The sequence below is a fragment of the Phenylobacterium sp. genome, assembly GCF_046291545.1.
Taxonomy (GTDB): domain Bacteria; phylum Pseudomonadota; class Alphaproteobacteria; order Caulobacterales; family Caulobacteraceae; genus Phenylobacterium.
In genome coordinates, this window is record NZ_JBKBSM010000003.1 from 272,280 (window position 1) to 322,083 (window position 49,804).

Genomic DNA, 49,804 nt, shown 5'->3' on the forward strand with positions numbered 1-49,804 from the left:
TCGCCGCCTCAGGCGCGCGGCGTTGCGGTGTCCACCACCATCGAGATCAGGGCCTCGGCGTGGATCGGCTTGGTCAGGAAGGCGTCTGCGCCCGCCCGCTCCGCCGCCGCCCGGTGCTCGGGCATGGCGTTGGCCGTGAGCACGCAGATCGGCGAGGCGCGCAGACCGGCGCCGGCCTCGTGCGCGCGGATCCGGCGGATCGCCGTCAGCCCGTCCATCACCGGCATCTGCATGTCCATCAGGATCAGGTCGAAATCCCGCGCCTTGGCTGCGGCCAGGGCCTCCTCCCCGTTCTCCACGCAGGTCAGGTCCACCGGCAGCGCCTCCAGGATCAGCTCCACGGCGCGGCGGTTGATGACGTGGTCCTCGGCCAGCAGCACCTGCAGCCGGTCGCTGGTCCCCACCTGGCAGGACGGGGCCGTCTCCCCGGTCTCGACCGTCTGGTCTTCCAGCCTCACCAGGGGCAGCTCCACGCTGAAGGTCGATCCGCGGCCCGGCCTCGACGTGGCCGAGATGACGCCGCCCATCAGCTCGACCAGCGACTTGCAGATCGCCAGCCCCAGCCCCGTGCCGCCGAACCGGCGCGTGATCGAACCGTCGGCCTGTTCGAACCGCTCGAACAGGCTCGCGGCCACCGCGGGATCGAAGCCGATGCCGGTGTCCTGGACCACGAACCTCATGCGGCGCAGCCCGCCCTCCTCGCCAAGGTCGTGGACGGCGACGCGGATCTCCCCTTCGGCGGTGAACTTCACCGCGTTGCTGAGAAGGTTCGACAGCACCTGGCGGATGCGCAGGTCGTCGCCGCGGTAATGGCACCGCGCCATCGGCTCTATGTCGAGCGACAGCGCCACCCCCTTCTCGCCCGCGCTGGCCTGGAACAGGGCCACGGTGTCGCGGACCACCGCGCACAGGCTGAACGGCTCGGCGCGGATGCTCATGCGTCCCGCGTCCACCTTGGCCAGATCCAGGATGTCGCTGAGCAGGCCTTCCAGCGCCCGGCCCGACGCCTCGATCAGGTGCACCATCTCGGTCTGCCTGGCCGTGAGCTCGGTGCGGGCGAGCGCGCCGGCGACCCCAAGCACGCCGTTCAGGGGCGTGCGGATCTCGTGGCTCATGTTGGCCAGGAACGACGACTTGGCCAGGCTCGCCCGTTCGGCCTCCTCCCGCGCCTCGATCAGCCGCCGCTCCACGGCCTTGCGCTCGGACAGGTCCCTGACGATGGTCGTGAAGATGAAGCCGTCGCCGGTCTCGAGCCGGGCCAGCGACGCCTCGGCGGGAAACTCCTCGCCCGACTTGCGCAGGCCGACGATCTCCATCCGCTCGTGCATCCGCAGGCTTGGGCGCTGCCCCTGCGAGAAGCGGGCGACGTGACGGCTGTGCTCCTCGCGGAACCGGGGCGGCATCAGCAGCTCAACCCGCTGTCCGATCACATCCTCGGCCCGATGACCGAAGATGGTCTGGGCGCCGGCGCTGAACAGCAGGATCCTCCCCTCCGGATCGGCGACCACGATCGCCTCGGGAGAGATCCGCAGCATGCTCTCCAGCATCTCCTGGCTGCGCCGGGACGCGGCTTCGACGGCGCGCATCTGGGTCACGTCCTGGACCGCGCCGATCATTCGCACCGCCGATCCGTCCTCGGCGCGGACCACTTCGCCTTCCTCGTGCACCACGCGGATCGCGCCGTCGGAGCGGACGATGCGGTGGTCCATGGCGTAGGGCTCGACGCCCTCGACGGCGCGCCGCACCGCCTCGTCCACCGACTGGCGGTCGTCCGGATGCACCCGCTCCAGGAAGGCCGGGTAGGAGGGCTGAAAACTCCCCGGCGAGAGTCCGAAGATCTCGAAGATCTGGTCCGACCAGACGATCTCGCCGGTGGACACGTTCCATTCCCAGCTGCCGGTGTTGGCAAGCCGCTGCGCCCGCTCAAGGTGCTCAATCGTCCGGACCAGGTCCTGCCCGGTCCGCGCACGCGCGTCGCACATCCGATCCGACCTCCCCGTCCCCCCAGCCTCCGGCGGCATCGCGGTTCAGGGCCCCGCCGTGCGGCGCGCGGCGGACGGCGCCTGCCTCGTGCACGGCCCGGTCGCCGGCCGGGCGGCGGCTTCCGCGCCTTCCCGCCGCAAACAGCCAAAGCGTGTGCGCAATGCGCCGGGTCGCGGCATGGCGATCCCCCTTCTCGTTCACCTCAAATAGAATTGCGCGAGGTTAACGTTAGTATAATTAGGCATGCGAGTCGCAGCTTCTTCAATATCTTCTGAGAAAGGCCCTGCGCATCTTTATAACCATGGATATATCTTGCGGCGACTCCTCCCCCACAAGTCGAAATACACTGGATGCGCAAGCATGCAATTCCCGCCTGCGTTGAGCAGGTCGCCCCATACCTTAAGATATGTGTTGCCAATCCGCGGCCTTCTAGCTACAGGTGGATGAATTTCCCTAGTTTTTATATGGTCATTTTGATCACTCTCTCCGCCCTCGCCGCGCCGACGTCCTGATGAGCGACGTGTCCGCCCCTGTGATCGCCCGGGCCGATCCCGACGCGCCTGTCGGGACGATCCTCATCCTTGACGAAAAGCCGATCTGCCGCGAGGCGCTCGGCCGGTTCGTCGCCGAACTTGCGCCGGGCTCGAAACTCGCCTTCGCCGCGTCGGTCGCCGAGGCGATGACCCTGGTCGACGCCGACCCGCCGCGCGTGATGCTGATCGACCTGTTCACCACCAGCTACGACTTCGCGGCCATCCAGCGCCTGGTCGCCGCCGCCGCTCCCGCCCCCGCCGTGGCCCTCGATGATCGGATGAACCCGACCTTCGCGCGCCTGGCCAGGGACGCGGGCGCCTGGGGCTACCTGGCCAAGCAGCAGGACAGCGGGGCGATGCGTGCGGCCTTGAAGGCCGTGCTGGCGGGACGCCCGACCTTTCCGCCGGACATCGCGCCCTTCGGCCGCTCGATGCGCGGCCCGCCCGGCCTCACGGCCCGCCAGCTCGAGGTCCTGAAGAAGATGGCCGCCGGCAAGAGCAACAAGGAGATCGCCGAGGCGCTGGGGATCACGCCGGGGACGGTCAAGCTGCACATCCACGCCATCCTCAAGCTGACCGGCGCGCGCAACCGCACGGAGGCCGCGCTGATCGCCGGGCGCTTCATAGCCCCGACGCTCGGCTAGCGCCGCGCCCTATTCAACGACCACCTCGCGTTCGGCCACGCCGCTGTTGCCCGATCCGGCGTCGTGCGCGGTGACTATCAGCCGGTAGCGCCCGGGCGCCACGTCCGGATAGGCGATGCTGAAGGTCGAGGGCGAGCCGGCGTAGGTCAGCCGCACCCGTCCCGTGGCGCGGCCGTCCCGGATGAGGGTCGCGTCCACCTCGTAGCGCGAGGCGTCCCAAAGCCCGCCGGGCGTGATCGGGCAGCCGCACATCAAGGTCACCTTGGCGCTCAGCGACGCCTGTCCATGCCCCAGGGCGCTCCACTGCGGCTCGACCACCAGTCCGGGCATCTCCAGGATCCAGCCGTCGCCCTCCACGCCCCGCCCCGGCAGCAGCCACATCATCGAGGTGACGGTCACCACCGCGTCGGGCTTGCCCAGCGGACCGCGCGCCTCGGCGCGCACCAGGGTCGGCCGGTCCAGGTCCAGCACCGCCGAAAAGCCCGCCGCGTCCGGCGTCGAGACCGGGGTCCGCCGCACTTTCGGCTGCTCCACCAGGCGCGCGGTGTCGCCGGTGCCGCCGCGGGTCAGCCCCTTGGCCAGCACCGAGCCGCTCGCCGCGTCCTTCAGGGTGATCTCCACCCCGCCCATGGAATCGCCGATGAACTTGGCGTCTTTGGCGAGGGCCCGAACCGTCACCGGCGTCGGCTCGGCCCGCGCCGCCCCGGCCGCGAGCAACCCCGCAAGGATCAGGACGGCGGACATCGTGCGGCGGGCCATGGGACGCTCTCCTCTGCAGTTCCTTCGGGCGAACATCGGGCAAAACCCGGCGACGATCCACCTGGGCTCAGGCCAGCCCCAGCGCCCGGCTCACCGCACCCTGGTCGAAATAGGGCCGCTCGCAGACGATCCTGTCGCTGCCCGGCGCAAATTCGAAGCTCGCCGCCATGCGGACGCGAAAACTCCGGCCGGTCGGCTCGACCACCCGGCCCTTCAGCTTCAGCGGACCCAGATGCGTGCCGGTGAGCCAGAACTCCACCAGCACCGTGTCGCCGTCGTGGGCGATGGCGATGATCTCGTTGCCCTGGTCCGGGAAGGGCGTGCGCGATGCGGCGAAATAGCCGCGCACGGCCGCTTCGCCGTCGAACACGGCCCCCGAGCCATACATCTCGTAGCGGGGGTGCTCGAAGGTGGCGATCACGCCGTCCCAGTCGTGCACCGTCTCCAGCGCCATGTGGTCGCGCACCGTCTGCAGACGCGCCTCGGCCAATCCGTCCATCCTGGTCTCCCCCGTCTGTCTAGGCGCGAGCTTAGCGCCGCCCTGCCCTGCGGGAGAAGCCTCGCCGCTCACCAGCGGCGGACGCGGCCGATGTCGACGTGCACGAAGTTGGAGCCGGGATAGAAGCCCACGCCGCCCCGCTGCAAGCTGAGCGCCGCATCGCGCAGGCGGGACAGTTCGACGCCGGCGATGCGGATGTCCATGGCCTCGCCTTTCATGTGCAGGCTGCGCGTGGCCACGCCGTTCGACTGGGCGTGCAGGGCCGCGTTGGTCTTGGGCGAGCGGTAGCCGGAGATCACCTGGACGGTCTGCTTGGTGTCCAGCTTGTCGGTCAGGCTCGCCACGAGGTCCAGCAGGCCTGGCGCCATGTCGTACACCTCGCCCGTGCGGTGGTCGCGCAGCACCCGGTTCAGCGCCGCCATCGCGTCGGGCACGTACTTGCCGGCTTCCCAGTAGATCGCCTTCAGCGCTTCGCCGGTATGCAGGTTCACCAGCGACAGGGCGCGGGGCGCGGTCGCCGCGGCAAGGGCCGGTCCGGAAATGGCCGACAGGCCGGCGGCGCCCAGGGCGCCCTTCAACAGGTCGCGACGATGCATGGGTGGTGGGATCCCCCTCGACTTTCGCCCCCGCAGGCTCGGCTAATCTTGGCTATTCGCCGAGGCTGGCGCAATCGGTGTCGGGGCGCGACAAAGCCGCGCGCTGCTCGGGGTCGGCCGCGGCCAGCGCCTGGGCCAGCTTGGCGTCCCAGCCGTAGACGTCGGGACGGAAGCTCGCCTGTCCGTCCGCCTCGGCCGCCGCCGTCCAGTAGACGACATAGAGCGGGACCGGGGTCGCCAGATGGGTGCGCCGGGTCTCGCCGGCCGCGATCGCCGCCTCGACGTCCGCCGCCGAACCGCCCTGCCGCTCGAGCAGCAGGGCGGCGAGCTCACGCGGCTTCTCCAGCCGCATGCAGCCGTGGCTCAGCGCCCGGTCCGTGCGGCTGAACGCCGTCTTGCCGGGGGTGTCGTGCAGATAGACGCCGAAGGGGCTGGGCAGGTCGAACTTCACCACGCCCAGGGCGTTCTTCGGCCCCGGCTTCTGCACCAGGCGTCCGTCGACGAAGGTGAAGTCGTTGCGCGCTAGGTAGCCGCGGTCCCGCGCCGCCTTGGGCAGGATCTCCTTGGTGGCGATCGAGGTCGGCACGTTCCAGGGCGGGTTGAACAGAATGGATTCCACCTGCGAGGCGAACATCGGCGTGCGGTGCTCGGGATCGCCGACCACCACCTTCATCGCCAGCACCGGCGCGCCGGCGCGGAACAGCGTGGCCAGCTGGCCGCCGATGTCCACCTCCAGCCGCTCGGCCGGCAGCGGCCGCGGCAGCCAGCGCCAGCGCTCCATGTTCAGGCGGATCTGCTGCAGCCTGGCCTGAGCCGTCACGTTCAGCGCCGCCCGCGTCCTCGGCCCAACCACCCCGTCGGGCTCCAGTCCGTGGCGCGACTGGAAGCCCAACACCGCCGTCTGAAGGTCGGCGTCGAACAGCTCGGGCTCCGGCGCCGTGGCGCCGCCGAATCCTTCCCGCGCCAGGCGCAGCCGCAGCAGCGGAACCTGGGGATCCGTGTCGCCCTGGCGCAGCACGCCGCCCGGCGGCAACGGCTCCCAGCCGCCGGCGGCGACCAGTTCGGCATAGCGCCGGCAGGCCGAATCCAGGGCCTGGTATCGGGGGTCCTTCGGGGCGAGGCTGGCGATCCACGCGGCCAGGCGCCCGTCCAGCCGGGCCTGGTTCAGCTCCGCTTCCACCGCACGGACGGGCGGGCGAATGGACCACATCCCGTCGACGTCGGACGGCCGGATGCGCTGGCCCAGCTCGGTCCTGGCCTTGCGCAGCAGGGCGTCCCGCAGCCCGGCGTCGTCCAGCGCGCCAAGTCGTTCGGCCCCGCCATCGGCGCAGTCGGCCAGAGCCGGCAGAATCACCGCCCGCTCGGCCGGCGTGAAGGGCGCCGGCGCCTGGACGGCTGCGGTCTTGGCCGACGGGGTCTGGGCGGCCGCCGCCCCGACCAGGGCGGCCGTCATCGCCGCGGCCAGCGGCCACGACAGAAGGGCCTGCGCCCTTCGGCGCACAGGGCGCGGGCTGATAGGGTCGCTCATCCGCATCCTCATCGAAGGATACGGCCCAGCCGCCGCCGCGTTCCCGTCATCGCTCGGCTCAGTGCGACATCAGCACCGGCGCCTGGGGCGCGCGCAGCATGTGCTCGGTGGCGCCGCCCAGCACGAATTCGCGCAGGCGCGAGTGGCCGTAGGCGCCCATCACCAGAATGTCGGCGCCGGCGTCCTTCAGATGCTGGCCCAGCGCCTCGCCGATCCGGCGTCCCCGTGCATCGACCTCCACCGCCTCGGCCGAGACCCCGTGCAGCGTCAGGTGGCGCACAGCCTCGGCGCCGAGGCCGGCTCCGGCCAGGGGCTTTTCGTTGACCACGGTCAGCACCTGCACCTGGCGCGCCTGCACCAGCACCGGCAGCGCGTCGGCCAGGGCCCGGGCGGCGGCCCGCGAGCCGTCCCAGGCCACCACGACGGTACCCAGGCCCTCGGCGCAGGGCGTGGTCGTCTGCGGACCGATCACCAGCACCGGCCGGCCCGAGCCGAACACCGCCGCCTGGGCCACTTCCTGCTGGCCGTCGAACCGCTCGGCGAGGGGCACAACGCACAGGTCGCGGGTGCGCGCCCGCGCGGCCACGAGCTCGGGGATCTCGTAGAGGAAGGCGGTCTCGCTCAGGGTGTCCTGATACACGCCCGCCTTGCGCGCCGCCTCGGTGAACTGGGCCAGGGCCGCCTGGGCGCATTGACGGCTGCGGACGGCCTCCTTCTCGGCCAGTTCGCCCAGCCCGACCAGGAAGTCGGCCACCCGGTTGCTCTTCACCGGAAAGTCCGCCTGGACGGCCAGCGCCGTCAGCTTCCCTCCGAAGCACCCGGCCAGCCGCACGGCCGTCTCGATCATCGGCGCGGGCGTGGCCTCGGGATAGGTGTCCAGATGCAGGAGGATGTCGTTCAAGGCCATGTCGGGCGGCTCCGTCGGCAAGGTCGGGTCACATCTCGGCCGCCAGCCCCTGCGCCGCCTTGATCAAGGTCATGCGGCGCGTGGCCGAACCTCAGCGGAAGGCCGGGCCCGGCTTGACGCCAAGCTTCTTGAACACGATCGCCGCCGGGCAGAAGCCTGTAAAGGCGGCCTGGATCATGTTCAGCCCGGCGAAGACGGCCAGAAGCAGCCACCAGGGGCTGAAATAGTGCGCGAGCGCCACGCTGGTCAGGACGACGAACCCGGCGAAGATGAAGACGGCGCGATCAAGGGTCATGATGTGCTCCTAGGGCCTCAGGCCGCGGCCTGGGCGAGGGCCTGGCGCGTCCAGGCGACGATCTGGCTGGCGCTCATCGCGCCGGCCTGGCGGGCGATCACGCGCCCGTCGCGGAACAGGAACAGGGCCGGGATGCCGCTCACCCCCAGTTCGGAGGCGGCCTGCGGCTCGGCGTCGCTGTTCAGCTTCAACAGGCGCACCTGCGGCTCCAGTTGCGCCGCGGCGGCGGCGAACTGCGGCGCCATGGCCCGGCAGGGACCGCACCACGGCGCCCAGACGTCCAGCAGCACCGCCGCTCCGCTGGTGGATCGGGTGTGGGCCGCAAGCTGGGCGGCGCTGACCTCCAGGGGCTTGCCCTGGAACAGCCTGGCGCCGCAGCGGCCGCACTTGGCGGCCAGGGCGTCCTTGGCCTCGGGCGTGCGGTTCACGGCGCCGCACTCGGGGCAGACGAGCTGTCTCATCTCCCCGCCCCTCAGGCCTTGAGCTTGCGCGCGCCGAGCATGTCGAGCGCCAGCTTCTCGTAGAACGGCTCGCTCTGGCCGCGCTTGACCTTGCCCAGGAAGTACTTCTCGAAGCCCACCTTGGCCAGGTGCACCCACTTGCCGTCCGCCGACCAGTTGACGTTGCGCGGAGGGATCTGCGGCTGGGCGATGAAGGCCACCCCGCCGTCGCCGAAGTCGGCGAGGCAGATGGCGTTCCAGGTCGCCTCGTGGGTCGCGGCCTTGCCGTCCACCAGGGCGCTCAGGTTGTGGGCTATCGCGGTGACCATGCTCTCGATCATGAAGCCGGTCTTGGGCACGCCCACCGGCACCGGAGTCTTGCCCGTGGGCGCGATCGCCACGCACACGCCCAGGCCGAACACGTTGGGGAAGGTCGGGTTGCGCTGGTTCTTGTCGACCACGACGAAGCCGCGCGGATTGGTCAGTCCCTCGATCCCGCGCACCGCCTCCACGCCGCGGAACGCCGGCAGCATCATCGAGTAGGCGAAGGGCAGTTCGTGCGACGCCTTGGTCGAGCCGTCCTCGGCCACCTCCTCGACGTGCATCTTGCCCGCCTCGACCTTGGCCACCTTGGCGTTGGTGATCCACTTGATGTGGCGGTTGCGCATCTCGCTTTCGAGCAGGCCCTTGGTGTCCCCCACGCCGTCGAGGCCCAGGTGGCCGATGTAGGGCTCCGAGGTGACGAAGGTCATCGGCACCTTGTCGCGCACCTTGCGGCGGCGCAGCTCGGTGTCGAGGATCATGGCGAACTCATAGGCCGGGCCGAAGCAGGATGCGCCCTGCACCGCGCCGACGACGATCGGTCCGGGCTCCCGCGCAAAGGCGTCGAACGCCGCCCCCGCCCGCTCGGCGTGGTCCACGTGGCAGATTGACTGGGTGAAGCCGCCGTGCGGCCCCAGGCCCTCGATCTCGTCGAAGGCCAGATCCGGCCCGGTGGCGATCACCAGATAGTCGTAGGAGAGGCTCTGGCCGTCATTCAGCTCGACCCGGTTCTCCGCCGGATGCACCCGCTTGGCGCCGACGGGCGTAAAGTCGACGCCCTTCTTCTTCATGATCGGCGCAAGCTTGACCTCGATGGCCTCGCGCTTTCGCCAGTGCACCGCGACCCAGGGGTTGGACGGCACGAAGTGGAAGGTGTCGCCCTGATTGACGACCTTCACGTCTGCCTTGGAGCCGACTGCGTCCTTAATTTCAAAGGCCGCGATGGTCCCGCCTAGACCAGCTCCCAATACGGCGATGATAGGCTTTTCCATGTGATAATCCTAAGTGTTTCCGCCCCGGCCGCCTTGCGTTCGATCAAGGTGCGGCGCCCCGCACCGCCCTACGCAGAACAGCCTTGAACGCGCTTCGTATATCAATATATGCGCATATAATGATATTGCCAGATACCGGCGCCCTTCAAGCCCGATGAGGATGAGACCCATGTTCGGACGCTCCAAGACCGAAGACCTGACCCCCGCCCAGGTCAAAGGCATGCTCGACCGGCACGAGATTCTGCTGATCGACGTGCGCGAACCGGCCGAGTTCGCGGCCGAGCGGATCCATGGCGCGCTGAACTTTCCGCTCAGCACCTTCGATCCGGCCGCCCTGCCGCCCTGCGGCGAGCGCCGCATCGTCATGCAGTGCGGCTCGGGCAAGCGCTCGCTGATGGCGGCCGAGCGCTGCCGCGCCGCCGGCCTGGCGGTCGACGCCCACCTCGCCGGCGGCATCGGCGCCTGGCGCGCCGCGGGCCTGCCGACCATCACTCTGGACCTCGCCTCCGGCCAGGTCCGCGATCCCAGCTGAACGAGAAGCCCGAACGCCATGAGACGCCTTTATCGCAGCGGCGCCGCCCTCGCCTTGACCCTGGCCCTGGGGGCCTGCGGCGACGGACATGCGCCGGCCGACGTCAAGGCCGTCGCCGCCACCGGCGAGCGCCTGTCCGTCAAGGCCGCGACGGTCGCCGACCTGAAGCCGGTGGCCGCCGTGGTGACCACCCGCAACATGGGCGAGGCCCGCGCGCGCATCGGCGGCGTTCTGGTGAAGTTGAACGTGCGCGAAGGCGACATGGTCCGCCAGGGCCAGGTCCTGGCCGTCGTCGCCGACCAGCGCCTGGCCCACGAGACCGCCGCCTATTCGGCCCAGGCCGCCGCTGCCGAGGCCGAATCCGTGCGGGCCCAGGCCGACCTGGCGCGCTACCGCACGCTCTACGACAAGGGCTTCTACTCCAAGGCCGGGCTGGACCAGGTCGAGGCCGCCGCCCGCGCGGCCCAGGGATCGGCCGCCGCCGCCCGCGCCCAGCGCGCCGCCAGCGCCGAGTTGAACGCCCAGGGCGCCATCCTGGCCCCGTCCGCCGGCCGGGTGCTGCACGCCCAGGTGCCGGCCGGCTCGGTGGTCGTCGCCGGCCAGACGGTCGTCACCGTCACCGCCGGTCAGCCGCTGCTGCGCGTCGAACTGCCCGAGGCCCACGCCCGCGCCCTCAAGGTCGGCGACGCCGTCGCCCTGGACCCGCGCGACCTGCCTGGCGCCCCGGCCACGGGGACCATCGCCCAGCTCTACCCCGCCGTGAGCGCCGGCCGCGTCACCGCCGACATCACCGTGCCGGGCCTCGCCGCCGACCTCGTCGGCCAGCGCGCGCGCGTGCGCATCAAGGTCGGCGAGCGTCAGGCCATCGTCGTGCCGCGCCGCTTCATCGCCACCCGCTTCGGCGTCGACTACGCCCGGCTGGTCGATCGCGACGGCCAGGCCGTGGAGGTGGCCGTGCAGATCGCCCCCGGTCCGACCGCCCAGGACGTCGAGGTGCTCTCCGGCCTCGCCCAGGGCGACGTCATCGTGGCCGCGAGGGCCGCCCAATGAAGCTCGGTCTCTCCGGACGGCTGGCGCAGGCGACGATCGCCTCGCCGCTGACGCCCCTGTTCCTGATCGCCGCGATCCTCGTCGGCCTCCTGGCCCTCGCCTCGATCCCGCGCGAGGAGGAGCCGCAGATCAGCGTGCCGATGGTCGACATCATGGTCTCCGCCCCGGGCCTGTCGGCGGCCGACGCCACCGAACTGGTCGCCAAGCCGCTGGAGACGATCGTCAAGAGCATCGACGCCGTCGACCATGTCTACACCCAGGTCGTCGACGACCAGGTGCTGGTCACCGCCCGCTTCGACGTCGGCGAGGACCCCGAGGACGCCGCCGTGCGCGTGCACGAGAAGGTCCGCGCCAACATCGACAAGATTCCCGTCGGCATTCCCGAGCCGCAGATCGTCACCCGCGGCATCAACGACGTGCCTGCGGTGGTCCTGACCCTGTCGCCCAAGCCCGGCCAGGCCGCCCGCTGGTCGGACCAGGCGCTCTACGACATCGCGGTCAAGCTGCGCACCGAGGTGGCCAAGGTCGAGGACGTCGGCCTCACCTTCATCGTCGGCGGCCGCCCCGACGAGATCCGCATCGAGCCGGACCCCGCACGCCTGACCCTGCGCGGCGTGCCCCTGAGCTCGGTGATCCAGGCCGTCGAAGCGGCCAACCGCAGCTTCCCCGCCGGGACCATCCGCGACGCCGGCCAGGCCGTCGAGGTCGCCGCGGGCCGGCCCCTGCAGTCCGCCGCCCAGGTGGGGCTGCTCACCGCCAGCTCGATCTCCGGCGAGCCGGTCTACCTGAAGGACGTGGCCGACGTCGTCCAGGCGCCGCGCCAGGACCAGGCCCGCGTCTGGCGCTACGCCCGCGAGGGCGAAGGCTGGACCAAGACCCCCGCCGTCAGCCTCGCCATCGCCAAGCGCCAGGGCGCCAACGCCGTGGTGGTCTCCGAGGCCATCCACGAGCGGGTCGAACACCTGAAGGGCTCGCTGATCCCCGCCAGCCTGGACGTCACCGTCACCCGCGACTACGGCGAGACCGCCAACGAAAAGGCCAACGAGCTCCTGTTCCACCTGGGGCTCGCGACGGTCTCCATCGTCATTCTGATCGGCTTCGCCATCGGCTGGCGCGAGGCGGGCGTCACCGCCGTGGTCATCCCCACGACGATCCTGCTCACCCTCTTCGCCTCCAACCTGATGGGCTACACTATCAACCGGGTCAGCCTGTTCGCCCTGATCTTCTCGATCGGCATCCTGGTCGACGACGCCATCGTCATGATCGAGAACATCGCCCGCCACTGGGCGATGAGGGACGGCCGCACGCGCATGCAGGCGGCGGTCGAGGCCGTGGCCGAGGTGGGCAACCCCACCGTGGTCGCGACCCTCACCGTGGTCGCCGCCCTGCTGCCGATGCTGTTCGTTTCCGGCCTGATGGGCCCCTACATGGCGCCGATCCCGGTCAACGCCTCGGCGGCCATGGTCTTCTCTTTCTTCGTGGCCGTGGTGATCGCGCCCTGGCTGATGGTCCGCTTCGCGCGCAAGACCCTGGCCGCCGGCCATGGCCACGGGGACCACGACGAAGGCCCCCTCGGCCGCATCTACCGCCGGGTCGCCGGCCGCGTGATCGCCACCAGGAAGAGCGCCTGGACCTTCCTTCTGGCCGTCGGCGTGGCCACCCTCCTGGCCTGCGCCATGTTCGCCACCAAGACCGTGACGGTGAAACTGCTGCCGTTCGACAACAAGTCCGAGCTGCAGGTCGTCGCCGACATGCCCGAAGGCACGAGCCTGGAGACCACCGAACGGACCCTGGCGGCGGCGGCCGAGATCGCCCGCACCCTGCCCGAGGTGGTGTCGCTGGAGTCCTACGCGGGCACGGCCTCACCCTTCAATTTCAACGGCCTCGTTCGCCACTACTTCCTGCGCTCGCGTCCCGAGCAGGGGGACCTGGCCGTCACCCTCACGCCCAAGGGCGAGCGCAAGCGCGCCAGCCACGCCGTGGCGCTGGAGCTCCGCCGCCGACTGGCGGCCCTGCCCCTGCCCCCCGGCGCCTCGCTGAAGGTGGTCGAGGCCCCGCCGGGACCGCCGGTTATGGCGACCCTCCTGGCCGAGGTCTACGGCCCCGACGCCGAGACCCGGCGCGCCGTCGCCGCCGAGGTCAAGGCGCTGTTCAAGGCCGTGCCCTACATCGTCGACGTGGACGACAGCTACGGCGTCCCGCGGCCGCGCCTGCGGCTCACCCCTGATCGCGAGCAGGTCGAGTACTTCGGCCTGGCCGAAGGCGACATGTACGATTCCATCGGCGCGGTGCTGACCGGCACGACCATCGGCTACGCCCAGCGCGGCGGCGAGCGCACGCCGCTGGAGATCTCCGTCCGCCTGCCGCAGTCGGACCGGGCCTGGTCCGAGCGCCTGGCCTCCACGCCGGTCGCCGTCACCAACGTCGGCGACGCCCCGCGCCTGGTCGAACTGGGCGAGGTGGTCGAGGCCACCCGCGAGCCCGGCTCCTATCCGGTCTATCGCCGCGACGGCCGCGACGCCGAGATGGTCACCGCTGAACTCGCCGGCCAGTACGAGGCGCCGATCTACGGCATGCTCGCCGTCGACCAAGCCATCAAGGACCACGACTGGAAGGCCCTGCCCAAGCCGGACATCCGCCTGAACGGCCAGCCCGCCGACGAGAGCCGCCCGACGGTCCTGTGGGACGGGGAGTGGGAGATCACCTGGGTCACCTTCCGCGACATGGGCGCGGCCTTCGGCGTGGCGATCCTGGGCATCTACGTGCTGGTGGTCGCCCAGTTCAAAAGCTTCCGCCTGCCGCTGGTGATCCTGACGCCGATCCCCCTGACCCTGGTGGGCATCGTCATCGGCCACATCCTGTTCCGCGCGCCGTTCACCGCCACCTCGATGATCGGCTTCATCGCCCTGGCCGGGATCATCGTGCGCAACTCGATCCTGCTGGTGGACTTCATCCGCCACAGCCAGGGCGAGGGCAGAGCCCTGCGCGACGTCCTGCTGGAGGCCGGCGCGATCCGCTTCAAGCCGATCGCCCTCACCGCCCTGGCGGCGATGATCGGCGCGGCGGTGATCCTGTTCGACCCGATCTTCCAGGGGCTGGCGATTTCGCTGCTGTTCGGTCTGGCCTCATCGACCCTGCTGACCGTGCTCGTGATCCCGGCGATCTACGTCGTCCTGCGCGACGACGGTCGCCCCGCCAGCGCCTGATTTGCAGTTGTATTAGAGATACCTACAATACGAACATGAGTATGAGTCCCGCCGCCGTCCTTCCCGCCGCCGAGGAACTGGCCGATCTTCAGGCCAGCGCCGCCGCGGCGGCCCGGCTGATGAAGCTGATGTCCAACGAACAGCGGCTGATCCTGCTGTGCCGCCTGGGCCAGGGCGAGTGTTCCGTGGGCGATCTGGCCGTCCACGTGGGCCTGGCCCAGTCCGCCGCCTCCCAGCACCTGGCCAAGCTGCGCGCCGAAGGCGTGGTGGCCACCAGGCGGGAGGGCCAGACGGTCTATTACCGCCTCGCCGATCCCGCCGCCGTCCGGGTGATCGACACCCTTTGCGAGATCTATCGCGGCGGCGCGCACTGAAAACGCCGGGCGGCGCGAGGCTGCCCGGCGCTTGAACTTGAACTTCCAAGCCGTTCGAAGCGCCCAGGTTTTCGTCCGCCCGTAAGGTGGCCAGGCGACTGGCCTCAGGCCGCCGCCTCCAAGGCCGGCAGCACCCCGTCGAGGGTCAGCAGGGTCACGATGCCGTCGTCGGTCGTCAGCACCCCGCGAACGAAGTCCTCCACGCCCTCTGCGCCGACGTCGGGCGCCTGCTGCAGCATGTTCTCCGACACCGTCAGGATGTCGCAGACCTCGTCCACCAGCAGCCCTACCAGCCGCCCGCCGATATGGGCGACGATCACCACCGAGGAACTGTCCCGGGCGCAGGCCTGCAGCCCCAGCCGCAGGCCCAGGTCGACCACCGGCAGCACGGCGCCGCGAAGGTTGATCATGCCCAGCACGTAGGATGGCGCGTGCGGCAGCGGCGTAGAGGTGGTCCAGCCGCGGATCTCGCGAACCGCCATGATGTCGACGGCGAAATGCTGGCCGCAGATGGCGACCGTGACCAGTTCGGCCCCGGCCGCCGGCAAGGCGGCTTCACTGCCCGCCATCTAGAACTCCTCCCAGCCGTCGGCGGCGGTCTCGACATCGAGCTTGCGCGCCGTGGCCGCGCCCGATCGGGTCACCGCCGTCCGCGGCGCCGGCGCCGGAGCCCGCCGCGCGGCGCGCACCGCCGGCGCGCCGCCGCCCTGCGCCCGGTTCAGGCCCAGCCGGAATTCGCCCATCAGCCGCGCCAGCTCTTCGCCCTCCTGGGCCAGGGCGTGGCTGGCCGCGGTCGATTCCTCGACCATGGCGGCGTTCTGCTGGGTCATCTGGTCCATCTGGTTGACGGCCGTGTTGACCTGCTGCAGCCCCGTCGCCTGCTCCTGGGCGCTGGCGGCGATCTCGGTGACGAGTTCGGTGATCTGGGCCACCTGGCCGACGATCCGTTCCAGGGCCTCGCCGGTTTCGCCCACCAGCTTCACGCCCTGGCCGACCTGTTCGGTAGAGGCGTTGATCAGGGCCTTGATCTCCTTGGCGGCCTCGGCCGAGCGCTGGGCCAGCGCCCGCACCTCGGAGGCCACCACCGCAAAGCCGCGGCCGGCCTCTCCCGCCCGCGCCGCCTCGACCCCCGCGTTCAGGGCCAGAAGGTTGGTCTGGAAGGCGATCTCGTCGATCACCCCGATGATCTGGCTGATCTGCTTGGCCGACTGCTCGATCTCGCCCATGGCGGTCACGGCGTTGCGCACCACCGCGCCCGAGGCGTCGGCGTCGGCCCGGGCCGAGGTCACCGCGTTCTGGGCCTGGCGGGCGCCCTCGGCGGTGCGCCGCACGGTCGCCGTGATCTCGTCCAGCGCCGCGGCCGTCTCCTCCAGGCTCGCCGCCTGCTGTTCTGTGCGATGCGAGAGGTCGTCGGCCGCCGAGCTGATCTCGCCGGTGCCCGACTGGATGCCGCCGGCGGTGGCGTAGATCGTCTTCATCACCTCCTGCAGCCTGGTCATCGCCTGGTTGAAGTCGGTCTGCAGCTTGCGGTACTCGCCGGAGAGTTCAGCCTCGATCCGATAGGTCAGGTCGCCCGCCGCCAGCGCCGAGAGGCCGCTGGCCACTTCGCTCACCGCCTGTTCCTGGCGCGCCTGGGAGGCGGCCCGCTCGGCCTCGTTGCGCGCCCGCTCCTCTTCGATCGCGGTCACGTCGGTGGCGAACTTGACCACCTTGTAGGGCTTGCCGGACTTGTCGAAGAGCGGGTTGTAGGAGGCCTGGATCCAGACCTCGCGACCGCCCTTGCCCACCCGCATGAACTTCTCGGCGACGAACTTGCCGTCATTGAGCGTACGCCAGAAATCCCTGTACTCGCTGCTCTGCGCGAAGGCCGGGGGCACGAACATCGAATGGTTGCGGCCAACCACCTCGTCGGCGGTGTAGCCCAGCGTCTTCAGGAAGTTCTCGTTGGCGTTGACGATGGTGCCGTCGAGCTTGAATTCGATCACGGCCTGGGAGCGGTGGATGGCCGCCACCGTGGCCTCCAGTTCCATCAGCTTGTCGTCGCCAGCCGCCGCCCGGGCCCTGCCAAACAGTCCTGCCACCTTGAGATCCCCTCGTAAGAGCTAGGGCGCGAACAACATCCGCGGCGACTAAGCCTTGACATGCGCAGGGGCGGCTCCAGTTGGCCGATACTTCACCCGCGCGAGATCAGGGCTCAAATGATCGGATGAACCGCCCTCTGAACTCGCAAGAGAACGCGTCAGCTTTGGTCAACAAATGCCTAATTCGGAGATCGACGTTACCCGAGTTGGGTATATCTTTCGGGCGCAACCAGACGATGAGCCGGCAATGTACTCATCTTCCGGCTGCTATAACTGCGTCAATTCACATCCGCCAAGATATGGCGCGGGGCGCGCCACCACCTATGGTGCGCCTGGGAAAAAATTACAGCCGATGTGAATTTTCTACTCGGATGGCGTCCTGGCCGACCTCAACGCCGCCGGAACTCATGCCCCCGAAGGCGGCGCGACTACTCGCCTCGGCCGAGTCGATCCTTGGCGCGGGCGACCAGCGCCTGCACCCTGGCCACGTCCTCGCCCTCCAGGGCCAGGTCGTCGGCCGCGGCGTGGGCGAACAGGTCCTGGGCTTCCACCGAGGCGGCGATCAGCTCGAGCGCGGCCTCCTCGTCGGCCGCCGGCCAGCGGGACAGGTCCGCCCCCAGTTCCTCAAGCCGCGCCTTGAACTCCGCGATATCCATGCCAGACGCTCTTCTGCTTCCGGATCTTCTGCCTGATGGTCTCGCGGCCCCTTTTGAGCAGCGATCGCACCGATTGTTCGCTCGACCCGAGCCGCAGGGCGATGTCGCCGACGCCCAGGTCCTCGAAGTAGAACAACTCCATCGCCGTCCGCTGGTTGGCCGGCAGCCGGGCGACCAGGCCCCGCAGCCGCTCGCCGGCGTCCTGCGCCTCCAGCGCCGCCTCCTGGCCCGGCGACGGCGCCGCCGCCGCGCGGTCGGCGATGGCGACGATCACCTCCTCGGGCGCCGGCTCGGCCCGCCGCCGGCGGCGATGGTCGATCGCCTTGTTCACCGCCACCCGGTGCAGCCAGGTGGAGAACCGCGCCGCCCCCGGCGTCCAGTGCTCCCGCCCGCGCCAGACCGCCACGAAAGTCTCCTGCGCCACGTCCTCGGCCTCGTGGGAATCGCCCACGATGTTCGAGGCCAGCCGCAGCACCATGCGCATGTGCCGCTCGATCAGCCGCCCGAAGGCGGCCTCGTCGCCGGCGCGCGCCAGTTGAAACAGCGTTTCGTCGGAAGAGTCCTGAGCCAACTCGCTCATGTCGCCAGCACCGTCTGCGATTGTCTGCTGCAGACTTCGCAAGATGCGGACCAGACAATTCTGACTCTTCCGCAGAAAACTCGAGTCTTACATCACGCTTTACTGTGTTACGGGATCTTTTCTTTTCCTGAGCTCCACGCACATCGGCTGCAACGTGTCTATCACGCCCTGCACCGATTCTGATACGTTCGAAGCCTTGAGGACACGATTGATGGCCAGATGCAGGCGCCGATAGAAACGCCGAAGCGCCGCCCCGCCCTCTCCGGCGGCCGCGAAGTCGAGAACTGCGTCCAGCGAAACCAGGATCCGCCGGGCCGCGTCGGTGTGGCGGCACATTTGATCCAGCGCCCCTTGCTCATAGGCCGATTTTGCCGCCCTCAGGCGGCTCAGCATCTCCTCGTGAACGGCGCTCAGCACGTCCGCCGGATGGGTGTTCAGCTGCGCCGAGGCGCGGTAGGCCGAGAAGGCCCGGGCGTGGGGCGTGGGGCTAGCTGTCATCGCTGGAGTTCCCGTTGAGGATGGCTTCGATCTGCTGCTGCAGCAGTTGGGCGGCGGAGACCTCGGTCTCCATCGCCGCGTACTTGGCGATCAGTTTCTCGCGGTAGCTCTCCGCGTCGGTCCGGATCCTGTCGGCGCGGTCGGCGAGCTGGGTGTCGAGCTCGGTCAGGCTGTCGATCTGATCCTGGATCAGCCCGCCCGAGGTGTCGGCGTAGGCGGCCGCCAGGTTGACGACCTGGTCGGCGAAGCCGGGCGTGATGGCGATGTCGATCGAGACGTCGGCCGTGGCGGTCAGGGCGAACGACAGCCCCTCGTAGATCGTACCCTCCGCCCCGACGATCCGGTTGCCCGAGACGGTGAACAGCCCGTCCTGGCCGTCGACCGTGGCGCCGGTGATGACGCCGTCCTCGCCGACCGTCACGTCCAGCGTGAAGTCGTAGGCCCGGGTGGTGTCATTCTTCAGCAGCTTCAGGCGGCTGTCGGACGCCTCGTACGAGGTCTCGAAGAAGCTCTCCAGGTCGCCGAGGTTCGACAGAAGGGCGTTGTCCAGCGCCGTCTCGTCCGTCAGTTCCAGGTAGTTGCCGGAATCGAAGGTGATCCCGAGGTCGCTCAGGTCGTCGAACTCGCCGGCGGCCGAGGCGCTGGCGCCGGTCAGGACCGACGACAGGGCCCGCGTCAGGCTGCGCAGCAGGGTGTCGGCGAACAGCACGGCGTCGTCCGCCACCACCCCCTCCCCGTCCACCGTCTGCTGGGTGACCACGAAGTCGCGCAGGGCGTTGTAGGCGTCGATGAAGTCGGTGATCGCCGTCTTCACCGCTTCGTAGTCGGCCTCGACGTCCAGGGTGATGCCGGCGCCCTGCGCCGTGGTCGACAGCAGCGAGATGCTGAGCCCGTCCACCACGTCGGTGAGCTCGTTGGAGTCTGAGGTGACCTCGACCCCGTCGATGATCACGATCGCCGGCTGGGCCGCCTGCAACACCTGGGAAAAGCCGCCGCTCCCGTCCGTCAGGCCGATGGCGGCCAGCACGTCGTCGCCGCTGACGGCCGACGCGTTGATCTCGGTGTTCGTGTCCGCCGCCGAAAGCACCAGCTGATAGCTTCCCGAGGAGACCTGGATCAGCGTCGCGTTCACCCCGGTCTCTTCGGAAACCGCCGCGATCGCCTCGGCGAGGTCCGCCAGCGTCATGTCGGCGGTCACCTCGATCTCGACGGACGCCTCGCCGGTCCCCACGGCGAACACGCCCGACATCCCGAGCGCGGTCGTCTTGTCCTGCGCTGTGGCGGCGACCTTCATCGCCTTGGCGAGCTGCTCCACCTCGATCGCATAGGAGGCCGCCGCCGCCTCGGCGTCGGCGCTCACGGCGATCACGGAGGTCGCGTCCGATCCGTCCGAAGCCGTCAGATAGGCCTGCTTCTCGTCGAAGCTGTTGGACGCCCCGAGCGCGCTGTAGGCCGGGGCGGCCAGGCCCGACAGCGCCTCGCCGATGTCCGACAGCAGGCCCTGCAGCGTCTCGTAGGCGGCGATCTTCGCCTCGTTGGCGTCGATCTTGGCGTCGATCGTGTCGGCGCGGGTGGTCTTCTGGGCGACGGCCGCCTCGATCAGGGCGTCCGTGTCCAGGCCCGAGGCCGTCGAGGAGATGTAGCTCGTCGTTCCGGACGTCACGACGGAAGAGGTGGTGGTCATCGCTCCGGCCCCGGCAAAGGGCGGCGGGGAGGATCGCGCCTCCCCGCCCAGTGAAGGGCCGCGGCGCCCTGAACGCCGCGGCCCGCAGACGCGGCGCTACTGAAGAAGCTTCAGCAGCGACTGGTTCATGGAGTTGGCTTGGCCCAGCGCCGCGATGGCCGCGCTCGTCAGCGTCTGCACGTTGACGAAGTTGGTCTGCTCGGCGGCGATGTCCACGTCGGAGATCGCCGACTTGGCCGCTTCCAGGTTCTCCAGCGAAGTGTCGATGACGTCGCCGCGGTACTCGAACCGCGACAGCAGCGCCCCCACGTTGGCCCGCGCCTCGGACACCGCCGTGATGGCTGAATCGAGGTCGGCCATGGCGGTCGCCGCGGCCGAGGCCGAGGTGACGCTGGTGCCGTCGACGCCGAGCGTGGTGGCGTCGGCGCCATCCAGGTGGATCGACAGCGTGTCCGCGCTGTCGGTGCCGACCAGGAAGGCCACGCCGGCTGACGCCGAATAGGCGTCGGCGCCGTCCAACAGCTTGACGCCGTTGAAGTTGGCGGAGCCGGCGATGTCGTCGATCTCCTCCAGGAGCTGCTGATATTCAGCGTCGATGTAGGAGAGGTCGTCCGTGCTCGCCGTACCCGATTGGGCCTGGGCGGTCAGGGACTTCATCCGCTGAAGGATCTCGCTGATGTTCGACAGGGCGCCATCGGCGGTGTTCAGCACGGCGGTGCCGTTCTGGACGTTGGTCGCAGCCTGGGTCAGCACCGCGATGTCCGAGGCCATGGTCGTCGCGATGGCCAGGCCAGAGGCGTCGTCCTTGGCGCTCGTTATCCGCGAGCCGCTGGAGAGTTTCGCCAGGGACTCGCTCTGGGCCGTGGAGTTGATCTCCAGATAGCGCAGGGCCGAATTCGCGGCGAGGTTGGTCGAGATGACTGGCATGTTCTGATTCCGGTGTCTCTCAGGCGCCCGGCCGGGGACATCCTGGCCGGGGAAGCGAGGCCGGACTTCTGCGCGGCCGGGCTTCGTCAGGGTCAAACGGAGCCGGCGCGCCGGATGGGGCGGAAAATCGTCGGGCCGCGGCGCAAAAAAACTCCGCCCCATCTCCAGCCACCCCCTCGTTGAACGGGTGATCGGCGCCCTCCGCGCGCCGCCAGGATCACCGCGAGGGGCAAATGTCCGAAATCTCCGCCGCCACGAGCACGGCCGCGACCACCGCCACGACGTCCTCTTCCTCGGTGACGTCCAGCTTCGACAGCACCGAATTCCTCGGCCTGCTCATGACCCAGCTCACCAACCAGAACCCGCTGGATCCCACCGACCCCACCGAGTTCACGAGCCAGATCGTCTCCTACGCGAGCCTCGAGCAGCAGCTCAACACCAACGCCCAGCTCGAGAGCATGTCCTCGACCCTGTCGTCGATCCTGACGCAGGTGTCCCAGCTCGTCTCCGAAGAAGCGGCCTGAGCGGAGCGCGCGTCATGAGCCTGTCCTCCGCCCTCTCCTCTGCGGTTTCCGGCCTTTCCGCCCAGGGCGTGGCCCTGTCGGCGATCTCCGAGAACATCGCCAACTCCTCGACCACCGCCTACAAGACCAAGGAGACCAGCTTCCAGACCCTGCTGACCGGCTACTCGTCCTCGTCCAGCTCCAGCAGCGGCGTGGTCGCCAAGGCCATGCAGGCCATGGCCGCCAACGGCACGGTCACCTCCACGAGCGAAAGCACCAACCTGGCGATCACCGGCGCCGGCTTCTTCGTCGTGGCCGCCGACACCGCCGACCAGGCCGCCGCCTACGCCTACACCCGCGACGGCAGCTTCTCGGCCGACGCCGACGGCTATCTCGTCAACGACCAGGGCTACTATCTCCTGGGCTTCCCCACCGACGCGGACGGAAACATCACCGCGGCCAACACCTCCACCCTGACCAGCCTGGAGCCGATCAACGTCGATTCCATCAGCGGGGCGGCCAAGGCGACCACCACCGTGTCCATGTCGGCCAACCTGCCGGCCGACGCCGAGGTCGGCGACAGCTTCGCCTCGAGCATGGAGGTGATCGACAGCCTGGGGGTCAGCCACACCGTCAACCAGACCTGGACCAAGACGGCCGCCAACACCTGGACCCTGTCCCTGGACGATCCGTTCGCCACCGCCGGCGGCGATTCCGCCGTGGCCAGCGGCACGATCAGCCCCGCCACGGTCGACGTCACCTTCGACACCGACGGGGTGCTCGCCTCCACCAGCCCCTCGCCGGTCGAGCTGACCATCGGCGGCTTCACCACCGGGGCGGCGGACAACACCTTCACCCTCGACCTCGGCGAGGTCGGCGGCACCGACGGCCTCACGCAGAAGGCCTCCACCACCACCCCCGCCACCATCGAGAACACCCAGGTCGAGCAGGACGGCGCCCGCTACGGCCAGCTTTCCGGCCTGAGCATCGACTCCGACGGCCTGGTGACCGCCAGCTTCGACAACGGCCTCAGCGTGGCCATCGCCCGCATCCCGATCGCCACCTTCTCCAATCCGTCGGGGCTCACCCAGATCTCCGGCACCATCTACGACGAGAATCAGGCCGCCGGCCGCGTCACCCTGTCCATGCCCGGCTCGTCCGGCGCCGGCAGCCTCACGGCCAGCGCCCTGGAGGGCTCGACCACCGACACGGCCACCGAATTCAACAAGATGATCATCGCCCAGCAGGCCTATTCGGCCGCCTCCCAGGTGGTGAGCACGGTGGGCGACATGTTCGACACCCTCATCCAGGCGGTGCGGTGAGGCCATGGGCAAGATCGAAGTGCTCGCCGAGCGCGCGGCGCGGCGGCGCCGGCGCGCCGAGGTTCCCCTGATCGCTACCCCGGAGGAGGCCCGGGCGGTCGCCCGCGAGGTGGTCGAGCGCCTGTCCGCGGTCTCCGGCGACGAACGGCTGCTGCTGCTCGCCGCCCTGGGCGACCTCAGCCGCGGACTGTCGGATCGGCTGCAGCACCTGCAGCGGGAGATGGCCGCCGACCGGGCCGCCATCCTGGCGCTCAACAGCGGGCTTCAGGCCTGCGGCGGTTACGCCCGCGCCGCCCGGCGGGACTAGCGCCGTGTCGCTCACCTCGATCATCTCCTCGGCCTCGGCGGCGCTCACCAAGACCCAGGTCGCGATCGCGGTGTCCAACACCAACGTCGCCAACGCCGGCGACGCCTCCAACAGCCGCAAGACCTGGTCGGCCTCGGCCAACACCTCCGTGCTCGCCCTGTCCGAGGGCCAGATCGCGCGGACCACCAACGCCTATCTGTCCAGGACCGCCATCGCCAAGGCCGCCGAGTCCGGCTACGCGGGCGTGGTCGACCAGCACCTTCAGTCCTACGACGCGGCGCTCGGCTCGGCGGACGGCGGCGACGACGTCGCAAGTCTGCTGGACGCCTTCGACGCCGCCCTCGCCAGCCTTGCGGCCTCGCCCACCAGCAGCGCCGAAAAGGCTTCCGTCGTCGCCGCCCTGGACGATCTCGTCTCCGGGATCGGCGAGCTCTCGGACGAGATCCAGGCCCTGCGCACCGAGGCCAACCGCTCGATCGCCGACACCGTCGACGCGATCAACGCGGCGCTCTCGACGGTCGCCGATCTGAACGACCAGATCGCCCAGGGTGCGGCCACCGGCGGCGACGTCTCGGGCCTGGAGGACCAGCGCGACGCGGCGCTCGGCGAGCTCTCCGGCCTGATGGGGGTCAGCTACTACACCACCGCCGACAACCGGGTGGTTGTCTATGCGCCCAGCGGCGACCTGCTGGTCGGCTCCACAGCCGCCAGCCTGTCCTACGCCGCGTCGTCGACCCTCGACGCGGCCTCGGCCTACCCCGCCGACATCTCCGGCGTCTATCTGAACGGAAAGGACATGACCACCTCGCTCTCCGGCGGCGAACTCGGCGGCCTGATCGCATTGCGCGACGAGATCCTCCCGGCCGAGCAGGCCAGCCTCGACGCCCTCGCCGCCGACCTGATCGACCAGGTCAACACCATCGCCAATCAGGGAACCGCCTGGCCGGCGCCCAACGTCCTGACCAGCACGACCGCCGTCTCCGCCGGCGACGCCTTCAGCGCGTCCGGCTCGGTGCGGGTGGCGGTGCTCTCCGCCGACGGGACGGTCGTCTCCACCCAGGACCTCGACCTGTCGGCCTACGCCACCATGGCCGATCTGGTCGCCGCCCTGGACGGCGTCGATGGTCTCAGCGCCGCCATTTCCGCCGACGGCGAGCTGGTGCTCTCCGCCGACGACCCGTCCGCCGGCGTCGCCCTCGGCGCCCTCGACGGCGCGGTCGGCGCGGACGGCGAGGGCTTCTCCGCCTTCTTCGGCTTCAACGACCTGCTCACCGGCTCGAGCGCCGCCGACATCGCCGTTTCCGGCGCTCTCGGGAGCGACGCCTCGCGCCTGCCCGTGGGCGCTCTGTCCGACGAGACCGCCCTGGCCGCGGGCGACATCGGCCTCGCCTCGGGCGACCTCGCCACGCTCACCGCCCTTACTGCGGCCCTCCAAGGCGACAGCCTGAGCGGGGCCGCCACCCGCTTCGTCTCCGGCGCGGCGACCCTGGTCTCCAGCGCCGCGGCCGACGCCGAGAGCGCCCAGAGCGCCTACGACTACGCCCTGTCGCGCCTGCAGAACGAGACCGCGGTCAACCTCGACGAGGAGCTGGCGCTCCTCGCCCAATACCAGACCCAGTACGAGGCCAACGCCCAGATGATCTCCATGGCGCGCGAGCTGTTCGACGCCCTGGTCTCGATGGTGAGCTGAAGCCATGTCGGTCACCCGCATCGCCACCTTCGCCCACACCCAGAGCATGGTCTCCGCCAGCCTGAAGCTGCAGGCCCAGATGGCCAAGGTGCAGGAGCAGGAGGCTTCGGGCCTGAAGTCGACCTCCCTGGGCGGCCTCGGCACGGACGCCGCGCGCCTGCTGCGCCTGCAGTCGCAGTCCACCCGCCTGGCCGCCGAGAACGCCTCGGCGAGCGACGCCCTGAGCTTCGCCGAGGCCGCCTACGCCGCCATCGGCGACATATCCGACCTGGCCACCGGAATCCTGGCTCAGCTCGCCGCCCTCAACAGCGGCTCGGCCGAGGACGCCGACCTCGTCGCCTCCTACGCCAGCCAGTGGTTGGAGGACCTGGGCTCGATGCTCAACGCCGACCTTGGCGGCGTCTCGCTGTTCGCCGGCGAGGCGCTGGACCGCGCGGCGGTGGACTTCTCCGACGCCGACTACGATCCCACCCTGGATCCCGACGCCGCCGACTTCGCCTACTACCAGGGCTCCGATGAGGCGCGGACCTGGACCTCGGCGGACGGAACCGAGATCCCGATTTCCGTCAGCGCCGGCGACCCTGCGTTCGAGAAGCTGGCCCGGGCCCTGTCGCTGCTGGCGGCCTCGCCCGACGATGCGGCCACCTCGACGAAGGCCTATGACCTGGTGCAGGAGGCGGTCTCGGAGATCGGCGTGCTGCAGGAGACCGTTTCGGGCCGCGCCAGCGCCCTGCAGGACCGCGTCGACCGCAACACCGCCAAGATCGACATCCTCGACGGCCTGGCCGCGGACCTCAACGGCGTGGACCTGGCCGAGGCCGCGGTGCTGGTGGTCCAGCAGCAAACCCAGCTCGAGGCCCTCTACTCCACCATCTCCACCCTCTCGTCCCTTAGCCTGCTCAAGTACCTTTAGGGCGGAGCCGCAAGCTGACATGATCCGGGTCAAGGACGCCCGCGTCGGCGCCTCTACCTTGCGCATGGAGGCTCCCCATGAAACACGCCGTCATCGTCGCCCATCCGAAGGAAGACAGCCTGACCCTGGCGATCGCCAGGCGCTACGCCGCCGCCGTCCAGGCGCTCGGCCACAAGGCCGTCATCCGCGACCTCTACCGGCTGGACTTCGATCCGCGCCTGAAGGCCTCCGAACTCCCCGGCGCTCCCGGGTTCGGCCCGGCGCCCGATGTCGTCGCCGAGCGCGAGGCGATCGCCGACGCCCAGGTGTTCGCCTTCGTCTATCCCTTCTGGTTCAACGCCCCGCCGGCGATCCTGAAGGGCTACGTAGACCGCGTGTTCAGCATGGGTTTCGGCTACGAGCCGGTGTTCGGCGGCACCAGCAGCCTGCTCGATGGCCGGCGCCTGATCAGCTTCACCACCTCGGGCGCCCCCGAACGCTGGGTGCATTCCACCGGCGCCTACGAGGCGCTGATGACCCTGTTCGATCGCCACCTGGCCGCCGTCTGCGGGATGACCGTCGTGGATCACGTGCACGAGGGGGGCGTCGTGCCCGACATGACCGCCGAGTCGTTCGACGCGATCATGGCCCGCGTCGAGGCCACGGCGACCCAGCGGTTCTCGGCCGGCGCCGCCTCCGGATAACTACTTAGCGGGGTTCCACTTAAGCGTTCGGCCCGAATTTCTCGTCCGGGCCGAGGGGCCTAGGCATAGCGGGACAGCACCGGAGGTTCACCCCCATGTCCCTGGCCTACCCCCTGCAATCGTCCGCCGCCCGCCACGCCCGCGAAACCTGCGCCGACGCCATCGAGCGCCTGGGCCTGCGGATGAGCTTCGCCAAGGACGAGGAGATCTACGCCCAGGACGAGGAAGCCGACCTGATCTACCGCGTCGTCTCCGGCGTGGTGCGCACCTCGCGCCTGATGAGCGACGGCCGCCGGCAGGTGGGCGACTTCTACTATCCGGGCGACATCTTCGGCCTGGAGCCCGGCGACGAGCACCGCTACAGCGCCGAAGCCCTCAGCGACTGCGTGGTCCTGGTGCTCAAGCAGTCGGCCCTGCGCACCCAGTCCGACGACGAGGCTCTGGCCCGCGTGATCTGGGAAGCCACCGCCCGCGAGCTGGAACGCGCCCAGGAGCACGTCATGCTGCTCGGCCGCAAGAGCGCCTTCGAGAAGGTCGCCAGCTTCCTGTCCGACATCACCCGCCGCGGCCAGGGCCACGACGGCGACCTGCCGATGAGCCGGCAGGACATCGCCGACTACCTCGGCCTCACCATCGAGACCGTCTCGCGCACCATCTCCAAGCTGCAGAGCGCGGCGATCATCGAGTTCGAGGGCTGCCGCCACTTCCGCGTTCGCAACGACGCCGCCCTCGCCCGCCTGGCCGAATAGGCCGACGCCGCAAGCCGAGGGAGGCTCCGATGACCTACAGGACCGTCCTGACCCACGCCCAGCCCGAGGCCGAGGCGGCGCCCCGCCTGAAGTGCGCCGCCGAGGTGGCGGCCGATTTCGGGGCCCACCTGATCGGCCTGGGCGCCGAGGCCCTGCCCCCGCTCGGCTTCGCCGATCCCTACGGCTTCGCCAGCGGCGAGATGATCGTGGCCATGCGCTCGGCGATGGAGGTCAACCGCACCGCCGCCGAGGCCGCGTTCCGCGCCGCCGCCGGCAGCCTCTCCAGCGAGTGGCGGATTTCCCAGGACCTGCCGACCTCGGCCATGTGCCGCGCCGCCCGCGCGGCCGACCTCCTGGTGACGGGCGGCGCCCCGCGCGAGGCTCGCGACCTCTACCGCATCGTCGATTCCGGTGAACTGGCCATCAAGGCCGGCCGCCCGGTGCTGGTCGCCCCGCCCCACGGCGGTCGGCTGAGCGCCAAGGGCGTGGTGGTGGCCTGGAAGGACACCCGCGAAGCCCGCCGCGCCCTGGCCGACGCCATGCCCTTCCTGACCCGCGCCGAGCGCGTGACGGTTCTCGCCGCCACGACCGAGCTCGACAAGGCGCCGATCGAGTTCCAGGTGAAGGATGTCGCCGACGCCCTCTCCCGCCACGGCGTCAACGCCCGGCCGAAGGTGGTCGAGCCCGCGCACGAGGACGAGGTCTGCGGCGAGATCCTCTCCGAGGCGGTGGCCATCGACGCCGACCTGATCGTCGCCGGCGCCTACGGTCACAGCCGCCTGCAGGAATGGGTCCTGGGCGGCGTCACCCGCGACCTGGTGAACACCGCCGACCGTTTCGTGCTCCTCAGCCACTGAGGAGCGTTTTCCTCCCCGACTTCCATCCCCGCCCCTCCGGGCGGGGTTTCTTTTTCAGGGCGCCGGGGGGGATCAGCACGGCGGCGCCGGCGAAAGCGCCGGCCCGCAGGTCCGCCAGGGCGGAGTCGGCGTCCTTCAGCTCGTAGAGCTTCACCTGCGGCCGCACCCCCGCCGCCGCGGCCAGCGGCAGGTACTCCCGAGCGTCGCGCCGCGTCAGGTTCGCCACCGAGACCACCCTGCGCTCCTCCCAGAGCAGGCTGTAGGGGAAGCTCGGAATGTCGCTCATGTGGATGCCGCCGCACACCACCGTTCCGCCCTTGCGCACGGCCTTCAGCGCGGCGGGGACCAGCGCCCCCACCGGAGCGAAGATGATCGCCGCGTCCAGCGGCTCCGGCGGCGCCTCGTCCGAGCCGCCGGCCCAGACGCAGCCCAGCTCCCGCGCCAGCCCCTGCGCTGCGCCGTCGCCGGCCCGGGTGAAGGCGAACACCGCCTGGCCCTGGTGGATGGCGAGCTGCGCCAGAAGGTGCGCCGCCGCACCGAAGCCATAGAGCCCGAGCCGGCGCACGGGCCGGGCCTCCTCGGCCATTCGCCAGGCGCGATAGCCGATCAGGCCCGCGCACATCAGCGGCGCGGCCTCGGCGTCGGTGAGCCCCTCGGGCGCGGGAAACACGAAGTCCGCCCGGGCGACGACGGTGTCCGCATAGCCGCCGTCGCGGGTCCAGCCGGTGAAGCCGGGGTGGTCGCAGAGGTTCTCGGCCCCCTCGCGGCAGTAGGCGCAGGCGCCGCAGGTCTCCCCCAGCCAGGGCACGCCGACCCGGGCGCCGAGCTCGTGCCCGTCGACCCCCGGGCCCAGCGCGTCCACCACCCCGATGATCTCGTGCCCCGGCACGATGGGCGAGCGCCGCGGCGCCAGCTCCCCGTCCAGGATGTGCAGGTCCGTGCGGCAGACGCCGCAGGCCCTCACCCGCAGCCGCACCTCGCCCGGCCCCGGCGTCGGGTCGGCGCGCCGCTCGCCCCGCAGGGGCCGGCCCGGCGCGTCCAGGCACATGGCGAACATCCTGCTCTCCTCCGCATTCCTTTGTCGTCGATCAGGACTATAGGCTTCCCTGGCGTCCGCCGCTTTTGCGTTGGATCATGGCGGCGAACGGCCTGCGTCGACTTCTGTCCCCTCCTCCCAGGAACACGCCGATGACGACCCGCAACTTCCACGCCCTGTTCGAACCGCGCGCCATCGCCCTCATCGGCGCCAGCAACACCCCCGGCTCTGTGGGCGAGGTCCTGGCGCGCAACCTCCTGGAAAGCGGCTTCTCCGGGCCCGTGCTGCCGGTCAATCCGCACGCCAAGGCGGTCCGCTCGGCCCTGGCCTACGCGTCGGTCGCCGATCTGCCCGTCACGCCCGACCTGGCGGTGATCGCCACCCCGGCGCCCACCGTCCCCGGCATCGTCGCCGAGCTCGGCCGGCGCGGCTGCCGGGCCGCGGTCGTCATCAGCGCCGGCTTCTCGGACGGCGGCCTTCGCCAGGACCTGCTGGACGCGGCGCGCCCGCACCTGCTGCGGGTGGTCGGCCCCAACTGCCTCGGCTTCATCTCGCCGGCGCGGGGCATCAACGCCAGCTTCTCCCAGCTCACCCCGCGCCCGGGCGACATCGCCCTGGTCGCCCAGTCCGGCGCCATCGCCACCGCGGCCCTCGACTGGGCCCACGCCCGCGGCTTCGGCTTCTCCCACGTCGTCACCCTGGGCGACATGGCCGACGTCGATTTCGGCGACGTGCTCGACTACCTGGCCCTGGACCGCGCCACCAAGGCCATCGTGCTCTACGTCGAGAGCATCTACGACGCGCGCAAGTTCATGACCGCGGGCCGCATCGCCGCCCGCGCCAAGCCGGTGGTGGTCATCAAGTCCGGCCGCAGCGCGGCGGGGGCCAAGGCCGCCTTCTCCCACACCGGGGCCCTGGCCGGGTCCGACGCGGTCTACGACGCGGCGATCCGCCGGGCCGGGATGCTGCGGGTCACCGAGCTGCGCGAGCTGTTCGACGCGGTGAACACCCTGGGCGCCGGCGCCTGGGTCCGCGGCGAGCGCCTGGCGATCCTGACCAACGGCGGCGGCGCCGGGGTCATGGCCGTCGACGCCCTGGCCGGGCATGGCGGGCGCCTCGCCGACCTCGCGCCCGAGACGCTGGAGGCGCTCGACGCCGTCCTGCCCGCGACATGGTCGCACGCCAACCCCGTCGACATCATCGGCGACGCCCCGCCCGAACGCTACGCCGCCGCCCTGGAGGCCGTGCTCGCCGACCGCGGCGCCGAGGCCCTCCTGATTCTCAACTGCCCGACCGCCGTCGCCGACAGCCTGGAAGCCGCCCAGGCGGTGGTCCGGGTGCTGGAAAATCGCCCCAAGGGCCGCGTGCGCCGGCCGATCCTGACCTGCTGGCTCGGCGAGACCTCCGCCGCGCCGGCCCGCAAGCTATTGATCGAACGAGGATTTCCAAGCCACGAGACGCCGGACGAGGCGGTCCGCGCCTTCATGCACATGGTCGATCACCACCGCAACCAGGAGCTGCTGCTGCAGACCCCGCCGGCCAGCCCGCAGGCGGCCGACCGCAAGGCCGCGCGGCGGATCATCGATGCGGTGCTGGTCGAGGAGCGCGACACCCTGACCGCCCTCGAGGCCGAGGCCCTGCTGGCCGCCTACGGCGTGCCGGTGGTCCGCAACGCCGTCGCCGCCACGCCGAAGGAGGCGGCCGCCCTGGCCGCCACCATGGAGGGGCCCTTCGCCCTGAAGATCCGCTCGGCCGACATCAGCCACAAGTCCGACGTCGGCGGGGTGGTCCTGGGCCTGGCCGACCCCGCGGCCGTGGAGACCGCCGCCGAGGCGATGCTGGAGCGCGTGGGCCAGGCCCTGCCCCAGGCCCGGCTCGAGGGCTTCCTGATCCAGCCCATGGCCGAGCGGCCGCACGCCCGCGAGCTGATCGCAGGCCTGGCGGTGGACCCCACCTTCGGCCCCGTGGTCCTCTTCGGCGCTGGCGGCATCGCCGTGGAGGTCGCCGCCGACCGCTCCGTCGGTCTGCCGCCGCTCAACCGGGTCCTCGCCCGCGAGATGATCTCCCGCACCCGGGTGTCGCGGATGCTGCGCGCCTTCCGCGACCGCGGCGCCGTCGACGAGGACACCGTCGCCGAAGTGCTCGAGCGCCTGTCGATGATGGCCATCGAGATCCCCGAGATCGCCGAGCTCGACATCAACCCCCTGCTCGCCGACGAGAACGGCGTCCTGGCGCTCGACGCGCGGGTCCGCCTGGCCGCGCCAAGCGCCCGCTTCGCCATCCGCCCCTATCCGGCCGGACTGGAAAGCGAGCTTACCCTGGAGTCCGGCGAACGGCTGGTGATCCGGCCCATCCGTCCCCAGGACGCCCCGCTCCTGGAGCACCTGGTGGCCAACACCTCGGCCGAGGACGTGCGCCTGCGCTTCCACGGCGGGCTTCGCACCCTGCCCAACGCCCTGGCGGCCCGCCTCAGCCAGATCGACTACGACCGCGAACTGGCCATGGTCGCGGTCGACCAGGAGGGGGCGATCGTCGGCGTCTCGCGCCTGATCGCCGATCCCGAGGGCGAGGCCGCCGAATTCGCCTTGCTCGTCCGCACGGATCATCAGAAGCAGGGACTGGGCCGTGCGCTTCTCGGCAATATCGTCGACTACGCGCGCTCGCGCGGCCTGCGGCGCGTATGGGGCGATGTCATGAGCGACAACGAACGGATGCTGTCCCTGACGGACGCCCTGGGCTTCCGCCGGGAGCTGTCCGAGGACTTCCGGCTGGTGCGGGTGGCCGTGCCCCTGGAGCGGGAGATGGCCGCGTCGTGACGGCGTCCCCCCCGGACCAGCTGTTCCCAGAGGGCAAGCGCGCCCGTTCGCGCTTTCGCGGCTACGGCGTGGCCCTCGCGGCCACCGCCGCGGCGGCCCTGGTCCAGCTCCTGGTGGCGGCCTGGCTGGGCGAGGCGCCGCTGTATGTCTTCTTCATTCCCGCGGTGTTCGCCGCCTCGACCTGGGGCGGCCTGGGCCCGGGCCTGATCGCCGCCATGATCGGCGCGGCGTTCAGCCTTTGGACCGGCGGCGCCGGCGTGCTCTCCCAGCCCGTGGACGCCGTCCGGATCGCCGTCTATGCGGTCCTGGGCCTGGTCATGCCGATCGTCGGCGAGCGGGCTCTGCGCTCGGCCGCCCGGGTGGCCAACCTCCTGGACCACCTGCGCTCGCGCGAAGCGCACCTGCAGCTCATCCTCGACACCGTGCCCGACGCGATGATCGTCATCGACGAACGCGGCGTGATGCAGTCCTTCAGCGCCGCGGCCGAGCGCATGTTCGGCTGGCGCACCGACGAGGTGATCGGACGCAACGTCAGCATGCTGATGCCGTCGCCCTACCGCGAGGCCCACGACGGCTATCTCGACCGCTATCTGGAGACCGGCGTGCGGCGGATCATCGGCATCGGCCGGGTGGTGGTGGGCGAGCGGCGCGACGGCTCGACCTTCCCGATGGAGCTGGCGGTGGGCGAGCTGCGATCGGCCGATCACCGCTACTTCACCGGTTTCCTGCGCGACCTGTCCGAGCGCCAGGAGACCGAGCGGCGCATGCAGGACCTGCAGTCCGAACTGGTCCACGTCTCCCGCCTGACGGCGATGGGGGAGATGGCCTCGGCCCTGGCGCACGAGCTCAACCAGCCCCTGTCGGCCATCGCCAACTACATGAAGGGCAGCGTGCGCATCCTCGATCAGGCCCAGCCCGACGTGGGCAAGGTCCGCGCCGCCCTCGCCAGCGCCGGGGAACAGGCCCTGCGCGCCGGCCAGATCATCCGCCGCCTTCGCGACTTCGTCGCCAAGGGCGAGACCGAGCGGCGCATCGAGAGCCTGCCCCAGCTCATCGAGGAGGCCAGCGCCCTGGCCATGGTCGGCGCCAAGGAGCACGGCGTGCGCCTGCGCTTCGCCATCGACCCCGCGATCGACCGGGTGCTGGCCGACAAGGTGCAGATCCAGCAGGTGCTCCTCAACCTGCTGCGCAACGCCATCGACGCCATGGAGGAGGCGCCCCGCCGCGACCTGCTGGTCACCGCGACCCCCGTCGCCGACGACATGGTCGAGGTGGCCGTCGCCGACACCGGTCCCGGGATCAGCGATAAAATCGCCGAACAGCTCTTCCAGCCCTTCATCACCACCAAGCAACGCGGTATGGGCGTAGGACTTTCGATCTCGCGCACGATCATCGAAGCCCACGGGGGGCGCATCTGGGTCGAGGCGAATGAAGGCGGCGGCGCGGTGTTCCGGTTCACCCTCCGCGCCGTGCCCAAGGGGGAACTTGCGGCCAGTGACTGATCCGGTGGTGTACGTCATCGACGACGACGAGGCGATGCGCGAGTCCATCGCCTTCCTGCTCGACACCGCGGACCTTGGCGTTCGCACCTACGAATCTGCCACCGCCTTCCTGGAAGAGGCTGGGAGCCTGACCAGCGGCTGCATCGTCACCGACGTGCGCATGCCCGAGATGAGCGGGCTCGACCTGATTCAGCGTCTGAAGGACCGTAGCGTCGCCCTGCCGGTGATCGTCATCACCGGCCACGGCGACGTGCCCCTGGCGGTCCAGGCCATGAAGGCCGGCGTCGTGGACTTCCTGGAAAAGCCGTTCGACGACGAGGCCCTGCTCGGCTCGATCCGGGCGGCCCTGGCGGGCCCCACCGCCAAGGTCGGCGACGACGGCGAGGCGCGCCGCCTGGAGGCCCTGATCGGCGCCCTGTCCCCCCGCGAGCACGAGGTGCTCCTGGGCGTCGTCGCCGGCAAGGCCAACAAGGTGATCGCCCAGGACCTCGGCATCAGCCCGCGCACCGTCGAGGTCTACCGGGCCAACGTCATGACGAAGACGGGCGCCGCCAGCCTCTCCGAGCTCGTCCGCATGGCCCTTCTGGCGGGCGTGCGCGTCGGCTGAGCGATTGCGCTGGATCAAAGCGGCGGGTGCGGGCGGCCCCTATTCATCGTCCAATGCTGCAACCCTACACCCCGCGCCCGACCGTCGTGCTCGTCGATGACGACGCCGCCCTGCGTACGGCCCTCACCTTTTCCCTGGAGCTGGACGGCTACCAGGTCGAGGCCTGCGAAAGCGGCGAGGAACTGCTGCGCACGATCCTGCCGATCACCGACGCCTGCCTGGTGCTCGACTACAATCTCGACGGCATGAACGGCCTTGCGGCGTTGGCCGAACTGCGCGGCCGGGGCGTGAACCTGCCCGCCCTCTTGATCACCAGCCACCCGCGGCCGGCCGTGCGCCAGGCCGCCGCCGACATGCGGGCCAAGATCGTCGAGAAGCCGCTGCTGGGCGATGCGCTGATCGCCGAGATCCGCGCGGCCCTCGACCCCCATCCGGCCTAGCCCGCGACCGCGCCCAGCGCCTCCAGCCGGCGCAGCCAGCCCGCGCGCGTCTGCTCGCTGGCCGTCTCCACGCCGCCGATCACCGTGCTGTGGATCGGCTTGATGCCGCTGATCCACAGCAGGCCCCGGGTCAGGCTCTTCAGGCCGTAGCCGCCGAAGATCAGCCGGAAGGCCGCCGCCGGCATGCCCATCGTCACCACGATGCGCGCCGACTTGCCCTTCAGCAGCCCCTGCGGCCCCTGGCCCGAGGCGCTGCTCAGCGCCACGCCGTAGCGGAACACCTGCTCGAGAAACCCCTTCAGCAGTCCCGGCGGGCCGCCGATCCACAGGGGAAAGATGATCACCAGGTGGTTGGCCCACTTCAGCGCCGTCTGCGCCTCGGCGATCACCGGCGGCGCAGGGCCCATGAAGTCCTCCTGCGAGCGGATCAGCGGGAAGTCCAGCCGGCCCACGTCCAGCCGGCGCACCTCATGCCCCGCCCGGTGGGCGCCGCGTACATAGGCCTCGGCCAGGGCCGAGCACAGCCGCTCCGACCGGGCGTCCGGGTGGCCGTTGATCACTAGGATCCGATCGACCATCAGAGCGCCTTGGAATGCCGCTGGGCCTGGGGCGCGAAATAGGCGTCGAACGCCGCGCAGATCGAGCGCACGAGCAGGCGCCCGGTCTCGGTGACCGTCAGCTTCGCTCCGTCGATCCTCAGGAGGCCGTCCGCCACGAACGGCGCCAGCCGGCCGACCTCGTCCTGCAGGGCGCGCCAGTCGCGTCCATGGCGGGCGCTCACCGCGGCCAGGTCGACCCCCATGTCGCACATCAGCCGCTCGATGATCTCGCCGCGCCAGCGGTCCTCGTCGGTCAGGGCCACGCCGCGCGCGATCGGCGATTCGCCCGCGCCCACGGCCTTGCGCCAGGCCAGCTCCTGGGCGTGGTTCTGGACGAAGCCCTGCGGCAGGGAGCTGATCGCCGAGGCGCCGAAGCCCAGCAGGGTCGCGGCCGCGTCCACCGTATAGCCCTGGAAGTTCCGCTTCAGCCGCTTCTGCGCGTGGGCCACGGCCAGTTCGTCGCTCTCCAGGGCGAAGTGGTCCAGGCCGATCCGCACATAGCCCTCGCGGGCCAGCAGCTCGGCGGCGGCCTCGCTCTGTTCGAGCCGCTCGGCCGGGCCCGGAAGGGCCGCCTCGTCGATGAGCTGCTGATGCGACTTCATCCAGGGGACGTGGGCGTAGCCGAACAGGGCGATCCGCTCGGGGCGCAGGCTCACCACCTGGTGGATCGTCGACAGCGTGTTGGCCGTGGTCTGGTGCGGCAGGCCGTACATCAGGTCCAGGTTGATCGAGGCGACGCCCGCCGCGCGCAGCCAGCCGACGCAGCGGGCGATGTCCTCGAACCGCTCCTCGCGGTTCACCGCCTGCTGCACCCGCGGCGACAGGTTTTGCACCCCGAGGCTCGCGCGGTTCAGCCCGTGGAAGGCGGCGGCCTTGACCCAGGCTTCCGTCAGCACCGCCGGGTCCAGCTCGGCGGCGATCTCGGCGTCGGCCTCCAGCCGGAAGAGGTGGCGCAACGCCTCGAACAGAACCCGCAGGTCGTCGATCCCCAGCATGTTGGGCGTGCCCCCGCCCAGGTGCAGGGCGCTCGCCCTGAGCCGGCCCGGCAGGATCGGCTCCACCAGGGCCAGTTCCTGGACCAGCAGCGCCACATAGTCGCTGACGGCGTCGGCGCGGTTCACCGCCCGGGTGTTGCAGCCGCAGTACCAGCACAGCCGCGCGCACATCGGGATGTGCGCATAGAGCGAAACGGCCTCGTCGGTCGGCAGCTCGCTCAGCCAGCGCTGATAGGTCCGGGCGTCCACCTGCGGGGTGAACTGCACCGCCGTCGGGTAGCTGGTGTAGCGCGGCGCTCGGCCGTCGTACTTGTCGACCAGCGCCATCAAGGCGGTCGTATGCGGGTTGAGCGAGGCGGCGACGGACAAGGGCTGGCTCCAGAGTTTAAGCCAGTCTCCGCAGCGCGAAGGCGCGCGCCGTGATTCAGATCAAACCGGCGGCGCCGCCTCCCCCGCCACATGCACCCTGACGCCTGCGCCGGCCAGGGCTTCGGCCGCTGCGGGCGGCGGCGGGCGATCCACCACGAGGTCGTGCGCCTGATCCAGCCTGGCCATGAGGACGACGCCGGAGCGATCGAACTTGCTGGCGTCGGCCACCATCACCACGCGACGCGCCGCGCCGAGCAGGGCGCGCTTGAAGCCGGCTTCGTCGACATGGAAGTCCAGGAAGCCGCGTTGGGGATCGATCGCCCCGACCGACAGGAAGGCGATGTCGGGCACGAAGCTCTGGGCCGCGGCGATCGCTTCGGCGCCGTAGGCGGCGCGGTGGTCCACGTTCACCTCCCCGCCGGCGAAGAACAGGCGGTTGTTGTTGCGCCCGAGCACCTCGCGCGCCACCTCCAGAGAGTTGGTCACCACGGTCAGGCCGGTGGGGCGGGTCATCGCCCTGGCCGTCCAGTAGGTCGTGCTGCCGGAATCCATCAGCACCGTCATCCCGTCCTCGACCAGCGCCACGGCCGCGGCCGCGACGCGCCGCTTGGCCTCGGCGTTTTCGATCATGCGGAACTGGTAGGGGGCCTCGAACATGTTGTCCGGCAGACGCACGCCGCCGTGCACCTTGTAGACGCGCCCGCCCTTCTCAAGGCGGCGCACGTCGCGCCGGATCGTCTCCTCCGAGACGGCGAAGCGCTGGGCCAGTTCGCCGATCCCGCACCCGCCTCTGGTCTGCAGCAGGTCGAGGATCTCGGCCAGCCGATCTGCTTGTGTCATGTCCTCGCGCTGCGCTCCCTGATTGCGCGCGCTCTAGCCTAGCGGCGCGTGGCTCACAACACACCTCGAGACGAAACCCACATAATCCCACATAATTTATAGCCACTCCATCATATTGTCACACGACTGTCGTGCGCCCCCGGTACGCGGTCGCTCCGGTCTGGAGAGGCGATGTGAAGGAGAGCGCGATGAACAAGTGGATGATGGGGGCGGCCGTGGCGGCCCTGAGCCTGGCCGGCGCGCAGGCGCGGGCCGAAACCGCGGCGGACGCGGGGGACGCCACCGGAACGTCCGTGGAGGAACTGGTCGTCACCGGGGCCAAGGAGACCTACGCCAGTTCGGTGGTGCTGGAGCCGATGATCGAGCGGCAGTCGGCGCTGTCCAGCGTGAACGACGTGCTGAACGAACTTCCCGGCGTCCTGGTCACCGAGGGCGACACGTTCGGCTCGAGCGACTGGGCCACCTCGATCACCATGCGCGGCTTCGTCACCAACCGCGACACCCAGCAAATCGGCACGACGATCGACGGCCTGCCCAACGGCGGCTCCGGCTACGGCGGCGGCTCGCGGGCCAACCGCTATATCGACGTCATGGACCTGAAGACCGTCGAGGTGTCCCAGGGCACGGCGGACATCGGTTCACGCTCCAACGAAGCCCTCGGCGGCACGCTGAACTACCTCACCAACGACCCCGAACGCGAGCAGCGCGTGCGGGTGATGGCGGCCGGCGGCGACTACGACGCGCGCAAGTTCTACGTCCGCGTGGACACCGGCGAGATCGCGCCGGACACCTACGCCTGGATCAGCGCGTCCTCGTCGCGCAACAGCGACTGGATCGACGGTTCGGGCAAGACCACGCGCGACCACGCCGCGGCCAAGATCGTCAGCCGCATCGCCGGCGTCGACCTGACCGGCTACCTGTCCTACGACGACGCCGACGAGTCCGAATACAGCAGCATCTCCCCCGAGCAGTTCGCCGAGAATTCCGGCTGGGACCGCCTCACCGGGACCTGGACCGGGACCCCCTACATCGACCAGGCCTACCGCTCCGGCTCGCGGGCCTTGCGCGACAACACCTTCGCCTACCTCCGCGCGAAGTTCGACGTGGCCGAGGTCAAGGTCACGCTGACCGGCTACGGTCACATGATGAACGGCCGGGGCGACTGGCTGCCGCCTTACCTCGTCGACGTGACCAACAACGGCGCGGGCCCCAACACCGAGTTCCTGAGCGGCACCGCGATCACCGGCGGCTCGGCGCTCGGCAAGATCTATTTCGTCACCCCGACCGGGGCCACGGCGACGATGATCGCCGGCTGCACCGGCACGAACGGGATCCCCGCCGAATACGACCCGTCCTGCTATGCGTCCAACTCGCTGGCCGTTCAGTCCTATCGGCACACCCACTATCGAAACCGCCGCTACGGGGCGACGGCCGACTTCGAATGGGCGCACGTCTTCGGCGAGGTCGAGAACACCCTGCGCGGCGGCCTTTGGCTGGAGCACGGTGAAGCCAACGCCACCCGCGACTGGCACAGGCTGATCGACACCCGGATCGGCTACGCCTTCGACGACACCCCGTACTGGATCCAGTACTCCACCGACTACGAGACCAACGAGACGCTCTACTATCTCGAGGACGTGGCCACCTTCGGCCCGCTCACGGCGCGGTTCGGGGTCAAGCAGTTCTTCATCGACCAGAGCCGCCAGGGCCTGCTGGACAACAACACCAGCACCTCGCTGGACAGCCAGTCCGATCCGCTGATCTCGGCGGGGCTGGCCTACGACACGCCGGTCGAGGGCCTCAGCCTGTTCACCGGCTTCTCGCAGAACTTCGCCGCGGTCCCGCGCGGGGTGCTGGACGAGACCGATCCTGTGGCGTTGAGCCTGGTGCACAACGAGACCGCCGACAACGTCGAGCTGGGCGCGCGCCTGTCCCGCGGTCCCCTGGCCGCGAGCCTGACCCTCTACAGCATCAAGTTCGACAACCGGATCGTCTACGTGCCGTCGGGCTTCGTCACCGGCATCGACTATCTGTCGGAGGTGGACGGGGTCTATCAGAACCTCGGCGGGGTCGAGAGCAAGGGCTTCGAGGCCTCGGCCTCCTATGCCTTCGCCAACGGCCTTAGCCTGTCGGGCGCCTATACCTACAACGACGCCACCTATCTGGGCAGCGGCGACGCCGCGCGCGACGCCGAGCTGGGGATCGTCGAGGGCGCCCAGGTGGCCGGCTCGCCCAAACACATGCTGGTGTCCTCGCTCGACTGGCGCGGCGACATCTGGAAGGCGGGCGTGTCGGCCAAGTACATTGGCGAGCGCTTCCTGGACAAGGCCGGCGCGGTGGAGGCCGACAGCGTCACCCTCACCAACGCCTACGTCGGCGTCGCGGCCGAGGCGATCACCCCCCTGCTCAAGGGCTTCGACCTGACGCTGACGGTGAACAACCTGACCGACGAGAGCTATCTCGCCGGCGCCGATGGCTCCACCGCTTTCATCGGCGCGCCGCGCACGGTGACGATCTCGCTGACGGCGGACTTCTGATCCGAACCCCTTGGGATCAACCCGCCTATGGCGTGGACGCCGCGGTTACGAGCACCGCGGCGTCCATTCCCTTTCAGGTCCAGCGTTTCAGAGCGGCCGGTCGTCCGGATCGCCGGCGAGGATGCGCGCGGCGTCACCCGCCGGATCGTCGTACTGGCCGCTCTTGAGCGACCACCAGAAGGCCGCCAGCCCGCCGAGCGCGATCAGCACCGACAGGGGCGCCAGGACCAGCATGATGTTCATCGCCGTCTTCCCGCCAGGTTCATCCGCAGCGCATTCAGCGTCACCACGATCGAGGATCCGGACATCGCCAGGGCCGCGATCAGCGGATTGACGAAGCCCAGCATCGCCGCCGGCGCCGCCACCACATTATACGCGGCGGCGAAGCCGAAGTTCTCGAGCGCCCGGGCGCGGGCCGCCCGCGCCACGTCGATGGCGTCGACCACGGCCATCAGCCCCTCGCCCGAAAAGACGAGATCGGCCGCGTTCTGGCTCGCGTCCAGCGCCGTTCCCGGGGCCATGGCCGCATGCGCCTTGGCCAGGGCGGCGGTGTCGTTCAGGCCGTCGCCGACCATCAGCACCTTCCAGCCGGCCTCGGCGGCCGTCTCGATCTGCTGGGCCTTCTCGGCGGGGCTCAGGCCGGCGCGCCAGTCGTCGACCCCCGCCTCCCGCGCCGCCCGCTCCACCGGCCCGGCCACGTCGCCGGACAGGATCCGCACCGACAGCCCGCGGGCGCGCAGGGCCGCGACCGCTTCGGCCGCGTCCGCGCGCAGATGGTCGGAGAACCGCAGCCGCACCTTGGTGTCGTCCACGAAGCCGAACCACAGCTCGGTCTCGCTGGCGTCGGCGCTCGACACCCCGACGAAGGCCGCCCGGCCCAGCCGCGCGCGGCGGCCCTGCACCAGGCCTTCCACGCCCTGTCCTGCGAACTCGATGACCCCTTCGGCCGAAGGGCCGGGGCCCGCCTCGGCCGCCAGCGCCCGCGCCAGCGGGTGGGCCGAGGCGCGGGCCAGCGGCGCGGCCAGGGCCACCACGGCCGGCGGCGCATCGACCAGCCGCGGCCGGCCCTCGGTGAGGACGCCGGTCTTGTCCAGCACCACGTGGTCCACCTCGGCCAGGCGCTCCAGCGCCGCGCCGGATTTCACCAGCACGCCCTTGCGGAACAGCCGTCCGGAGGCGGTGATCTGCACCGCCGGCACCGCCAGGCCCAGGGCGCAGGGGCAGGTGATGATCAGCACCGTGGCCGCCCGCAGCAGCGCCTCGCGCGGGCCAAGCCCCAGGGCCCAGCCGCCGGCGAAGGTCAGGGCCGCCAGGGTGTGCACCACCGGCACGTAGATCGATGCGGCGCGGTCGGCCAGCTGCACGTAGCGCGACTTCGACTGGGCGCCGGCCTCCACCAGCCGGGCGATCGCCGCCAGGGCCGAGTCGTCCGAGCGGGCGGTCGCGCGCAGGCGCAGCGTCCCCGACAGGTTCACAGCCCCGGCCCGGCAGTCGGAGCCCGGTCCCACGGCCACGGGCGTCGTCTCGCCGGTCAGCAGCGCGTTGTCGAACGCCGAGGTTCCGGTCTCGACCACCCCGTCGACGGGGATGCGGTCGCCGGGGCGCACCACCAGCAGGTCGCCGGCGGCGACCTCGCTCAGAGGCACGCGCCGCTCGGCGCCGTCGCTCCCCACCACCACGGCGGCGGGCGCCTGCATGGCCAGCAGGTCGGCCGCGGCGCTGCGGGCGCGGGCCCGCAGGCGATGGTCCAGCCAGCGGCCGATCAGCAGCAGGAACAGCAGCGAGACCGCCGCGTCGAAATAGGCGTCGCGCCCACCCATGATGGTTTCGACGAAGCTGATCGTCAGGGTCAGCAGCACGCCGATGGAGATCGGCACGTCCATGTTGGCCCGCCCGCGGCGCAGCGAGCGCCAGGCGGATTCGAAGAACGGCATGCCGGCGTACATCGCGCACGGGGCGGCGATGATCGCCGACAGCCACAGCATCAGGGTGCGCGTGGCCGGGCCCAGCTCCTGGCCGAACAGGCCCGCCCACACCGGCACCGAGAACATCATCACGTTGCCGGCGCCGAATCCGGCCACGGCCATGGCCAGCAGCAGGCGGCGGCCTTCCTTGTCATGGGCCGCCTGCGCCTGGCCGGGATCATACGGAGTCGCCGGATAGCCGGCGTTCTCCAGCGTGCGGATCACCGCCGCCGGGTCGCCCGCGCCGTCGGCGAAGCCCACGACCAGCTTGCCGGTGGTCAGGTTCAGCCGCGCCTGGGTCACGCCCGGCAGCGCGGCGACCTCGCGCTCGATCTTGGCCAGGCAGTTGGCGCAGCGCGCGCCGCGGACCAGCAGCTCCAGGCTCTGGCCGCCCTCGGCCCGCGGCCGCAGGAAGCCGCTGAGGTCGCCGCCGGCCAGATCGTAGGTCAGCGCCACATCAGCCTCCGCTCGCCCTCGAAGCGGCGGCCGCCCGCGTCCACCGCGTCGAACGTCAGGTCCCAGGCCCCGCTCATGGCGCCGGCCCGCGCCGCGTAGACGCCGGGCGCGATCTCCTTGAAGGCCGGGTTGATCCGGCCGCTTTCGGTCGCCGGCCGCTCCAGCCTGCCGGTCACCTTCAGCCCCTCCACCGGGCCGTCCAGCCGGTCGCGGATCTCCACGACGACCTCCTCGCCCCGCACCCCGGCGACGGCCCGCCAGCCCAGACGTTCCTGCGCGGCCATCTGGGCGAGCCTGCGGTTGTAGGCGATCCCGTCTTCGTAGGGCGTCACAGACACCTGGCCGGGGAACGACTGGATCGCCAGGGTGATCATCACCGCATTCACCGCCGTGATGACGCCGAAGAAGCCGATCATGGCGACCAGCACGTGCCAGCCGCGGATTCGGAAGCCGGGGGTGGTGTCGGTCACGCTCATCGCTCGTTCGCAGCTCCGGAGAGGAAGGTGGTCTTGGTGGTCACGACCTGGCCGTCGACGCGCAACTCGAACGCCGCAGGCAGATTGGCCGCGCTCAGGCTGGCCTCGGGCGCCGTGACGAAGACGCGCACCGCCCGCACCTGGTTGGGCTCCAGGGTCACGGTCAGGGGGCCGGAGGTCGGCTCCTCGCCCGGCGTCTTCAGTTTGACGTCCTCGACCCCGGTGAAGCGGATCGTGGCCGTCCGCGGTTCGAACCCGCGGTTGGAGATCTTCAGCGTGTAGCCGTCGCGGATCGAGCCGTCGTGCAGCCGCACGAAGGTCGGGTTGCGGTCGCGCAGCACGTGCAGGTCGTATTCGGTGCGGTTCAGGAAGCCCCACAGCATCAGCGCCGAGACGACCGTCAGCGTCACCGCATAGTAGATCGTGCGCCCGCGGATCAGGCGGTACACCGCCGGCTGCTTGGCTTCGCGCTGCAGGACCGCCGCGTCGGTGTCATAGGCGATCAGCCCCTTGGGCCGGCCCACCTTCACCATCATCTCGTTGCAGGCGTCGATGCACAGGCCGCAGTTGATGCACTCCAGCTGCGCCCCGTCGCGGATGTCGATGCCCATGGGGCAGACGACCACGCACTGGTTGCAGTCGATGCAGTCGCCGCGGCCTTCCCAGCTCGCGCCCTTCTTGTGCGGGCCGCGGGGCTCGCCGCGGTCGCGGCGGTAGGTGACCTGCAGGCTGTCCTTGTCCAGCATCGCGCCCTGGATGCGCGGCCACGGGCACATGTAGGTGCAGACCTGCTCGCGCATGGTCCCCGCCAGCAGGTAGGTGGTCGCCGTCAGCACGGCGCAGGACACATAGGCCGTCATCGGCGCCTGGCCCACCCAGAACTGGCGGATCAGGGTCGGGGCGTCGTGGAAGTAGAAGATCCAGGCCCCGCCGGTGCCGAAGGCGATGGCCAGCCACACCGCGTGCTTGCCGCTCTTGCGCCACAGCTTGTCGAACGACATCGGCGCGGCGTCCAGGCGCATGCGCGCGTTGCGATCGCCTTCGAACAGCCGCTCCACATAGATGTAGAGGTCGGTCCAGACCGTCTGCGGGCAGGCGTACCCGCACCACAGCCGGCCGAACAGCGCCGTCGTTAGGAACAGCGCCAAGGCCGCCATCACCAGGAGCCCAGTGATGAAATAGACCTCCTGCGGCCAGAGCTGGATGAAGAAGAAGTAGAAGCGCCGGCCGGTGAAGTCGACCAGGACCGCCTGGTCCGGCAGAGCGCCGGGGCGCTCCCACCGGATCCAGGGGGTCACGTAGTAGATCCCGAGGGTCAGGATCAGCAGCGCCCATTTGATGTTGCGCCACTGGCCATGGACCAGCTTCGGATAGATCTGCTGGCGCGCCTTGTAGAGGCCGCCGCCTGGCCCGCCCTTGGCGCGGGTCTTGGCGGCGACCGAGACCGGACCATGCCCCTCTTCCTGGGCTGGCTTGGGCTTGGTCCGATCGATCACGACGGTCATGACGGTTACCTACTGGCCCCCGGCGTTGGCGTGGATATAGACGGCCAGGGCCTTGATGGTCTCCGGGTCGAACCGGGCGCCCCAGGCGGGCATGACGCCGCCGCGGCCGTACCAGATCTGGCCGTGGATGCTTTCGCGGTCCGAACCGTAGAGCCAGTCGGCGTCGGTCAGGTCGGGGGCGCCTTGCTTGACGTCGCCCTTGCCCTGCGGGCCGTGGCAGATCGCGCATTGCTGCTGGAACACGGGGGCCGCGCGGGCCACCGCGCCGGCGTCGGCCTTGCGGCGCGACAGCGCGACCACGTACTCGGTCATGTCGTCCACCTGCGCCGGCGTCAGCATCTGGTCCTTGCCGAAGGCCGGCATCTGCGAGAAGCGCGTGTCCGGGTGATCGGAGCGGATGCCCACCGTCAGGGTGCGCTGGATGTCCTCCAGCGTGCCGCCCCACAGCCACACGTCGTCGCGCAGGTTGGCGTAGCCCTTGGCGCCGGTGCCGCCTGCGCCGTGGCAGGTGGCGCAGTTGTCGCCGAAGATCGACTGGCCGACCTGCAGGGCGTAGGCCTGCAGCTCAGGGTCCCTTTCGATCTGCTCGAGGCTCGCGCTCTTGAGCTGGGCCGAGCCCGCCCCGCGCAGGGACTGCAGTTCGGCCAACTCCTGCACCACGTTGGCGCGGTCGGAATGGCCGCGGACCCCCTTGGTGTAGCCGCTGATCCCCGGCCAGGCCGGCATCAGCACCCAGTAGACGATGGAGGCGGCGACGGAGGCCCAGAACACCCACAGCCACCAGCGGGGGAGCGGGTTGTCCAGCTCGCGGATGCCGTCCCACTCGTGACCGGTGGTCTCGACGCCGGAGACTTCGTCGATCTTACGGTCCGACATGGTCATCCTCATGATCTTCGAGCGGAAGCTGCGCCATGCGGCGGAACGCTTCCTTGTTGGAGGGCCAGAGCGCGTAGACGCATCCGGCGACAAAGATGGCCGCGAAGTAGATCAGCCCCCCTTGTTGGGCGAACCGGGCCACGGTCTCGTATTCGAAGCCGCTCATCTCAGGTTCTCCGGCGCCTCGGCCTTGTAGGTGCTGAAATCGACCAGGGTGCCCAGCATCTGCAGGTAGGCGATCAGGGCGTCCATTTCGGTCAGGCGGTCGGGATCGCCGTCGAAGTCGCGCTGCAGCACCTTGTCGCCGTAGCGCTTCTTCAGGGCCGTGCCGCCCGAGGAGAACGGATCGGCCTGGGCTTCCAGGTCGGCCTGCACGTTGTCGATCATCTCCTGGGTGTAGGGCACGCCCAGGCGGGTCATGGTCGCCACCTTGGCCTGCAGGTCGCGGGCGTCGAGCTCGCGGCCGGCCATGAAGGCGTAGGGCGGCATCACCGATTCAGGCACCACCGAGCGCGGGTCGATCAGGTGGTCGCGGTGCCAGGCGTCCGAGTACTTGCCCCCCACCCGCGCCAGGTCCGGACCGGTGCGCTTGGAGCCCCACTGGAAGGGGTGGTCGTACATGCTCTCAGCGGCCAGGCTGTAGTGGCCGTAGCGCTCGACCTCGTCGCGCAGCGGACGGACCATCTGCGAGTGGCAGACGTAGCAGCCCTCGCGGATGTAGATGTCGCGTCCCGCCAGCTCCAGCGGGGTGTAGGGCCGCACGCCCTTCACCTTCTCCACCGTGCTTTCCAGGTAGAAGAGCGGGGAGATCTCGACCAGGCCGCCGATCGAGACGACCAGCAGGATCCCGATCACCAGGAGCAGCGAATGCCGCTCGAGCTTGCCGTGATGTTTCCACATGAGGAGGCCCTCCCTACTCGGCCGCGATGAGCGCGGGGGTGGGCTGGCCGGCGCCGGCGCCTTGAGCGACGCTGGGCATCCGGACGGTGCGCCACAGGTTGTAGGACATGATCACCGCACCGGAGAGGAACATGAGCCCCCCGAGCGTGCGGATGACGTTCTCGATGTGCTTGGCCGAGACCGTCTCGACGAAGCTGTTGGCCAGGAAGCCCTGCGGCGTGTACTCGCGCCACATCAGGCCTTCCATGATGCCGGAGACCCACATCGCGGCGATGTAGAGCAGGATGCCCGTCGTCGCGATCCAGAAGTGCCACTCCACCAGGGTGTTGGAGTAGAGTTTGTCCTTCTTCCAAAGCCACGGCACGAGGCAGTAGACCGCGCCGAAGCTGATGAAGCCGACCCAGCCCAGGGCGCCGGAGTGCACGTGGCCGATGGTCCAGTCGGTGTAGTGGCTGAGCGAGTTCACCGCCCGGATCGACATCAGCGGGCCTTCGAAGGTGCTCATGCCGTAGAAGGCGACCGAGACCACCATCATCCGGATCACCGGGTCGGTGCGCAGCTTGTCCCACGCCCCCGACAGGGTCATCAGCCCGTTGATCATGCCGCCCCAGGAGGGCATCCACAGCATGATCGAGAAGGTCATGCCCAGGGTCTGCGCCCACTGCGGCAGCGCCGTGTAGTGCAGGTGGTGCGGACCGGCCCAGATGTAGATGAAGATCAGCGCCCAGAAGTGCACGATCGACAGGCGGTAGGAGTAGACCGGCCGCTCGGCCCGCTTGGGCACGAAGTAGTACATCATCGCCAGGAAGCCGGCGGTCAGGAAGAAGCCGACGGCGTTGTGGCCGTACCACCACTGTGTCAGGGCGTCCTGCACCCCGGCGAACAGCGAGTAGGAGCGGTGGCTCAACCCGCCGACCGGCAGCGCCAGGTTGTTGACGATGTGCAGCATCGCGATGGTCACGATGAAGGCTAGGTAGAACCAGTTGGCCACGTAGATGTGGGGTTCCTTGCGCTTCCAGAGCGTGCCCAGGAAGACCAGCAGGTAGGCCACCCACACCACCGTCAGCCACAGATCGACGTACCATTCGGGCTCGGCGTATTCGCGCGACTGGGTGATCCCGGCCAGGTAGCCGGTCGCCGCCAGCACGATGAAGAGCTGGTAGCCCCAGAAGACGAACCAGTGCCACACCCCGCCGGCCAGGCGGGCGCGGCTGGTGCGCTGGACCACGTAGAAGGAGGTGGCGATCAGGGCGTTGCCGCCGAACGCGAAGATCACCCCCGAGGTGTGCAGCGGCCGCAGCCGGCCGAAGTTCAGCCAGCCGGCCTCTGGGAAGTAGAGCAGGTTCGGCCAGGACAGCTGGGCGGCGATCACCACCCCCACCAGCATGCCGACCACGCCCCAGAACATGGTCGCGATCACTCCGGCGCGGACCACGCCGTCGGCGTAGCGGTCCTGTGGGGAGTCGAGCCCGCCGGAGGAGATCCCCACGGTCAAGGCTGAAAAGGCGGCCACGAAGGCGCCCAGGAAGATGTAGCCGTGGAACCGGAACAGCGGATCCTCGGTGAAGGCCGTCGCCAGGAGCGCGCCCAGCGCGCAAACCCCTGTGAAGACGTAGAGCAGGACGGCGTCGAGCGGCGCGTCCCTCTTGGCGGCAATTTGAGTCATTTCGCCCCCGGGCGGATTCGTTGGCATCGGGGGGCTTCTTCGCGTGCGGCGCAGCAAGGGGCCTTGATCTGTGTCAAGGCGTTGATTTCCGGCGTGTCGCAGCCTGCCCTCAGATCGTAGTCATGGAGGCCGGCGTGGTGCGGGACGAGGACATGGGCAAGCTGCGGATGGCTGGCGCGGGCGCCGCCATCGTCGGATCGGCGGTCAGCGCCGAACTTGCTTGGCTGCATGCGCGCGAGTTGTCGGCCTTCGGCGTGATCTGCGGCGGGGCCACGCCGCACTGCGGCTGGTGCGTCTCGGCCGCGGGCCTGGCGGCCCTCGCCGCCGGCCTGCTCTACGCCCAGTGGCGCGCCGCCCGCCCCGCCCCCGTCGCGATCCGCTCCGACGACGCCTAGGCTTTCGCCGACGGCCGGACGCACGCCGCTTTCGCCGCGCCGCAACTGCTGCGACTGTGGCCTTGCAACAGCGGAGGTGTCTGCGTGAGCGTCTGCGTCCTGGGCGGAATCAATCTCGACCACGTTGTCCGCGTCACCGCCCTGCCCGCGCCGGGAGAGACGGCGGCCGGGCGCGACCTCGCCGTCACCCCCGGCGGCAAGGCGGCCAACCAGGCGGTGGCGGCCGCCCGCTTCGGCGCGCGCGCCCGCTTGCTCGGCGCGGTGGGACAGGACGCCGCGGGCGCCCAGATGCTCGCCTTTCTGGCCCGGGCAGGCGTCGACGCCTCCGGGGTCACGCGTCTCGAGGGCCAGACCACCGGCCAGGCCTTCATCACCATCGACCGAGCCGGCCGCAACACCATCGTCGTCGCCGCCGGCGCCAATGCGGCCTTCCTGGACGACCATGTCCGCGCCGCCGACCTGGGCGGCGCCCGGGTCCTCCTTACGCAACTGGAGGCGACCCTTCCCGCCGTCGAAGCTCTGTTCCGGGCTCCGGCCGCCGCCGATGCGGTCAAGATCCTCAACGCCGCCCCCGCCCTGGAGGAAGCCGCGCCCCTATTGCCCCTGGCCGACATTGTCGTGGTCAACGAGATCGAGCTCGCCCGCTTCGCCGGCCTCGAGGCGCCGCCGGCCGGCCTGGCGGCGGCCACCGCCGCGGCCCGCCGGCTGCTCGCCCGTCCCGACCAGACGGTGGTGGCCACCCTCGGCGCCGAAGGGGCCCTGGCCGTCACCGGCGGCGAAGCCATCCATGCGCCGGGCCGCCGCGCCGAGGCGGTGGACACCGTCGGCGCCGGCGACTGCTTCTGCGGCGTGCTCGCCGCGGCCCTGGCCGAGGGCCTGGGCCTCGAGCCCGCCCTCTCCTACGCCAACGCCGCCGCCTCCATCGCGGTCACCCGGCGCGGCGCGGCCGAATCCGCCCCCCGCCGCGCCGAGGTCGAGCGCCTTGTCGGCGTCGCGGCGGGCTGACCGGGCATGTGCTTCTCCGCCAGCGCCAGCTTCGTCGCGGCCGCAGTCACCGGGGCCGCGGGCCTGGCGTGTCTCGCCCGGGTCCGCCGCCCGGCCGAGATCCCGCTGGCCGCCACGCCCCTCATCTTCGCCATCCAGCAGGCGATCGAGGGCCTCATCTGGCTGCGGTTGGGGCACGATCCGGCCGCGCCGACGGCGGGGCTCGCCCTCGCCTTCCTGGTCTTCGCCCAGGTGGTCTGGCCGATCTACGCGCCGCTCGGCGTGCTGCTGGCCGAGCCCGAGCAGCGCCGCCGCCGGCTGATGACGCCGCTCGTGGCCGTGGGCGTCGCTCTGGGGATGTGGCTGCTGGCCGGCCTGCTGGCCCATGAACAGCGCGCCGTGCTGATGGAGCACCACGTCGCCTACGGCTGGGGCGGGCGCCCGACGCTGGTGGTGGCCGGCGCCTATCTCTCGGCCGTGGGGATCGCGCCGCTGATGTCCTCGCAGCGCGCGGTCATCGCCCTGGGCCTTGTCGTCCTGGCCGGCAGCGCCGTCGCCATCACCTTCTACTTCAACGCCTTCCAGTCGGTCTGGTGCTTCTTCGCGGCGCTGGCCAGCGCCGTCCTCGTCGCCCATTTTCACCGCCCGCTTCCGCGCATCGCGGCCGAGGCGACCCCCACCGCCCCGGCCTGAAACGCCAAGCCGGTTCGGTCATGCGCCGGCCGAGTTCGG

The 49,804-nt window shown here is 70.4% G+C and carries 49 protein-coding genes; 21 read left to right on the forward strand and 28 right to left on the reverse strand.

From position 1 onward, the window contains the following. Nucleotides 1–8: 8 nt before the first annotated feature. On the reverse strand, nt 9–1,982 hold the full coding sequence (locus ACK4YQ_RS10855; protein WP_409611229.1) for a PAS domain S-box protein: 1,974 nt from the start codon (nt 1,980–1,982) through the stop codon (nt 9–11). 512 nt (nt 1,983–2,494) lie between these two features. Between ACK4YQ_RS10855 and ACK4YQ_RS10860 the strand changes: the two genes are divergently transcribed. After that, nucleotides 2,495–3,160 (forward strand): LuxR C-terminal-related transcriptional regulator, encoded by a 666-nt coding sequence (locus ACK4YQ_RS10860; protein WP_409611231.1) that lies wholly within the window; start codon nt 2,495–2,497, stop codon nt 3,158–3,160. A gap of 9 nt (nt 3,161–3,169) precedes the next feature. Here the strand turns inward: ACK4YQ_RS10860 and ACK4YQ_RS10865 are convergent, their stop codons facing one another. The 8 genes from ACK4YQ_RS10865 to ACK4YQ_RS10900 form a co-directional block, all read right to left on the reverse strand. After that, nucleotides 3,170–3,919 (reverse strand): hypothetical protein, encoded by a 750-nt coding sequence (locus ACK4YQ_RS10865; RefSeq protein ID WP_409611233.1) that lies wholly within the window; start codon nt 3,917–3,919, stop codon nt 3,170–3,172. A gap of 67 nt (nt 3,920–3,986) precedes the next feature. Beyond that, nucleotides 3,987–4,418 carry an ester cyclase gene (locus ACK4YQ_RS10870; protein WP_409611235.1) on the reverse strand — a complete coding sequence of 144 codons (432 nt, stop codon included), beginning with the start codon at nt 4,416–4,418 and terminating at the stop codon, nt 3,987–3,989. 68 nt (nt 4,419–4,486) lie between these two features. After that, nucleotides 4,487–5,014: a DUF882 domain-containing protein gene (locus ACK4YQ_RS10875; protein WP_409611237.1), complete on the reverse strand. Its 528-nt coding sequence runs from the start codon at nt 5,012–5,014 to the stop codon at nt 4,487–4,489. Between the two features lie 52 nt (nt 5,015–5,066). Continuing rightward, nucleotides 5,067–6,542: a murein L,D-transpeptidase gene (locus ACK4YQ_RS10880; RefSeq protein ID WP_409611238.1), complete on the reverse strand. Its 1,476-nt coding sequence runs from the start codon at nt 6,540–6,542 to the stop codon at nt 5,067–5,069. Between the two features lie 58 nt (nt 6,543–6,600). Next, nucleotides 6,601–7,449 (reverse strand): universal stress protein, encoded by an 849-nt coding sequence (locus tag ACK4YQ_RS10885; protein WP_409611240.1) that lies wholly within the window; start codon nt 7,447–7,449, stop codon nt 6,601–6,603. Nucleotides 7,450–7,540: 91 nt separating this feature from the next. Beyond that, nucleotides 7,541–7,744: a DUF2892 domain-containing protein gene (locus ACK4YQ_RS10890; protein WP_409611242.1), complete on the reverse strand. Its 204-nt coding sequence runs from the start codon at nt 7,742–7,744 to the stop codon at nt 7,541–7,543. Between the two features lie 17 nt (nt 7,745–7,761). Next, nucleotides 7,762–8,205 (reverse strand): thioredoxin TrxC, encoded by a 444-nt coding sequence (gene trxC, locus ACK4YQ_RS10895; RefSeq protein WP_409611244.1) that lies wholly within the window; start codon nt 8,203–8,205, stop codon nt 7,762–7,764. Between the two features lie 11 nt (nt 8,206–8,216). Next, nucleotides 8,217–9,497, reverse strand: a complete 1,281-nt coding sequence (locus ACK4YQ_RS10900) for an NAD(P)/FAD-dependent oxidoreductase (RefSeq protein WP_409611246.1) — start codon at nt 9,495–9,497, stop codon at nt 8,217–8,219. Between the two features lie 169 nt (nt 9,498–9,666). On the opposite strand from ACK4YQ_RS10900, the gene ACK4YQ_RS10905 reads away from it, so the two are divergent. From ACK4YQ_RS10905 to ACK4YQ_RS10920, 4 genes are read left to right on the forward strand one after another with little or no spacing between them, the layout of a single operon-like run. Next, nucleotides 9,667–10,029 carry a rhodanese-like domain-containing protein gene (locus ACK4YQ_RS10905; RefSeq protein WP_409611248.1) on the forward strand — a complete coding sequence of 121 codons (363 nt, stop codon included), beginning with the start codon at nt 9,667–9,669 and terminating at the stop codon, nt 10,027–10,029. A gap of 18 nt (nt 10,030–10,047) precedes the next feature. Then, nucleotides 10,048–11,079, forward strand: coding sequence for an efflux RND transporter periplasmic adaptor subunit (locus ACK4YQ_RS10910; RefSeq protein ID WP_409611250.1), 1,032 nt, complete (start codon nt 10,048–10,050; stop codon nt 11,077–11,079). After that, nucleotides 11,076–14,285, forward strand: a complete 3,210-nt coding sequence (locus ACK4YQ_RS10915; RefSeq protein WP_409611252.1) for an efflux RND transporter permease subunit — start codon at nt 11,076–11,078, stop codon at nt 14,283–14,285. The genes ACK4YQ_RS10910 and ACK4YQ_RS10915 overlap by 4 nt, the downstream gene beginning before the upstream one ends. 35 nt (nt 14,286–14,320) lie before the next feature. Beyond that, entirely contained in the window at nt 14,321–14,659 is a 339-nt protein-coding gene (locus tag ACK4YQ_RS10920) for an ArsR/SmtB family transcription factor (RefSeq protein WP_409611254.1), read from the forward strand. Between the two features lie 104 nt (nt 14,660–14,763). Here the strand turns inward: ACK4YQ_RS10920 and ACK4YQ_RS10925 are convergent, their stop codons facing one another. From ACK4YQ_RS10925 to ACK4YQ_RS10955, 7 genes are all read right to left on the reverse strand, one after another. Next, nucleotides 14,764–15,228: a chemotaxis protein CheW gene (locus ACK4YQ_RS10925; RefSeq protein ID WP_409611256.1), complete on the reverse strand. Its 465-nt coding sequence runs from the start codon at nt 15,226–15,228 to the stop codon at nt 14,764–14,766. After that, on the reverse strand, nt 15,229–16,689 hold the full coding sequence (locus ACK4YQ_RS10930; RefSeq protein WP_409611328.1) for a methyl-accepting chemotaxis protein: 1,461 nt from the start codon (nt 16,687–16,689) through the stop codon (nt 15,229–15,231). A 479-nt stretch (nt 16,690–17,168) separates the two neighbouring features. Then, nucleotides 17,169–17,396, reverse strand: a complete 228-nt coding sequence (locus ACK4YQ_RS10935; protein ID WP_409611258.1) for a hypothetical protein — start codon at nt 17,394–17,396, stop codon at nt 17,169–17,171. Further along, nucleotides 17,365–17,976 carry an RNA polymerase sigma factor gene (locus tag ACK4YQ_RS10940; protein ID WP_409611260.1) on the reverse strand — a complete coding sequence of 204 codons (612 nt, stop codon included), beginning with the start codon at nt 17,974–17,976 and terminating at the stop codon, nt 17,365–17,367. The genes ACK4YQ_RS10935 and ACK4YQ_RS10940 overlap by 32 nt, the downstream gene beginning before the upstream one ends. 99 nt (nt 17,977–18,075) lie before the next feature. Beyond that, complete coding sequence (locus tag ACK4YQ_RS10945) at nt 18,076–18,474, reverse strand: flagellar protein FliS (protein WP_409611262.1); 399 nt, start codon at nt 18,472–18,474, stop codon at nt 18,076–18,078. Continuing rightward, on the reverse strand, nt 18,464–20,158 hold the full coding sequence (fliD, locus tag ACK4YQ_RS10950) for a flagellar filament capping protein FliD (RefSeq protein ID WP_409611264.1): 1,695 nt from the start codon (nt 20,156–20,158) through the stop codon (nt 18,464–18,466). Before fliD ends, ACK4YQ_RS10945 begins: the two co-directional genes overlap by 11 nt. A 96-nt stretch (nt 20,159–20,254) precedes the next feature. Beyond that, nucleotides 20,255–21,085, reverse strand: coding sequence for a flagellin (locus tag ACK4YQ_RS10955; RefSeq protein ID WP_409611266.1), 831 nt, complete (start codon nt 21,083–21,085; stop codon nt 20,255–20,257). A 233-nt stretch (nt 21,086–21,318) separates the two neighbouring features. Between ACK4YQ_RS10955 and ACK4YQ_RS10960 the strand changes: the two genes are divergently transcribed. The 8 genes from ACK4YQ_RS10960 to ACK4YQ_RS10995 all read left to right on the forward strand — a co-directional run bounded on the left by ACK4YQ_RS10960 (nt 21,319) and on the right by ACK4YQ_RS10995 (nt 28,109). After that, the gene (locus ACK4YQ_RS10960) at nt 21,319–21,609 is read left to right on the forward strand and encodes a flagellar hook capping FlgD N-terminal domain-containing protein (RefSeq protein ID WP_409611268.1); all 291 of its coding nucleotides are present in this window, start codon (nt 21,319–21,321) and stop codon (nt 21,607–21,609) included. 14 nt (nt 21,610–21,623) lie between these two features. Continuing rightward, nucleotides 21,624–22,910, forward strand: a complete 1,287-nt coding sequence (flgE, locus tag ACK4YQ_RS10965; RefSeq protein WP_409611270.1) for a flagellar hook protein FlgE — start codon at nt 21,624–21,626, stop codon at nt 22,908–22,910. A gap of 4 nt (nt 22,911–22,914) precedes the next feature. Then, a complete protein-coding gene (locus tag ACK4YQ_RS10970) occupies nt 22,915–23,217 on the forward strand; it encodes a hypothetical protein (RefSeq protein WP_409611272.1) in 303 nt (100 codons plus the stop codon). A gap of 4 nt (nt 23,218–23,221) precedes the next feature. Next, nucleotides 23,222–24,907 carry a flagellar hook-associated protein FlgK gene (gene flgK, locus ACK4YQ_RS10975; RefSeq protein ID WP_409611274.1) on the forward strand — a complete coding sequence of 562 codons (1,686 nt, stop codon included), beginning with the start codon at nt 23,222–23,224 and terminating at the stop codon, nt 24,905–24,907. Between the two features lie 4 nt (nt 24,908–24,911). After that, nucleotides 24,912–25,820 carry a flagellin gene (locus ACK4YQ_RS10980; RefSeq protein ID WP_409611276.1) on the forward strand — a complete coding sequence of 303 codons (909 nt, stop codon included), beginning with the start codon at nt 24,912–24,914 and terminating at the stop codon, nt 25,818–25,820. Nucleotides 25,821–25,897: 77 nt separating this feature from the next. After that, nucleotides 25,898–26,503, forward strand: coding sequence for an NAD(P)H-dependent oxidoreductase (locus tag ACK4YQ_RS10985; protein ID WP_409611278.1), 606 nt, complete (start codon nt 25,898–25,900; stop codon nt 26,501–26,503). Nucleotides 26,504–26,598: 95 nt separating this feature from the next. After that, nucleotides 26,599–27,252: a helix-turn-helix domain-containing protein gene (locus tag ACK4YQ_RS10990; RefSeq protein WP_409611280.1), complete on the forward strand. Its 654-nt coding sequence runs from the start codon at nt 26,599–26,601 to the stop codon at nt 27,250–27,252. A gap of 29 nt (nt 27,253–27,281) precedes the next feature. Next, the gene (locus ACK4YQ_RS10995) at nt 27,282–28,109 is read left to right on the forward strand and encodes a universal stress protein (protein WP_409611282.1); all 828 of its coding nucleotides are present in this window, start codon (nt 27,282–27,284) and stop codon (nt 28,107–28,109) included. On the opposite strand, the gene ACK4YQ_RS11000 is transcribed toward ACK4YQ_RS10995, so the two are convergent. Further along, nucleotides 28,099–29,166: a zinc-dependent alcohol dehydrogenase family protein gene (locus ACK4YQ_RS11000; protein WP_409611284.1), complete on the reverse strand. Its 1,068-nt coding sequence runs from the start codon at nt 29,164–29,166 to the stop codon at nt 28,099–28,101. The genes ACK4YQ_RS10995 and ACK4YQ_RS11000 overlap by 11 nt on opposite strands. 131 nt (nt 29,167–29,297) lie before the next feature. Between ACK4YQ_RS11000 and ACK4YQ_RS11005 the strand changes: the two genes are divergently transcribed. The 4 genes from ACK4YQ_RS11005 to ACK4YQ_RS11020 are packed head-to-tail and all read left to right on the forward strand — an operon-like array spanning nt 29,298 to nt 34,510. Beyond that, nucleotides 29,298–31,961, forward strand: a complete 2,664-nt coding sequence (locus ACK4YQ_RS11005) for a GNAT family N-acetyltransferase (protein ID WP_409611286.1) — start codon at nt 29,298–29,300, stop codon at nt 31,959–31,961. Further along, nucleotides 31,958–33,463 (forward strand): PAS domain S-box protein, encoded by a 1,506-nt coding sequence (locus tag ACK4YQ_RS11010; RefSeq protein WP_409611288.1) that lies wholly within the window; start codon nt 31,958–31,960, stop codon nt 33,461–33,463. Before ACK4YQ_RS11005 ends, ACK4YQ_RS11010 begins: the two co-directional genes overlap by 4 nt. Beyond that, nucleotides 33,456–34,070, forward strand: a complete 615-nt coding sequence (fixJ, locus tag ACK4YQ_RS11015) for a response regulator FixJ (protein WP_409611330.1) — start codon at nt 33,456–33,458, stop codon at nt 34,068–34,070. Before ACK4YQ_RS11010 ends, fixJ begins: the two co-directional genes overlap by 8 nt. A gap of 53 nt (nt 34,071–34,123) precedes the next feature. Further along, nucleotides 34,124–34,510 carry a response regulator transcription factor gene (locus tag ACK4YQ_RS11020; RefSeq protein ID WP_409611290.1) on the forward strand — a complete coding sequence of 129 codons (387 nt, stop codon included), beginning with the start codon at nt 34,124–34,126 and terminating at the stop codon, nt 34,508–34,510. Here ACK4YQ_RS11020 and ACK4YQ_RS11025 read toward each other — a convergent pair. From ACK4YQ_RS11025 to ACK4YQ_RS11035, 3 genes are read right to left on the reverse strand one after another with little or no spacing between them, the layout of a single operon-like run. Continuing rightward, the gene (locus ACK4YQ_RS11025; RefSeq protein WP_409611292.1) at nt 34,507–35,088 is read right to left on the reverse strand and encodes an NAD(P)H-dependent oxidoreductase; all 582 of its coding nucleotides are present in this window, start codon (nt 35,086–35,088) and stop codon (nt 34,507–34,509) included. The genes ACK4YQ_RS11020 and ACK4YQ_RS11025 overlap by 4 nt on opposite strands. After that, nucleotides 35,088–36,473 (reverse strand): oxygen-independent coproporphyrinogen III oxidase, encoded by a 1,386-nt coding sequence (hemN, locus tag ACK4YQ_RS11030; protein WP_409611294.1) that lies wholly within the window; start codon nt 36,471–36,473, stop codon nt 35,088–35,090. Before hemN ends, ACK4YQ_RS11025 begins: the two co-directional genes overlap by 1 nt. 60 nt (nt 36,474–36,533) lie before the next feature. Further along, entirely contained in the window at nt 36,534–37,313 is a 780-nt protein-coding gene (locus tag ACK4YQ_RS11035) for a DeoR/GlpR family DNA-binding transcription regulator (protein ID WP_409611296.1), read from the reverse strand. Between the two features lie 188 nt (nt 37,314–37,501). On the opposite strand from ACK4YQ_RS11035, the gene ACK4YQ_RS11040 reads away from it, so the two are divergent. Beyond that, a complete protein-coding gene (locus ACK4YQ_RS11040) occupies nt 37,502–39,850 on the forward strand; it encodes a TonB-dependent receptor domain-containing protein (protein WP_409611298.1) in 2,349 nt (782 codons plus the stop codon). A gap of 87 nt (nt 39,851–39,937) precedes the next feature. Here ACK4YQ_RS11040 and ccoS read toward each other — a convergent pair whose 3' ends face one another. The 8 genes from ccoS to ccoN are packed head-to-tail and all read right to left on the reverse strand — an operon-like array spanning nt 39,938 to nt 47,693. Then, nucleotides 39,938–40,093, reverse strand: coding sequence for a cbb3-type cytochrome oxidase assembly protein CcoS (gene ccoS, locus ACK4YQ_RS11045; RefSeq protein ID WP_409611300.1), 156 nt, complete (start codon nt 40,091–40,093; stop codon nt 39,938–39,940). After that, the gene (locus tag ACK4YQ_RS11050; protein ID WP_409611332.1) at nt 40,090–42,264 is read right to left on the reverse strand and encodes a heavy metal translocating P-type ATPase; all 2,175 of its coding nucleotides are present in this window, start codon (nt 42,262–42,264) and stop codon (nt 40,090–40,092) included. Before ACK4YQ_RS11050 ends, ccoS begins: the two co-directional genes overlap by 4 nt. After that, a complete protein-coding gene (locus ACK4YQ_RS11055; RefSeq protein ID WP_409611302.1) occupies nt 42,261–42,740 on the reverse strand; it encodes a FixH family protein in 480 nt (159 codons plus the stop codon). Before ACK4YQ_RS11055 ends, ACK4YQ_RS11050 begins: the two co-directional genes overlap by 4 nt. 2 nt (nt 42,741–42,742) lie before the next feature. Next, nucleotides 42,743–44,251, reverse strand: coding sequence for a cytochrome c oxidase accessory protein CcoG (ccoG, locus tag ACK4YQ_RS11060; RefSeq protein ID WP_409611304.1), 1,509 nt, complete (start codon nt 44,249–44,251; stop codon nt 42,743–42,745). 9 nt (nt 44,252–44,260) lie between these two features. Beyond that, entirely contained in the window at nt 44,261–45,127 is an 867-nt protein-coding gene (ccoP, locus tag ACK4YQ_RS11065; protein WP_409611306.1) for a cytochrome-c oxidase, cbb3-type subunit III, read from the reverse strand. Further along, nucleotides 45,114–45,293 (reverse strand): cbb3-type cytochrome c oxidase subunit 3, encoded by a 180-nt coding sequence (locus tag ACK4YQ_RS11070; RefSeq protein WP_409611308.1) that lies wholly within the window; start codon nt 45,291–45,293, stop codon nt 45,114–45,116. Before ACK4YQ_RS11070 ends, ccoP begins: the two co-directional genes overlap by 14 nt. Continuing rightward, nucleotides 45,290–46,027: a cytochrome-c oxidase, cbb3-type subunit II gene (ccoO, locus tag ACK4YQ_RS11075; protein ID WP_409611310.1), complete on the reverse strand. Its 738-nt coding sequence runs from the start codon at nt 46,025–46,027 to the stop codon at nt 45,290–45,292. The genes ACK4YQ_RS11070 and ccoO overlap by 4 nt, the downstream gene beginning before the upstream one ends. Nucleotides 46,028–46,040: 13 nt before the next feature. Beyond that, nucleotides 46,041–47,693 (reverse strand): cytochrome-c oxidase, cbb3-type subunit I, encoded by a 1,653-nt coding sequence (gene ccoN / locus ACK4YQ_RS11080; RefSeq protein WP_409611312.1) that lies wholly within the window; start codon nt 47,691–47,693, stop codon nt 46,041–46,043. A 122-nt stretch (nt 47,694–47,815) separates the two neighbouring features. On the opposite strand from ccoN, the gene ACK4YQ_RS11085 reads away from it, so the two are divergent. The 3 genes from ACK4YQ_RS11085 to ACK4YQ_RS11095 all read left to right on the forward strand — a co-directional run bounded on the left by ACK4YQ_RS11085 (nt 47,816) and on the right by ACK4YQ_RS11095 (nt 49,765). Then, entirely contained in the window at nt 47,816–48,088 is a 273-nt protein-coding gene (locus tag ACK4YQ_RS11085) for a hypothetical protein (RefSeq protein ID WP_409611314.1), read from the forward strand. 84 nt (nt 48,089–48,172) lie between these two features. Continuing rightward, a complete protein-coding gene (locus ACK4YQ_RS11090; protein WP_409611316.1) occupies nt 48,173–49,093 on the forward strand; it encodes a ribokinase in 921 nt (306 codons plus the stop codon). Between the two features lie 6 nt (nt 49,094–49,099). Further along, nucleotides 49,100–49,765: a DUF6629 family protein gene (locus tag ACK4YQ_RS11095; RefSeq protein WP_409611318.1), complete on the forward strand. Its 666-nt coding sequence runs from the start codon at nt 49,100–49,102 to the stop codon at nt 49,763–49,765. The last annotated feature ends 39 nt before the right edge of the window (nt 49,766–49,804 follow it).

Excerpts from the sequence above, each read along its gene's own strand:
- ACK4YQ_RS10855 (WP_409611229.1), bottom strand. The coding sequence starts at position 1,982 with ATGTGCGACGCGCGTGCGCGGACCGGGCAGGACCTGGTCCGGACGATT.
- trxC (WP_409611244.1), bottom strand. The coding sequence starts at position 8,205 with ATGAGACAGCTCGTCTGCCCCGAGTGCGGCGCCGTGAACCGCACGCCC.
- ACK4YQ_RS10930 (WP_409611328.1), bottom strand. The coding sequence starts at position 16,689 with ATGGAACTGGAGGCCACGGTGGCGGCCATCCACCGCTCCCAGGCCGTG.
- ccoO (WP_409611310.1), bottom strand. The coding sequence starts at position 46,027 with ATGTGGAAACATCACGGCAAGCTCGAGCGGCATTCGCTGCTCCTGGTG.
- ACK4YQ_RS11020 (WP_409611290.1), top strand. The coding sequence starts at position 34,124 with ATGCTGCAACCCTACACCCCGCGCCCGACCGTCGTGCTCGTCGATGAC.
- ACK4YQ_RS10905 (WP_409611248.1), top strand. The coding sequence starts at position 9,667 with ATGTTCGGACGCTCCAAGACCGAAGACCTGACCCCCGCCCAGGTCAAA.
- ACK4YQ_RS10995 (WP_409611282.1), top strand. The coding sequence starts at position 27,282 with ATGACCTACAGGACCGTCCTGACCCACGCCCAGCCCGAGGCCGAGGCG.
- ACK4YQ_RS10870 (WP_409611235.1), bottom strand. The coding sequence starts at position 4,418 with ATGGACGGATTGGCCGAGGCGCGTCTGCAGACGGTGCGCGACCACATG.
- ACK4YQ_RS10970 (WP_409611272.1), top strand. The coding sequence starts at position 22,915 with ATGGGCAAGATCGAAGTGCTCGCCGAGCGCGCGGCGCGGCGGCGCCGG.
- ACK4YQ_RS10900 (WP_409611246.1), bottom strand. The coding sequence starts at position 9,497 with ATGGAAAAGCCTATCATCGCCGTATTGGGAGCTGGTCTAGGCGGGACC.
- ACK4YQ_RS11025 (WP_409611292.1), bottom strand. The coding sequence starts at position 35,088 with ATGGTCGATCGGATCCTAGTGATCAACGGCCACCCGGACGCCCGGTCG.
- ACK4YQ_RS10990 (WP_409611280.1), top strand. The coding sequence starts at position 26,599 with ATGTCCCTGGCCTACCCCCTGCAATCGTCCGCCGCCCGCCACGCCCGC.
- ACK4YQ_RS11000 (WP_409611284.1), bottom strand. The coding sequence starts at position 29,166 with ATGTTCGCCATGTGCCTGGACGCGCCGGGCCGGCCCCTGCGGGGCGAG.
- ACK4YQ_RS11095 (WP_409611318.1), top strand. The coding sequence starts at position 49,100 with ATGTGCTTCTCCGCCAGCGCCAGCTTCGTCGCGGCCGCAGTCACCGGG.
- ACK4YQ_RS10920 (WP_409611254.1), top strand. The coding sequence starts at position 14,321 with ATGAGTATGAGTCCCGCCGCCGTCCTTCCCGCCGCCGAGGAACTGGCC.
- ACK4YQ_RS10885 (WP_409611240.1), bottom strand. The coding sequence starts at position 7,449 with ATGGCCTTGAACGACATCCTCCTGCATCTGGACACCTATCCCGAGGCC.
- ACK4YQ_RS10980 (WP_409611276.1), top strand. The coding sequence starts at position 24,912 with ATGTCGGTCACCCGCATCGCCACCTTCGCCCACACCCAGAGCATGGTC.
- ACK4YQ_RS10865 (WP_409611233.1), bottom strand. The coding sequence starts at position 3,919 with ATGGCCCGCCGCACGATGTCCGCCGTCCTGATCCTTGCGGGGTTGCTC.
- ACK4YQ_RS11085 (WP_409611314.1), top strand. The coding sequence starts at position 47,816 with ATGGAGGCCGGCGTGGTGCGGGACGAGGACATGGGCAAGCTGCGGATG.
- ACK4YQ_RS10890 (WP_409611242.1), bottom strand. The coding sequence starts at position 7,744 with ATGACCCTTGATCGCGCCGTCTTCATCTTCGCCGGGTTCGTCGTCCTG.
- flgE (WP_409611270.1), top strand. The coding sequence starts at position 21,624 with ATGAGCCTGTCCTCCGCCCTCTCCTCTGCGGTTTCCGGCCTTTCCGCC.
- ACK4YQ_RS11035 (WP_409611296.1), bottom strand. The coding sequence starts at position 37,313 with ATGACACAAGCAGATCGGCTGGCCGAGATCCTCGACCTGCTGCAGACC.
- ACK4YQ_RS10860 (WP_409611231.1), top strand. The coding sequence starts at position 2,495 with ATGAGCGACGTGTCCGCCCCTGTGATCGCCCGGGCCGATCCCGACGCG.
- ccoP (WP_409611306.1), bottom strand. The coding sequence starts at position 45,127 with ATGTCGGACCGTAAGATCGACGAAGTCTCCGGCGTCGAGACCACCGGT.
- fliD (WP_409611264.1), bottom strand. The coding sequence starts at position 20,158 with ATGACCACCACCTCTTCCGTCGTGACGTCCGGAACGACGAGCTACATC.
- ACK4YQ_RS10985 (WP_409611278.1), top strand. The coding sequence starts at position 25,898 with ATGAAACACGCCGTCATCGTCGCCCATCCGAAGGAAGACAGCCTGACC.
- ACK4YQ_RS10915 (WP_409611252.1), top strand. The coding sequence starts at position 11,076 with ATGAAGCTCGGTCTCTCCGGACGGCTGGCGCAGGCGACGATCGCCTCG.
- ACK4YQ_RS10910 (WP_409611250.1), top strand. The coding sequence starts at position 10,048 with ATGAGACGCCTTTATCGCAGCGGCGCCGCCCTCGCCTTGACCCTGGCC.
- ACK4YQ_RS10945 (WP_409611262.1), bottom strand. The coding sequence starts at position 18,474 with ATGACAGCTAGCCCCACGCCCCACGCCCGGGCCTTCTCGGCCTACCGC.
- ACK4YQ_RS11040 (WP_409611298.1), top strand. The coding sequence starts at position 37,502 with ATGAACAAGTGGATGATGGGGGCGGCCGTGGCGGCCCTGAGCCTGGCC.
- ACK4YQ_RS10940 (WP_409611260.1), bottom strand. The coding sequence starts at position 17,976 with ATGAGCGAGTTGGCTCAGGACTCTTCCGACGAAACGCTGTTTCAACTG.
- ccoG (WP_409611304.1), bottom strand. The coding sequence starts at position 44,251 with ATGACCGTCGTGATCGATCGGACCAAGCCCAAGCCAGCCCAGGAAGAG.
- ccoN (WP_409611312.1), bottom strand. The coding sequence starts at position 47,693 with ATGACTCAAATTGCCGCCAAGAGGGACGCGCCGCTCGACGCCGTCCTG.
- ACK4YQ_RS10955 (WP_409611266.1), bottom strand. The coding sequence starts at position 21,085 with ATGCCAGTCATCTCGACCAACCTCGCCGCGAATTCGGCCCTGCGCTAT.
- ACK4YQ_RS11005 (WP_409611286.1), top strand. The coding sequence starts at position 29,298 with ATGACGACCCGCAACTTCCACGCCCTGTTCGAACCGCGCGCCATCGCC.
- ccoS (WP_409611300.1), bottom strand. The coding sequence starts at position 40,093 with ATGAACATCATGCTGGTCCTGGCGCCCCTGTCGGTGCTGATCGCGCTC.
- ACK4YQ_RS10880 (WP_409611238.1), bottom strand. The coding sequence starts at position 6,542 with ATGAGCGACCCTATCAGCCCGCGCCCTGTGCGCCGAAGGGCGCAGGCC.
- ACK4YQ_RS10875 (WP_409611237.1), bottom strand. The coding sequence starts at position 5,014 with ATGCATCGTCGCGACCTGTTGAAGGGCGCCCTGGGCGCCGCCGGCCTG.
- ACK4YQ_RS10935 (WP_409611258.1), bottom strand. The coding sequence starts at position 17,396 with ATGGATATCGCGGAGTTCAAGGCGCGGCTTGAGGAACTGGGGGCGGAC.
- ACK4YQ_RS10925 (WP_409611256.1), bottom strand. The coding sequence starts at position 15,228 with ATGGCGGGCAGTGAAGCCGCCTTGCCGGCGGCCGGGGCCGAACTGGTC.
- ACK4YQ_RS11070 (WP_409611308.1), bottom strand. The coding sequence starts at position 45,293 with ATGAGCGGCTTCGAATACGAGACCGTGGCCCGGTTCGCCCAACAAGGG.
- ACK4YQ_RS10960 (WP_409611268.1), top strand. The coding sequence starts at position 21,319 with ATGTCCGAAATCTCCGCCGCCACGAGCACGGCCGCGACCACCGCCACG.